This window comes from Streptomyces sp. NPDC057623 (assembly GCF_042800355.1).
In the GTDB taxonomy this organism is placed as follows: domain Bacteria; phylum Actinomycetota; class Actinomycetes; order Streptomycetales; family Streptomycetaceae; genus Streptomyces.
The window spans coordinates 131,590-189,026 of the sequence record NZ_JBHVGZ010000009.1; the positions used below are offsets into that span (position 1 = coordinate 131,590).

Consider the following 57,437-nt stretch of genomic DNA (forward strand, 5'->3'; position numbering starts at 1 on the left):
GCCTGGACTTCGTGGTCCCCGAGCGCCTGATCTTCGACCTGGGCCTGCCGGTACCGGACGGCGTGGACCACGTCGAACCGCACCCGCCGACCGACCACTTCGACCCGGCCCTGCTGGCCGGAGGGACCCACCCGGAGGTCCTCAGGTCCGACGGTGTCCTGGACACGATGAAGCGGTGGCTGACCGAGCAGCGCCTGCTGCGGTCCGGTCCCGACGGCGTCGGCCACCTGCCGAGCCAGCTGCTGAGCGAAATCGAGGCTTCCTATTCGCCCGCGGCCCTGCTCGACCAGTTCACCCTGCTCAACACCACCGGGGTCAAGCGGTGGTGGCCGATTCCGTCGGCCTTCGGCGCCACCCGCTACCTGTGGACCAACGTCACCGCCGTGACCCTGGAGCCGATGTCACAGCACGACCGGCCCGAGATGACGATGATGCTGCGCGGCAAGGCGATCACCGAGGACACGACCAGCACGTCCCGCTCGACCGAGGTCGAGGCCCACGCCGAACTGCACGGCAGGGTCGGCACCTCGACCACCGGCGGACTCCAGCTCGCGGGCGGCTGGTCCCGCGAGGCGAGCACGGCACACGAGCAGCACGCCCAGGGCGTGGGCGTCTACTGGGGCCAGACCAGCAACCCGTCGGTCGAGTTCCAGCTGCGCCAGCGGTTCGACATCGAGATGGCCATCAGCAAGGAGATGCCCGAGATCCTCGCCGCACCCGTGCGCGCCTACCACAGCGTCACGCTCGCCACTTCGAGCCTGCTGGGCCATCGCCGGTACGCGGCGGGACGCCTCCAGCAGCACCCGTCCTTCGTCGCCCGGTTCCCGCGACGGCCCGAGGAAGGCACCGTGGACGGCTGGGTACGGGTCGTCATCCCCCAGCACACCGTCCGGCCGGGCCGGGCACCACAGCCGACCGCGGAGGCTTCCCGGAACACCGTCGCGCGGTGGGAGGTGGAGGAACGGCCGTCGAACGACGCACTGGTGGACCTGATGGCCGAGCACGGGCATCCCTGGGCGCTCCCCGCCGCCGCGGCCGTGAACCGCTGGGCCGTGCTGCCCGCTGCCCCGACCACTTCGCGTCCCCAGCCGACGGCGCCGGAGTCCTGGCGGCCGGACGGCAGGACGCTCTTCGGCATGCTGTACGACCACCTCACCAACGAGGTGCACATGCGGCTCAGCCTGGAGCAGTTGCTGCGGCACCAGTACGAAGTGCTGGTCGGCGGCGAGAAGGTGACGGTGGGCATGCGGATCACCCGCGCCACCGCGCTGCCCGGGTCCGAAGTGAAGATCCTCTCGCGCCACTTCAACCAGGGCCGGGACACCGAGGAGCACGTCAGCGGCGCGGCCGGTGCGTGGTTCGCCGGCATCGGCCCGGCCGTCGGCGGTGAGGTCGACGGCCGCTCGGTGCGGGACTCGCTGCCCCTGCGCTTCGAGAGCAACGGCTCCGGGGAGCAGGCCGGGGAGTCCGAGGAGATCCTGGAGCGCAACACGGCCTCCACCCGTCAGTTCCGCTACTACAAGGCGGACGTCGAGCTCGTCCTGTCCGGCCCGCACGGGAACCTGCTCGTCGACGCCCCCGGCGGCCTGTACCTCATGCTCCCCACCGACCTGGAGGACTCCCCCGCCCTGCGGGAGATCCTCGTCGCCGAACCGGAGCCCCAGGAGTCGGACACCGGCGACCCGGTTTCCCATCCGACCTCCCACGCGGAGCGCCCGGTTGACTCCCACGTCGAGGCGTTTCTCACCCGCGTCAACGGTGGTCCCGGGTCGGACAGCCACCGACCGGAACCTTCTGTTCCGCCAGCGCCGACCCCGGAGTCGGCACCCGAGAACGAGTCCGACATAGTGGGCCACCAGTCGGACGGAGCGGAGACCGCAGAGGCCAGCGCGGAGAGGTTTCTCACGCTGATCAACGATGACCGACGCGCTGCCGAGACCGGCGGCCGTACCGATACCGACGAGGAATGAAGAAGGGAACGAGGCCCAGATGAGACCAGGAGAGCACGCCTCCGACGAACCCGGCGGGGCGGAAGCTTCCGCCGGGCAGGCCGGAGCACAGGTCGCGGTCGCGCCGACGCCCGCCGCGCCGGGGACCGATACCGACGGCAAGGCCAGTCAGTCGGCCGGCGCCGTGTGGGACCAGCCCCTGCCTTGGGCCACGTCACAGGCCGAGGGCGAGGAGCAGAGCTCCGAGGAGCCCGCGTCCTCGCGGGCCGAGTCGTCCGTGGCCGAGGCAGGCCCGCCAGCGCGGGCGGCCGCCGTCCGTGAGGAGGGCGCGGACGAGGCCAAGGGCGAGGCGGCGGGCGACGCGGAGCAGGGTGCGGGGAGCGCGGAGAGTGGGGAGGCCGCCGACAACGACTCCTCCGTCGCACTGTGGCAGGCCGCTGCCGCCGACCAGCAGCGCGGTGCGCACGCGGCGCCGACTCCCGTGGGGGCTACCGGCGTTGCCGGCCACGCCGTCTCCAAGTGGCTGCTCGGCGCGGCCGTCGCGATCGGTGGTCTGGTCGCGGCCGCGGGAGCGGTCAAGGGAATGAGTTCGCCGCCCGCCGCGACGGCCAAGGAGAAGCCGGAGCCCATCCTGGCTCCCGGCCAGGGCCTCGACGAGGACGGCAGCCCGACGCCGACTTCGACTCCGACGGCGCCTGAGAAGAAGCGGGCCCCGGCAGGGGCCGGGAAGGCGGCCGCGGTGGCCGCTCCCGCCGCCGCCGCGGCGGCCCAGGTCCCCGGTACTCCCACCCCCACCCCGACGCACACCCCCGAGGGCGCGTCCCAGCAGGCGGGCGTCAAGTCCTCGGTGGCCGGGCAGAGCAGCTATGTCTCCGTCCAGACCGCCCTGAAGTCCCCGAACGACTACTGGAGCCAGAGCTCCGTAACCGTCACGACCACCAAGAAGCTCTCCGCGCTCAAGGTCGTTCTGCATGTGGCGCAGACCGGTGGCGTGGCCAACACCGGAGTCTGGACGTCGCTCGGTGACAAGGCCACGGTGCACACCGGAAAGGCCTCGGACGGAGGAGCGGACTACGTCGTGGTGCTCAACGAGGGCATCACGCTCGACGCGGGAACGTACGTCTTCCAGTTCGGGTACAACCACGACAAGGGCGCCCGTGAGACGGTCCATGACATATGGGGCGTGGTGACCACGGCCGTCGGTGACAGCGCCGAGGTGTACCGGAACGGACGTTACTGACGTCAGCTCGGTCCAGGCATGCCCATGCCTGGACCGGCCGTCGGCGTCGCGCAGGCGCCGGCGGCGCACTCCGTCAGCCACTGGTCGAAGTCGGCGTCGTAGCGGGTGCCGATGTCGGTGGCGTAGACGGCGTGTCCGCCCACGTAGTCACCGACGCGGAAGCGGGCGAGCATGCGGTGGATGTCGGCCGGGTGACGCTCGAACATGTAGCGGACGGCGAGGTAGCCCCAGGGATAGGTGCGGGTCACGTCGCTGTTGGCGTAGGTGTTCTGGAACAGCGTGCTCAGCCGGTACGTGTGCTTGCCCGCCTCCGCGACGGCCTGCTCGTCGGTGATGCCGCGGTAGCCGTAGGAGACGTACTCGGCCACTCCCTCGATCCACCAGACGTCCGGCACCGAGGTCTGCTGGGCGAAGTCGCCCTTCATGTTGTGGCGGGCGTCCAGGTAGTGCGTGTACTCGTGGTTGAGGTTCCAGATCCGGGCGGCGTGCCCGTCGTCCCGGGGCTTTTGGTACATGACCGCGAACGGTTCGTTGGCGGGGTCCGCCGGGTTCCCGGTCACGGTCATGCCGCCGTTGTCCGTGCTGATGCCGAAGATCGCCCCGGCGTAGGTGCGGTAGTCGGCGCTGCCGGCGAAGACGACGAGGTCGATGGTGGACAGGTACTGGCCGGGTATGGGGCCGTCGTCCTTGACCAGGTCGTGGACGTAGGCGTCCTGGCCGAGCACGCCGGCGCAGGCCGCGTCGAGGTCGGCCGCGGTGAGCGACTGGGCCCGGATGGTGTGGGTGGCGTCGCAGGAGTGGGTGATCGGCAGGGCGGCCCTGGTCAGTTGGCCGGTCAGGTCGCAGACGCCGTAGTACGAGCAGTTGGCGCCGTCGTAGTACTCGGCCTGCGTCGCCACCGCCACCCACAGGCCGGCCGTGGGACCGGTGATCCGCGACGCGTCCAGCAACTCTCTGGCCGGGGGCCGCACCGTGGACCGCAGCGCCGGATGCTCGACGTAACGGGCCAGGTTCATCCCGGCGTTGGACGCCAGGTACGCCCGGTCGGTGCCGAGCAGGTCGAGGTGGTCGAGCGCGAACCGGCGGAGGGTGCGGACGACGGACGGGTCCGCGGCGACGGCGGCCACGTAGTCCGCGTTCCAGTTGCCGCGCCAGAGCGGGGTGTACACCGCGTTGACGGCCGCGAGCATGCTGGGGATGGCGTCGTAGGAGTGGTCGTAGCCGTTCAACACCCGCCGGTAGACCTTGAGATAGCGGGCCTGCCGGTCGGCGCTGTCGGTGAGGACGACGACCTCGCCCAGCACGTCGCCGTTGGCCGCGGTGACGGCCCCGGAGGGCGGGCGGGCGAAGAAGGTGTCCAGGCCCCGGGTGGTGTCGCTGGCCAGGCGTGGGCCGTAGGGGCCGACGTCGGTGGGGTGGTTGAACTGCACGTAGTAGCCCGCGCGCAGGAAGAGGACGAGCTGCTGGATGCGGGCCGAGTTGTCGCCGCGGTACCGCTGTGCCGTGCGGGTGAACGCCTCGGCGACCGTGACCATCTGGGACTCGCGGAAGACGGCGCGGGCGTCCGTGCCGGTGAGCGCGAAGAGGGTGTTGACGCAGTCGGTGGTCGAGGCCTTGACGAAGGCCACGAGCGCGGCTCCGGTCCGGCCGCCGAAGTCTGCCGGAGCGCACGGGGCCGCCTTCGGGAGGGCCTGCGCGCCGGGCCGGGGTGCCGGGGCGAGGGGCGGCAGGTGGGCCGGGGTGCGCTGCCGGTCCCGGACGACGGGGTGGGCGGGGGCGTGGGCGGTCGAGCCGGTCGGGGGTGGGGGTGGTGTCCGCTTCCCGGAGGTGGTGGGGAGCGGGGCGGTCCCGGCCGCGGGTGCCGCGAGCGCGGGCGTCGACAGCAGGCCGGCGAGGGTGACGCACGCGGTGAGCGCGGCTGCCAGGTGTCCGGGCAGCACGAAGCGGTAGCGCATCTGGAGTCCTCCACGGATGGATGCGCCTCGATACGGGTGCTGAGGCGTGGGTGGACTGTCTCAGCGCTCGACCGCGCCAACAATGGCGTGTGACATAGCACATTGCGCCGACCGGCCATAAGGGCCGACGCGCCCCGGTCCCCGGCGGCTACGCCCCGCTCACGTTCCAGGTGCGGGCCGCCCAGGTCCTCAAGTGGGGGGACCGGGCGACGAGTTCGCGGTACGCGGCGGTGGCGGACTGAAGCAGTGCGTCGGCCGTCGCCTCGGTGACGACGTCACGCCGCCAGGCCAGCACATACCGGCACCACAGCGGCGTCCCGACCAGCGGTTTGACGACGACCTGCGGGATGGGCCGCGTCGTCGCCTGTACGACGGCCACGCCGAGCCCGTCGGCGATCATCCCCTGCAACTCCAGCCGGTCGCCCAGGAATTCGTGCACCGCCGACGGTGTGAAGCCGGCCGCCGCGCAGGCCGTGTGGAAGACGCCGGGCCATCCGGCCCCGTCGTCCGGCGTCAGGAACCACGCTTCCTCGGCCAGGTCCGCGAGGGCGATCTGAGCCCGGTGCGCGAGCGGATGACGGGACGGCAGGGCCACGAAGTTCGGCTCGGTGACGATCCCCCGGTGGGCCACCGCGTCCGAGTGCTCCAGCTCCCTGCCGGGGTAGTCCGCGGCGATGGCCGCGTCCACCGCGCCCTCCTCCAGCAGCTCCACGATCCGCGAGGAGGCGTACACACTGCTGACCGCGAGCGAGACGTCCGGAAGCCGGGCCCGGAGCCCCGCCATCATGCCCACGAGCATCGGCGAGTTCGTGGCCGCCACCCGCAGGGTCCGCCGCGCCGGTGTCGGCTCGGGCGACGGCCGGCGCCCGATCACGGCGGCGCGGGCCAGGACGTCACGGGCCTGGGCGACCACCTCGACGCCGTACGGAGTCGGCCGCACCCCGGTCGGTCCGCGCTCGAACAGCGGCTCGCCGAAGTGGCCTTCGATGCGCCGGAGTTGGGTGCTCACGGCGGGCTGCGAGTACCCGAGGTCCGCCGCCGCGCGGCCCACACTCCCCGCGTCAGCGATCGCGCACAGCACGCGCAGATGGCGCAGCTCCAGCTCCACCGATCACTCCCCCGTTTCACATTTCATACAAATAACCACAATATCGGTCATCCCGCCCTTCGCGTGACCCCCCTGTGCACGCTCGTCGCACCGCATGGTTAGCATATGAGCGCCTCCTAGCTCGAAAGATAGGCCCGTGACTGTCAACGACGACTCGTTCACCAACTGGAAGAACCGCGAGGAGATCGCGGAGTCGATGATCCCGCTCATCGGGAAGCTGCACCGGGAGCGGGACGTCACCGTCCTCCTCCACAGCCGCTCCCTGGTGAACAAGTCGGTGGTCAGCATCCTGAAGACGCACCGGTTCGCCCGGCAGATCGCTGGTGAGGAGCTCTCGGTCACCGAGACGCTGCCGTTCCTCCAGGCGCTCGCCGCGCTCGACCTCGGCCCGTCGCAGATCGACCTCGGCATGCTGGCCGCGACGTACAAGAGCGACGACCGCGGTCTGTCCGTGGAGGCGTTCACCGCCGAGGCCGTCGCCGGGGCCACCGGCGCCAACAAGATCGAGGGCGGCGAGGGACGCGACGTCGTCCTCTACGGCTTCGGCCGCATCGGCCGCCTCGTCGCCCGCCTGCTGATCGAGAAGTCCGGTTCGGGCAACGGCCTGCGCCTGCGGGCGATCGTCGTGCGCGGCGGCGGCCGGGCCGACGAGGATCTCGTCAAGCGCGCCTCGCTGCTGCGCCGTGACTCCATCCACGGCCAGTTCCAGGGCACGATCACCGTCGACGAGGCGAACAGCACGATCAACGCCAACGGCAACGCGATCAAGGTGATCTACGCGAACGACCCCTCCGAGATCGACTACACGGCGTACGGGATCAAGAACGCCATCCTGATCGACAACACCGGCAAGTGGCGCGACCGCGAGGGCCTGTCCGAGCACCTGCGCCCCGGCATCGACAAGGTCGTGCTGACCGCGCCGGGCAAGGGTGACGTCCCCAACATCGTGCACGGCGTCAACCACGACACGATCAAGCCGGACGAGCAGATCCTGTCCTGCGCCTCCTGCACCACCAACGCCATAGTCCCGCCGCTGAAGGCGATGGACGACGAGTTCGGTGTGCTGCGCGGCCACGTGGAGACCGTCCACTCGTTCACCAACGACCAGAACCTGCTGGACAACTACCACAAGTCCGAGCGCCGCGGCCGCAGTGCGCCGCTGAACATGGTCATCACCGAGACCGGTGCCGCCTCGGCCGTCGCCAAGGCGCTGCCCGACCTCAAGGCGAAGATCTCCGGCAGCTCGATCCGGGTCCCGGTGCCGGACGTGTCCATCGCGATCCTCAACCTCCAGCTGGGGCGTGAGACGAGCCGCGAGGAGGTCCTCGACCACCTGCGCGACGTGTCGCTGACCTCGCCGCTGCGACGCCAGATCGACTTCATCACGGCTCCCGACGCGGTCTCCAGCGACTTCATCGGCTCGCGGCACGCCTCGATCATCGACGCCGGCGCGCTCAAGGTCGACGGCGACAACGCGATCCTCTACCTCTGGTACGACAACGAGTTCGGCTACTCCTGCCAGGTCATCCGGGTCGTCCAGCACGTCTCGGGCGTCGAGTACCCGACCTTCCCGGCACCGGCGGTCTGATCCCGCCGGGCCCTCGCCGACCCGTCTGTCGGCAATGCGGTGCCGACAGGCGGGTCGGCGTCGGCTTTCCCGCCCCGTTCAGTGGCCGCGGAACGCCTCCTCCAGCCACCAGGACCCGTGATCGGCGACCACCTTGGCGTCGACCAGCAACGGCGCGGATCGCGGGCCGTCGACCCAGTCCCGCACGGCCTTGAGATCGGCCGGCGTCCGCACGGTCACCGCCTCGAAGCCATGGCCCCGGCCGACAGCGGCGATGTCCGTCGGCGGGAAGCGCACCGTGTCGAGCGGGTGCCCGCCGGGACCGAAGTGGTGCACCTCGGCGCCGTAGGCCTCGTCGTCGTACACGACGACCACCATGGGCAGCCCGAGCCGCCGTACGGTGTCCAGATCCGCGACGCTCATCAGTGCCCCGCCGTCCCCGAGCGCCGCCACGGGCAGCCGGTCCGGCCGGGCCAGCGCCGCCCCGATCGTGGTCGCCAGGCCCAGCCCGATCGACTGGAACGCCTGGGTGAAGCAGAAGCCCTGCTCGTCCGGCACCGACAGGTACGCGCTCGGGTAGCCCATGAAGTTCCCGGAGTCCACACCGACCACCCGCTCCGCGGGCAGGATGTCGTCGAGCGCGATGCTCAACGTCCGCGGGTCGATCCGCTCCCGGGTACTCGTGTCCTCGTACGGCACGTCACGCAGGCGCACACGGGCGGCGAGGCCCGCGCCTACCTCCGGGGTCCGACAGCCCTGGCGCGGTTCGTCAGCCGCCTCGGCCACCCCGCGCGCGGTGAGCAGGACGTCTCCGGTGACGCCGAGGTGCACCGGTCGGTGCGCGCCGAGTGCCGACGGGTCGTCGTCGACCTGTACGACGGGGGCGTCGGCGCCGATCAGACGGCCGTGCCGCATGGTCCACCTGTTGAGGGCGCAGCCCCAGCCGACGATCAGGTCCGCGCCCTGGATCAGTTCGCAGGCCAGGGGCGAGGCGAAGCCGCCGGAGACGTCCAGGGACCAGGGGTTGCCGTGGAAGAGCCCGCGGGCGGCGGCCGAGGTCGCCAGCAGTGCGCCGTGGTGCTCGGCGAGCCGCTCCAGGGCCTCGCGGCAGCCCTCCCCGCGTGCTCCCCGGCCGGCCACGAAGACGGGCCGTCGGGCCCGCCCGAGCAACCGGGACAACGCGGCGACGTCGTCCGCGCCCGGCTCGACCGCGTTCGGTCGCGGCGGTGGCGCCGCCTGCGCCAGAGCGCCGTCGGGCACCTCCAGCGTCTGCACCGGCAGAGGGAGGTTGAGCAGGACCGTACGCCGCTCCCGCACCGCCAGCCCGACCGCCGCACACGCCTGCTCGACCGCTTCCCGCGCCGACGTCACCCGGACCGGAACCGCGCCCACCGCACGGGCCAACGCCTCCTGGTCGACGGAGAAGTTGGACCTGGGCTCGGTCACCTCCGCCGCGAGCACGACCAGCGGCGTACGGCTCTTGGCCGCCTCCGCGATCCCGGTCATCGCGTTCGTCAGGCCGGGCCCCTGGTGCACGCTCACCACCGCCACCGTGCCGCTGGTCCGGGCGTACGCGTCGGCCATCGTCGCCGCGCCGCCCTCGTGGCGGGCGGCGACGAACCGTGCCCCCGCCTCGACCATCGCGTTCGTGACGTGGAAGTTGCCCGACCCGACCACCCCCTCGGCGCCGAAGTCCAGCACCGCCGCCGGTGCGATCAGTCTGCGGGCCGGCACCGAGGCCACGTCGGTGAGGTCCTTGCCGGTGACCCAGTGGTTCGGGGCGTCGAAGTGGGTGCCGGTGTGCTCGCCGCTGCGGAAGTTGTTCCAGTACCAGGCGGGGCCCCGGTCGTCGTACCGGCTGATCTCGTCAACTATCCGGCGCTAAAGCGCCGGGTTTGCACAACGGGCGTCACTGGCGGTGACACTGCGTTTGCGTCGAGCCCCGCCCCGCTGGCGCGGTGGTGGGGCAGGGGCCGTTGACAGGGCCCCGCGTCGCCACAACTGCCACGCACGGGCGCGGATGTTGCGGGAGCTGTTCCGGTCCGCGTGATCAACGAATCCGCAGGACCGGCATGCGAACCAGGCCTGGGACACCCGGTTCGCCCTGTCGATGTGGCCGCACTCGGCGCAGGTGCGGGAGGTGTAGGCCGGATCGACGTACACCACCGGCACTCCGGCCTTCTCGGCCTTGTACGCGATGAACGCTCCGAGCTGGGCGAAGGCCCAGCTGGAGTGGGTGGCCCGTTGGGGCTTGCGAAGCCGTACCCGTTCACGAATGCCCGTCAGTTCTTCCAGGGCGATTCCGCGACCGGTGCGTTCTGCCTCGGCCACCACATGTTTCGCGATCTTGTGGTTGATGTCCCGTGCCCGCCGTGACTCCTTGCGCCTGCGTTTCTTCAGGCGGCGCTTGGCGGACGGGGTGTCCTTCTTCTGGAGCTTGGTGCGCAGGATCCGTTCCCGGGTGCGGATGCGGTTCAGTTCGCGTCCGGCCATGATCTCGCCGTCGGAGGTGGTGGCGATGTTGACGATGCCCAGGTCGATGCCGAGGAAGTCATGCGGGTCGGGGTTCGGCGGCGCTTCGGGGACCTCGCAGGTCGCGTTCAGGAACCACATGCCGTCCCACACCAGCAGATCCGACTCGCCCTTGCGGTACAGGGCCAGCGTGGCCAGCTGCTCCGCAGAGCCGGTGAACGCCACGTCCTTGATCCGCCCGACCACGGTCCAGACCGAGACCCGCCGCCCGGCCATCTGCCAGGACAGCATCCGGTCGTCATACGGCTGCGCGCTCCCGGGCCGGAAGGCGACCGGCTTTTCGGTGGCCTTCCGGTAGCGCTTCGAGCCGGGCCTGCCCAGATTCCCCGCCTTCAGGTTCGCCTTCAGCGTGGCGTACGCGTCGCACGTCTTCTTGATCACGTGCTGGGCGGCCTGCGCCCCCAGCCTCCATCGGGCCTTGATCTCGCCGTAGGTGTGCTCACGCAGCGCGAAGTTCCGCTTCACGTCCTTCTCGAACGCCACGCCGCCGGCCCAGGTGGCCGCCTCGTTGCAGGCGCGCAGGGTCGCCTCAAGTGCCGCCGCCTGCACCGGCGTCGGCAGCAGCCTGATCTGCACCGTCAGCTTCACGATCACTCAACGTACACACATGTACGACCACCCACTGCGCGTTCCCATTCGATCACCCGACCGGGTGAAACCCGCTGCCCATGCGGCTCTACCCGGCTCCGCCGGAGACGACACCCGGCCGCCCCGCGGCCGAACACTCAGCAGCGCTACTGCGGCGCTCCGCGCCGCGACCACAAGGATGCGATTCCTCCCAGGGCTGAAGCCCTGGGGTTCCTCACAAGAACAGGCTGAAGTTCGAAGACGGCGCTCTGCCCGAACCGGGGCGGCAGCTGGATCACCGGTGTCGACGACGACAAGGGCGAGGTGAGGTCGACGACTTCGATCGATCCAGCTCGCAGAGCCGACACCAGCGCGGCAAGGACGGACGGCTCGGACATGGGCGCCTCCTCGAACGGACGGTGCTCGGACCGACAGCATCTCAGTCCTGCTCCACACCTCTTGACGCGTCAATGACAACAGTGGCTTGATGTCTCATGGGAGCGCTCCCACCTCTCAGGGAAGGGAACACCATGCGCGGCACCCGCCATTTGCCCTTACGGATCATTCCACTGCTCGCCCTGCTGGGCACCTTGCTCCTGCCCGTCGGTATGACGCTCGCACCGCGCGCCACAGCAGCCCCCGCCGCCGCTCCGGCGGCGGCCCCCGTGCGCGTCATGCCGCTGGGCGACTCGATCACCGGCTCGCCCGGCTGCTGGCGGGCGCTGCTCTGGAACCGGCTGCTGAGCGCCGGACACACGGACATCGACTTCGTCGGCACGCTCACCCACCAGGGCTGCGCCCAGGCGCACGACGGCGACAACGAAGGCCACGGTGGCGAGTTGGTGACCAACGTGGCCGACCAGAACCTGCTGCCGGGGCGGCTGGCTTCCACCCGTCCGGACATCGTTGTCATGCACTTCGGTACGAACGACGTGTGGAGCGCCGTCTCCCCCGACCGCATCCTCGCCGCCTACACCAAGCTCGTCGAGCAGATGCGGGCCGGCAACCCGGACATGAAGATCCTGGTCGCGCAGCTCATCCCCATGAACCCGAGCCAGTGCGCCGCCTGCGCCCAGCGCGTCGTCGACCTCAACGCACAGATCCCCGGCTGGGCCAGGGGGATGAGCAGCGCTCGCTCCCCGGTCACCGTGGTCGACCAGTGGACGGGCTTCGACACGGCCACCGACACCTACGACGGCGTGCACCCCGGCGCCACCGGCGACGAGAAGATCGCCGCCCGCTGGTATCCGGCCCTGGCCGCGCTCCTCGACGCGGACCCGGGGGATCCCGGAGACCCCGGCGACCCCCCTGCGTGCGCCGCGTCCTTCCGCGCCGTCTCCTCCTGGCAGGGCGGCTACCAGGGTGAGGTGACGGTGACCAACGCGTCCGCCTCCGCCGTCTCGGGCTGGACCGCGACGGTCGTACCGGCGGACGGAGCCCGCCTCACCCAGCTCTGGAACGGCACCCTCAGCACCGGCGCCGACGGCACCGCGACCGTCACCAACGTGGCGTGGAACGGCACGTTGGCCCCCGGCGCGAGCGCGAGCTTCGGCTTCGTCGCCAGTACCCCGGCAACGAGCGGGCCCCCGTCGGCGACTGTCACGTGCACGGCGCGCGCCGCGTCATCCTGACGCACCGTCACCCCATCCCACCCTACGGAGCCGCCATGAGATCCCGTACCCGCACCACCCCACGAGTGGCCGCCGTCGTGGCCGCCCTGCTGGGCCTGCTCGTCCCGCTGCTCTCCTTCGCCACCCCCGCCCAGGCAGCGGCCACCGGACTGCACATCCAGAACGGACGGCTGCTGGAGGCGTCCGGGAACGACTTCGTGATGCGTGGCGTCAACCACGCCCACACCTGGTACCCGGGCGAGACGCAGTCGCTGGCCGACGTCAAGGCGCTGGGTTCCAACACCGTCCGCGTCGTCCTCTCCGACGGCCACCGGTGGACCAGGAACAGCGCCGAGGACGTGGCCGCCGTCATCGCGCGGTGCAAGGCCAACCGGCTCATCTGCGTGCTGGAGGTGCACGACACCACCGGCTACGGGGAGGAGGCCGCGGCCGGGACCCTCGACCACGCGGCCGACTACTGGATCGGCCTGAAGGACGTGCTCACCGGCCAGGAGAACCACGTCATCATCAACATCGGCAACGAGCCGTGGGGCAACACCAACCCCGCCGGCTGGACCGATCCCACGATCGCGGCCGTCAAGAAGCTGCGCGGCGCCGGCTTCGCCCACACGATCATGGTGGACGCGCCCAACTGGGGCCAGGACTGGCAGGGCGTCATGCGCGCCAACGCCCGGACCGTCTACGACGCCGACCCGACCGGCAACCTGATCTTCTCGATCCACATGTACAGCGTCTACGACACCGCGCAGGAGATCACGGACTATCTGAACGCGTTCGTCAACGCCGGACTGCCCCTGCTCATCGGCGAGTTCGGAGGCCCGCCGGACCAGTACGGCGACCCCGACGAGGACACCATGATGGCCGTCGCCCAGCAGCTCCGGCTCGGTTACCTGGCCTGGTCCTGGAGCGGCAACACCGACCCGATCCTCGACCTGGCGATCGACTTCGACCCGGCGCGGCTCAGCTCCTGGGGCCAGCGGATCTTCCACGGCGCGAACGGCATCGCCGCCACGTCCGAAGAGGCCGACATCTACTCCTCCTCCGGCGGCGACACCACTCCCCCGACCACCCCGGGGACGCCGACCGCCTCCGCCGTGACGTCCTCGTCCGTGACCCTGAACTGGGCCGCCGCCACCGACGCGGGCGGCGTCACCGGCTACGACGTGGTCCGCGTCGCCGGCGGGAGCGAGACGGCCGCCACCACGACGACCGGCACCTCCGCCACCGTCACCGGCCTCGCCCCGGAGACCTCCTACACCTTCGCCGTGTACGCGCGCGACGCCGCCGGCAACCGCTCGCCGCGCTCGGCCACGGTGGCCGTCACCACGTCGTCCGGCGGTTCGTCGGCGATGTGCCAGGTCGCCTACCGGGTGAGCAACGAGTGGCCCGGCGGCTTCCAGGGCGAGGTCGTCATCCGCAACACCGGCAGTTCGGCGATCAACGGCTGGACGCTGCGCTGGACCTTCCCGGACAGCCAGCGCGTCAGCAATCTGTGGGGCGGCACCGCGACGCAGAGCGGCGCCCAGGTGAGCGTCGCCTCCGCGGCGTACACGGCGACGATCGCCCCGGCCGGCTCGGTCACCCTGGGCTTCACGGCCTCGAAGGGCGGCACGAACCCGAGCCCCGCGGCCTTCACGCTCAACGACTCCGCCTGCTCGCCGGCCTGACGACCGGCCTGCCCTTCCTCGGCGTCCTGGCAGGTCAGGGCGCCGAGGAAGGGACAAACCCGCGACACAGGACCGTGACAGGAACCACACAGAGCGTGCTCACGGCGGCGATCGGCGCGCCGTGTCCGATGTGGCCGACCGCTCGCACCCGCCTGCGCCGCTGACGCGGGTGCGGTCATGAGTGCGTCGACGGAGGGAACCCGAAGGGGCGCGGAGGCGTTCTCTTCTGGTGACGGGGTGCGTCGGCTCGACCGCCGACGACAGGAACGGGGATGAACACGATGAGCGACAAGGCCAGAAAGCTGTTCGAGGCGCTCGACCTCGACGAGAACGGGACCCTGACCCGCGCGGAGGTGATCATCGCGCTGCGGTCGAAGGGCCCGTCGCTGGCCGCCTCGGGAGATCTGCCGCTCTGGGCCCTGGGAGACGAGGACGCCTCCTCCGCGCTCTTCGACGCCGCCGACCAGAACGGGGACGAGATGCTGACCCTGGACGAGTTCGCGGCGGTGGTGGACCGCCGATTCGGCTGGAAGTGACGCCGGTCTGACGCCTGCCGGGGTCCGCGGCCGCGTCGGTTTCTCGATCTGAGCCTTCATGACCCGGGCCGCATCACGATCCAATGTTGTGCACTTTCTTGACTGCGGTAATAAGAGAGCCTACCTTCACGGTGTCCTTCCCCCGGTCAAGGGAGACCGCGATGCCCCCGTCCCCCGTCGCATCACCGTCACCGTCCAGCCCCGAAGGCACCCGGCAGCTCCGCCGGGTCGCCCTCTCCGGGCTGCTCGGTACCGCCGTGGAGTTCTACGACTTCCTCGTCTACGGCACCGTCGCCGCCCTCGTCTTCGGCGAACTGTTCTTCCCCGGAGCAGACCCCGCCGTCGGCACCATCGCCGCGTTCGGCACCTTCGCCGCCGGCTATGTCGCGCGCCCGCTCGGCGGCATCGTCTTCGGGCACTTCGGCGACCGGCTCGGCCGCAAGTCGATGCTGCTGCTCACCATGGGCCTGATGGGCGGCGCCAGCTTCCTCATCGGCCTGCTGCCCACCTACGACACGATCGGCGTCTGGGCGCCGGTCCTGCTGATCACGCTGCGCGTGGTCCAGGGCATCGCCATCGGCGGTGAGTGGGGTGGCGCCACCCTGATGGTCGTCGAGCACGCCGGTGAGCGCCGCCGCGGCCTGTGGTCGAGCTTCACGCAGATGGGAGCCCCGCTCGGCTCCCTGCTCTCCTCGCTCGTGGTGACGTTCGTGGTCGCCATGCCCAGGGACGAGTTCACGGCCTGGGGCTGGCGTGTGCCGTTCCTGCTGAGCGTGGTGCTGCTCGGTGTCGGTCTCTTCGTCCGGCTCAAGGTGGTCGAGAGCCCGCTGTTCGCCGAGGTGAAGAAGGACCGCGCCGAGGCACGGCTGCCCATCGTCGACGTACTGCGGCGCCCCCGCCCCCTGCTGCTGGCCTGCTGTGTCGGCATCGGCGCCTTCACCGCCCAGTCCCTGCTGACCAGTTATCTGATCGCGTACGCCACCGGCATCGGATACGCCCGCCCGCAGGTGCTCACCGCGCTCACCGTCTCCGCCTGCGTCGCCCTGGTCGTCCTGCCCTGCGCCTCCGCGCTCTCCGACCGCGTCGGCCGCCGCCCGGTCGTCCTCGCCGGAGCCGTCGCCTCGGCCGCGCTCGCCTTCCCCGTCCTCGCGCTGGTCGACTCCAAGTCGCCCGGGCTGCTGATCCTCGCCGTGGTCCTCGGCCACGGCATCGCCCAGTCGATGATGTACGGCCCGCTGGGCGCCCTGCTCACCGAGATGTTCGGCACCCGGGTCCGCTACACCGGCGCCTCCCTCGGCTACCAGGGCGCCACCCTCATCGGCGCCGGCTTCTCCCCCATGATCGCCGGGAGCCTGGTGGCCGGCAGCGGCAACAGCACCCCGGTCGCCCTGCTGATCTGCGGAGGCTCCCTCGTCACCGCGCTGACCGTCTGGTTCGTCCGCGAAACCAGCCGTACGTCCCTGTCCGGCCCGGCGACCGGACGCGCCGACGCCCCCCACACGCAGGAGGTCTCCGCGTGAGGGCCGGCACCACGATCCCCGCGGCGCGGGATCGCCGGAGCCGAACCGGCCGCCGTACCCGAACCGCCTGTACGGCAGCCCTTCTGCTCGCCGTCACCGCGCTGCCCACCTCGGCCGCGGCCGCGTCGGACCCCACCCACGTGGACGGCCGGCTCCCCTCGGGCGCCACGTACACGATGGACGTGCCCGCCCACTGGAACGGCACCGTCCTGCTCTTCAGCCACGGTTACACGACCGGCCCGGCCAACCCCGCCCAGAACGCCCCGGACGACGCCACCAAGGCCCTGCTCCTCCGCGACGGCTACGCCCTCGTCGGCTCCTCCTACGCCACCACCGGCTGGGCGGTGACGGACGCGGTCCCCGACCAACTCGCCACCCTGAGCGCCTTCACCGAGCGCTTCGGGACGGCCTCCCGCACCATCGCGTGGGGACGGTCGTACGGCGGGCTCGTCACCACCGCCCTCGCCGAGCGCAGCCCGGACCGGATCGACGGTTCGATCTCCCTGTGCGGTCTGGTCCACGGCGGCGTCGCCAACTGGAACAACACCCTCGATCCCGTCTTCGCCATCAAGACGCTCCTCGCGCCCGACTCCGACGTCCCCCTGGTCGGCATCGCCGACCAGGGGGCCGCCGACGCCGCGGCCGGCACCCTGACCTCCGTGGTCGACTCGGCGCAGACGACCGCCGAGGGGCGGGCGCGTATCGCTCTCGCCGCCGCCCTGCACAACATCCCCGTCTGGAACCAGCCCACGCAGCCCCGGCCCGGCGCGGCCGACTGGGACGCCCAGCAGGCCAACCAGTACGAGGCCGTCAAGGGGCTGCTGAAGATCGCCGCGTTCAACCGGCGCCAGGAGGCCGAGGCACGGGCGGGCGGAAACATGTCCTGGAACACCGGCGTCGACTACGCACGCCTGCTCGGCGAGTCGTCCGTCCGCAAGGAGGTGAGCGAGCTGTACCGCAAGGCCGGTCTGTCCCTGCGCGCCGACCTCACCGCCCTGAACCGTGCCCCGCGCATCAGCGCCGATCCGGCCGCCGTGGACTGGATGAGCCGCACCAGCTCGTTCACGGGCAGGCTGACCAGGCCTCAGCTCTCCGTCCACACCATCGGAGACGCCCTCGTCCCCGTCCAGACGGAGAGCGCCCTGAAGCGGGCCGTCACCGCCGCCGGGTCGGCTCCGCTGCTGCGGCAGGCGTACACGGACAACGCCGGGCACTGCACCTTCAGCCCCGCCGAACAGCTCTCGGCCCTGCACACGCTGGAGGACCGCCTCACCACCGGCAGGTGGACCGGCACCGACCCCGACTCCCTCAACTCCCGTGCCAGGAAGGCGGATCCGACGACACCCACACGCTATGTGCCGTACCGGCCCACCCCGTATCCGCGGCCGTACGACCTTGCCCACCCCGCCGACCGGCGGTGATGCCGTACGACCGCCCGCCGCGCCGTCGGTGGGCGGTCGTACGCTGTGCACCGTGGAGGACGACGACATCCTGGACGCCCAGGGCAGCTCAGAGGGACCGCAGCAGCGCCCCCAGTCACTCATGCTCACCTTCTTCGGCAACCACGTCCTGGACGTGGGCGACCTGTGCGTGTACTCGGGCAGCATCATCGACGTGCTCGGACGCGTGGGGGTCGGTGAACAGGCCGTGCGCTCGACCCTCACCCGCATGGTCAACCGCGGCCTGCTGCGGCGCCAGCGCGAGGGCCGCAAGATGTTCTTCGGCCTGACCCCGCAGGCGACCCGGGTCCTGGAGGACGGCCGCACCCGCATCTGGCGGCAGGGCGCGGTCAACGACGACTGGGACGGCTCCTGGACCCTGCTCGGCTTCTCGCTGCCCGACTCCTGGAAACGCCAGCGCCACGACCTGCGCTCCCGGCTCACCTGGTCCGGTTTCGGCGCGCTCTACAGCGGGCTGTGGATCGCCCCGGGGAAGGTCGACGTCGCCGCCGTGGTCGCGGAGCTCGGTCTGGCCGACCACGTCAAGATCTTCCACGCCCAGGCGGACGACGCCACCGACATCGCGCAGATGATCGACGGCGCCTGGGACCTGGAGAGCATCGCCGCTCGGTACGTCACCTTCGACAAGCGGTGGACGGCCCACCTGGACGCCGGATCGGGCGACGACCCGATCGGTACCCGGCTGCGGCTGGTCAGCGAGTGGCTCTGGACCATCCGCACGGACCCCCGGCTCCCCGCCCGCCACCTTCCCCCCGACTGGCCGGCCCGCCCCGCCCAGGAGACGTTCCGCCGCGTGGCCGAACACACCGAGCGGCCCGCACGGTTGATGGCGCGGAGCCTGCTGGAGACCACACAGTTGCGGTAGGCGCCAGTCGTTCGCGGCAGCGAGGGACGAGCGGGCGCCGTCCGAGACGGAGGAGTGGCTCCATGCCCGAACCTGTGCTGCCCCACTTGCTGCCCAGCCTCGCGCCCGGCCCCCGGATCGCCGTCGTCGGAGGTGGCATCGGCGGCCTCGCCGTGGCCGCCTTCCTGCGCCGCGCCGGGCTCACCGCCACCGTCCACGAGCAGGCGAGCGCCCTCACCGAGGTCGGCGCCGGACTCGTCGCGGCGCCCAACGCCGTACGGCTGCTGCGGCGGCTCGGCGTCATGGAGCGGTTTCTGCGGCGGGCGGTGCCGTTGGACCGGGGGTGGGAGTTCCGTCGCTGGGCGGACGGGAGCGTGCTCTCGGTGGAGCGGCTGAGCGGCGTGTGCGAGGAGCTGTACGGCGAGCGCACCTACACCGTGCACCGGGCCGATCTGCTGGACACCGTCCGGTCGGCCGTGCCCGAGGGGTGGATCCGGCTGGGCGCCCGGTGCACGTCGGTCGACGCGCGCCCGGATGGTGTGTCGCTGCGTTTCGCCGACGGGAGCCGGGCGGAGGCGGACGTCGTGATCGGCGCCGACGGCGTGCACTCCGTCGTACGGGGCGCGGTGACCGAACCGGCGCCGCCGGAGTACTCCGGCCTGTGCGCCTTCCGCACCACGGTGCCCGCCCACGCCGTGCCCGACTTCGCCCGTCGTCCCGCGCAGACCCTCTGGCTCGGGCCCGGCCGGCACTTCGTGCACTACCCGATCGCCGGCGGACGGGCCGTCAATGTCGTCGCCGTGGCCCCCGCCGGCGACTTCACCGACGAGTCGTGGAGCGCGACGGCGACGACCGAGGAGTTCCACGCCGAGTTCGCGGGCTGGGATCCGCGGGTGACGGACCTCGTCGCCGCCGGTGGTGTCCCCGGGCGCTGGGCGCTGCTGGAGCGGGCGCCCCTGGAGCGGTGGAGCCGGGGCGGGGTCACGCTGCTCGGTGACGCGGCGCATCCCATGTTCCCGTTCTTCGCCCAGGGCGCGGCCCAGTCCATCGAGGACGCCGCGGTGCTGGCCCGCTGCCTGGCCGCGTCCCCGGACGACCCGGCACGGGCCCTGAAGCGGTACGAGTCGGCGCGCGTCGCACGCACCGCCCGCCTTCAGCGACTGAGTCACGCCCGCCGGGACGTCAACCATCTGCCCGACGGCCCCGAGCAGCGCGCCCGCGACGCGGCACTGGCGGGGTCCGATCCCCTGGTGGCCAACGGCTGGATCTACGGCTACGACGCCGAGGAAGCGGTTGCCTCCTGATCAAGGGCGACCGGTCCGGCGAAACGCCGCCCGTGGTCCTTCTCGGCCCACCCCCGACCAGCGAACATGCCATGTCATGGACATCTTGCTCGTCGCCAGCGCGTTCAACAGCCTGTCCCAGCGTCTGTACGCGGAACTGTCGGACCAGGGGCACCGGGTGGACGTCGTCCTCGCCTCGCACGGCCCCGAAGCGGTCCGGGCCGCCGTACGCGAGGCGCGTCCGGAGCTGGTCGTCGCTCCGATGCTGAGGACGGCCCTGCCGGAAGACGTGTGGCAGGAGCACACCTGCCTGATCGTGCACCCCGGACCACCCGGCGACCGGGGCCCGTCCGCCCTGGACTGGGCGATCGCCGAGGAGGCGCCCGACTGGGGGGTGACGGTGCTTCAGGCCGAGGCGGCGATGGACGCGGGCGACGTATGGGCGGACGGTGCCTTCCCGGTGACGCCGACCGGCAAGAGCGACCTGTACCGCAACGAGGTCTCCGACGCCGCCACGGCCGCCGTACTGCTGGCCGTGCGGCGGTTCGCCGACGGATCGTTCAAGCCACGTCCGCAGAGCGACCCCGCGATCCGCGTGGTGTGGCGCGACTTCGTGCGTCAGGAGCGGCGCCGGATCGACTGGGAGAACGACAGCACGGCCACGGTGCTGCGCAAACTCCGTGCGGCCGACTCGCAGCCGGGCGTACTGGACGAGGTCTGCGGCCGGGAGGTGTTCCTGCACGGCGGGCATCCCGAGGACCTGCTGCGCGGGCGCCCGGGCGAGTTGCTCGCGACACGGTCCGGCGCCGTCTGCCGGGCCACCCGGGACGGCGCGGTGTGGATCCCGGAACTGCGCCCCCGCAAGAGCTCCGGCGACCCGGCGCCGTTCCGCCGTCCGGCGGCGTCCGTGCTCGCCGGGTTCCCCGCCCCGCCCGGCACCGGACATGGGACGCCGCACCCCGACGGCCGCCCGCACTGGCTGCCGGAGAGCACCGAGCCGCTCGAACTGCCCCCGGACCGCGCCACCTGGACGGACATCCGCTACCGGCAGCGGGGCGACGTCGGTTTCCTGTCCTTCTCCTTCCCCGGCGGGGCGATGAGCACCGACCACTGCCGCAGACTGCTCGCCGCCTACCGGCGGGCGCTCACCCGGCCCACCTCGGTGCTGGTGCTCGGAGGAACGCGCGACTTCTTCTCCAACGGCATCCATCTGAACGTCATCGAGGCGTCGGCCGACCCCGCGGGCGAGTCCTGGGCCAACCTCAACGCCATGAACGACCTGGTCGAGGCCGTGCTGCGGACCACCGACCGCCTGGTGGTCGCGGCCCTCGGCGGCAACGCGGCGGCCGGCGGCGTCATGCTCGCCCTCGCCGCCGACCAGGTCTGGTGCCGCACGGGCAGCGTCCTCAACCCGCACTACCGGCGCATGGGGCTGTACGGGTCGGAGTACTGGACGTACACGCTGCCGCGCCGCGTCGGGACCGGGACGGCCAGGCGGTTGACGACCGACGCGTTGCCGGTGAGCGCCACGACCGCCGCGCGGATCGGGCTGGTGGACCGTCTGGTACCGGTCCCGGCACGGGAGTTCACCGCCGAGGTCGAGCGCCTTGCCGCCGGGCTCGCCGCAGGACCGGGCCTGGCGGAGCGGATCACCGCGAAGGCCGCGGCACGTCGGGCGGACGACGAGGTGCGGCCGCTCGGCGAGTACCGGCGGGACGAACTCGCCCGCATGCGCGCCATCTTCTTCGACCCGCGGGCCCCGTACCACGCCCTGCGCTCGGCCTTCGTCCGCAAGCAGCCGGGCGGCTCGGCCGACCCGCTGGCCACCGGGGGTGCGCGATGAGCGCGCGGCTGCTGGTGGCGGGCGTCGGCAACATCTTCCTCGCGGACGACGCCTTCGGGCCCGAGGTGGTCCGCGCCCTGGACCGCCGCCCGCTGCCGCCCGAGGTGCGGGTACGGGACTTCGGCATCCGCGGGATGGACCTCGCGTACGAGCTCCTCGACGGCTACGACACGGCCGTCCTGGTCGACGCGGCGGCGCGGGGCCACCGTCCCGGCACCCTGTCGCTGATCGAACCGGAACTCCCCGACGGCAGCACGCAAGCCGCCCCGCCGGAGGCGCACGGCATGGACCCGGCGAAGGTGCTGGCCCTCGCCACCCACCTGGGCGAAGAACCACTCCCGCGGGTCCTGGTCCTGGCCTGCGAGCCCGAGCTGCGGCCCCGCGGCGACGAGGACATCGCCCCGGGCATCAGCGCGACCGTGCGCGACGCGGTCGAGCGGGCCGTCGCGGCCCTGCACACCATGGTTCCCGTGCTGCTCGACGACCCGACGGCCACGCCCCCGTTGAGCCGCCCGGAGGAATCCACGGACCCGTCCGAGGAATCCGAGGGCCCCTCCGCGGCCCGTCTCCCGCGCCTCGTGGCCGACGGCGCCGAGGATCGGTAGCGGTCCGACATCCCCGATCCCCGCTGGGAGCAGCGCCCATGTGCGATTCCGTGGACGAGGTCACCCAGGCCGTCCTGGCGAAGAACGACGGTCTGGCCGCGAGCCTGCGCGACGAACTGACCCGGCGGTGTGTCAGCGTGGTCAACATGTTGTCCAGCCCGGGCAGCGGCAAGACGGAGCTGCTCGGGCGGGTGCTGGCCCGTGCCGTGGAGCGGGGTGTCCCGGTCGCCGCGCTCACCGCCGACCTGGCCACCGAGAACGACGCCCACCGGCTGGCCCGTTCGGGAGCGCCGGTCAAGCAGCTGCTGACGGACGGCTTGTGCCACCTGGAGGCCCGGCAGCTGCGCGGCCACGTGGAGAGCTGGCTGCCCGAGAACACCTCCGTGCTGTTCGTGGAGAACGTCGGCAACCTCGTCTGCCCGGCCTCCTACGACCTCGGCGAGAGCCTGCGGATCGTGCTCATGGCGGTGACGGAGGGCGAGGACAAGCCGCTGAAGTACCCCACGGCCTTCGGCTCCGCCCATCTGGTGGTGCTCACCAAGACCGACCTGGCCGGTCCCGCCGGTTTCGACGAGGCCGTCTTCGCCGCCAACGTGCGGCGGGTCAACCCCGGGGTGGAGATCCTGCACTCCTGCGCACGGACCGGCGACGGCGTCGACGCCGTCCTGCAGCGCGTGCTCGCCGTGCGGGGCGGGGCCGCCGTCCACCGGCCTCCCCTGGCGCCCCGCCCTCACAGCCACACGCACGCGGACACGGACACCGACACGCACACGCACACGCACACGCATAAGGAGGCCGGATCCGGCCTCGCGGCCGGCCGCGTCTCGTGACGGCGCCCGCCGCGCAGGCGGTGCGCCGCCGCGTCACGGTGCGCGGCACGGTGCAGGGCGTGGGCTTCCGGCCGTACGTGCACCGCCTGGCCACCGACCTCGCGCTCGCGGGGTTCGTGAGCAACACGGCGAGCGGCGTGCTCATCGAGGTCGAGGGCCCGCCGGTCGGTGTCGCCGACTTCTGCGACCGGCTCGCCACGCGTCCCCCGCCCCTGTCCTCGGTCACCGGCGTCGGGTTCGAGGAGCTGCCCGTCACCGGCGCGGACGACGCCTTCACCATCCGGTCCACCGACCGCTCCCTGGGCCGCACCCTGCTCCCACCCGACACGGCGGTGTGCGCCGACTGTCTGCGGGAGCTGGCCGATCCGGGCGACCGCCGGCACCGGCACCCGTTCGTCACCTGCACCCACTGCGGGCCCCGCTTCACCATCGCCACGGGGATGCCGTACGACCGGGCGGTCACGACGATGACCGGCTTCCCGATGTGTCCCGACTGCGCCCGGGAGTACGGCGATCCCGGCGACCGCCGCTTCCACGCCCAGCCCGTGGCCTGCCCCGACTGCGGCCCCCGGCTGCGGTGGGTGCCCGCCGCCGGGAGCGTCGTCCGTCCAGCGCGGGACGCGGACGCCCTGGCGGCGGCACGGGCGTTGCTGGCCGCCGGAGGGATCGTCGCCGTCAAGGGGCTCGGCGGCTACCACCTCGCCTGCGACGCCACCGACGCACGGGCCGTGGACACGCTGCGTGCCCGCAAGGCACGCGGCGGCAAACCGTTCGCGGTGATGTGCGCGGACCTCGACGCCGTACGGACGATCGCCGAGGTCTCCCCGTCCGAGCTGACCGCACTCACCGGCCCCCGGCGTCCGATCGTCCTGCTGCGCCACCGCGCGCAGCGGCAGATCCTCGCGCCCGGCGTCTGCCCCGGCAGCCCGCACCTCGGTGTGATGCTGCCCTACACCCCCGTACACACCCTGTTGTTCGGCCTGCCCGGTGATCCGCCGGGTCCGCGCGCACTGGTCATGACGAGCGGCAACCGCTCCGGGGAGCCGATCGTCACGGACGACGACGAGGCACTGACCCGGCTGGCCGGGCTGGCCGACGCCTGGCTCGCCCACGACCGGCCCATCGCCTCGCCCTGCGACGACTCCCTGCTGCGCGTGCGCCCCGACGGCACCGAGCAGGTGCTGCGCCGGTCCCGCGGGTATGTCCCCCGCCCGCTGCGCCTGCCGGTCGCGGTGCGGCCCGCGCTCGCTGTCGGCGGCGACCTGAAGAACGCCCTGTGTCTCGGTGAGGGCGACCAGGCGTGGTTCGGCCCGCACATCGGCGACATGGGCGAGCTGGCGACGCTGGAGGCGGCCCGGCGGGCGGAGTCGCAGCTGCGGTCCCTGACGGGCGTCAGCCCCGAGCTGGTCGCCGCCGACCGGCACCCGGGCTACCAGTCCGCCCGGTGGGCGCGTCGGCGGGCCGCCCAGCTACCGCTCGGTGCGCCCGTGTTCGTCCAGCACCACCACGCGCACATCGCCTCGGCCATGGCCGAGCACGGCCTCGACGGCACCACACCCGTCATCGGCGTCGCGTTCGACGGCACGGGCTACGGCGACGACGGCACCGTCTGGGGCGGCGAGATCCTGCTCGCCGACTACACGGGCTACCGCCGCTTCGGCCACCTCGCTCCGGCCCCGCTGCCCGGCGGCGACACGGGCGTGGCCAACCCGTGCCGACTCGCGCTGGCCCGGCTGTGGGCCGCGGGCCTGCCCTGGGACCCGGACCTGCCCAGCGTGGCGGCTTGCGCGGCAGATGAACTCACCTTGCTGGAAAGGCAGTTGACGCGCGATCTGGCCTGTGTGGCGACATCCAGCATGGGCCGCCTCTTCGACGCCGTGTCGTCGCTCGTCGGCGTGTGCCACCGCGCCCGGTACGAGGCCCAGGCCGCCCTGGAGCTTGAGGCCGCCGCGGCGGCGGCGTGGGAGGCCGACGCCTCGGCGTACGCCTTCGGCCTCGCCGCCGGGACGTACGACCCGGCGCCCGTGCTCGGCGCCCTCGTCACCGACCTGCGCCGCGGCACCCCGGCCCCCGTACTCGCCGCGCGCTTCCACCGGGGCGTGGCACGGGCCGTCGCGGAGGTCTGCCGGCGGGCGCGCCGGGACACCGGCCTCACCACGGTCGCCCTGAGCGGCGGGGTGTTCGCCAACGCGCTGCTGGAGGAGGAGTGCACGCGGCTGCTGACCGGGGACGGCTTCGCCGTGCTCCGGCACGGCGAAGTCCCGCCGAACGACGGCGGGTTGGCCCTCGGCCAGCTGGTGGTCGCGGCGCACGAACGACAGGAGGAGTGACCCATGTGCTTGGCAGTGCCCGGCAAGGTCGTGGCCATCGACGACAGCGCGGATCCGCTCACCGGGCTGATCGACTTCGGCGGAGTGCGGAAGCAGGCGTGTCTGGAGTACGTGTCCGATGTGCGGGTCGGTGAGTACGTCATCGTGCACGTCGGCTTCGCGCTCCAGCGCCTGGACGAGGAGTCGGCCCTGGCGTCCCTGAAGCTCTTCGAGGAACTGGGGCTGCTGGAGGAGGAGTTCGGGGACGCCTGGGAGCAGGCGGCCAAGGAGGCGGGCGACGCCCCGGTGGCGGAGCGCCAGGACAGCGGGAGTGAGGCGCGGTGAAGTACATCGACGAGTTCAACGACCCCCAGCTGGCCCGGCGGCTGCTGGACGAGATCCGCGCCACCGCCACCCGGCCCTGGGCGCTGATGGAGGTGTGCGGCGGCCAGACCCACTCGATCATCCGGCACGGCATCGACCAACTCCTGCCCGAACACGTGGAGTTGATCCACGGCCCCGGCTGCCCCGTCTGTGTCACACCGCTGGACGTCATCGACAAGGCGCTGGAGATCGCCTCGCGCCCCGGTGTGATCTTCTGTTCCTTCGGCGACATGCTCCGGGTGCCGGGCACCGACCGCGACCTGTTCCGGGTCAAGGGCGAGGGCGGCGACGTACGCGTCGTCTACTCGCCGCTCGACGCCCTGGAGCTGGCCCGCCGCAACCCGGACCGGGAGGTGGTGTTCTTCGCGATCGGCTTCGAGACCACGGCCCCCGCCAACGCGATGGCCGTGCACCAGGCGCGCCGACTGGGCCTGACCAACTTCAGCATCCTGGTGTCGCACGTGCGGGTGCCTCCGGCCGTCGAGGCGATCATGACGGCGCCCGAGTGCCGGGTGCAGGGCTTCCTGGCCGCCGGGCACGTGTGCAGCGTGATGGGCATGGCCGAGTATCCGGAGCTCGCCGAGCGGTTCCGGGTGCCGATGGTGGTGACCGGCTTCGAGCCGCTGGACATCCTGGAGGGCATCCGCCTGGCGGTGCGCCAGCTGGAGCGCGGCGAGCACCGGGTGGAGAACGCCTACCCGCGCGCCGTACGCGAGGAGGGCAACCCGGCCGCGGTGCGCATGATCGAGGAGGTGTTCGAGGTCACCGACCGGAACTGGCGCGGTATCGGGCGGATCCCGCTGAGCGGCTGGCGGCTGACCGACGCCTTCCGCGCGTACGACGCCGAGCACCGCTTCGACGTCAGCGGCATCCGGACCGAGGAACCCGCCGAGTGCCGCAGCGGCGAGGTCCTCCAGGGTCTGATCAAGCCGCCCGAGTGCGCCGCGTTCGGCACGACGTGCACCCCGCGCACCCCGCTGGGCGCCACCATGGTCTCCAGCGAGGGCGCGTGCGCCGCCTACTACCTCTACCGCCGGATGAACGCCCCGACGCCGCAGGCCGACCGGGCCGCGCGGGAGGAGATGAACCCCGTTGCCTGAACAACTCGCCGAGGCGGTCGACCCGGCCAACTGGACCTGCCCCGCCCCGCTGCGCGACCAGGGGGTCGTGGTGATGGGGCACGGCGGCGGCGGAGCGCTGTCGGCGGAGCTGATGGAGCAGATCTTCGCCCCTGCCTACGGCAACGCCACCCTCGCCGGACTCGCCGACTCCGCCGTCCTCGAACTGGGCGGTGCGCGGCTGGCCTTCTCCACCGACTCCTACGTGGTCAGGCCGCTGTTCTTCCCCGGCGGCTGCCTGGGCGACCTCGCGGTCAACGGCACCGTCAACGACCTGGCGATGAGCGGTGCCCGGCCGGCGTACCTCTCCGCCGCCTTCGTGCTGGAGGAGGGCGTGGAGCTCACCGTGGTGGAACGGATCGCCCGCGCGATGGGGGCGGCGGCCGAGGCGGCCGGGGTCTGCGTCGCCACGGGTGACACCAAGGTGGTGGAGTCCGGGCACGGCGACGGGGTGTACGTCACCACCGCCGGTGTCGGGCTCGTTCCCGACGGGGTGGACATCCGGCCCCAGCGGGCGCGGCCCGGGGACGCCGTCATCGTCAGCGGGCCGATCGGCCTGCACGGGGTGGCCATCATGAGTGTCCGGGAGGGGCTGGAGTTCGGGGTGGAGGTGGCCAGCGACACCGCGCCGCTGGCGGACCTGGTGGCGGCCATGCTGGCGGTCACCCCGGATCTCCATGTGCTGCGCGACCCCACCCGGGGCGGCCTGGCCGCGTCCCTCAACGAGATCGCCCGCGCCTCCGGGACCGGGGTCCGGCTGCGGGAGCGGGCCATTCCGGTGCCGGACGCGGTGGCGAACGCCTGCGGCTTCCTGGGGCTCGACCCCCTCTACGTCGCCAACGAGGGCCGGCTGGTCGCCTTCGTGCACCCGTCGGCGGCGGAGGAGGTCCTCGCCGCGATGCGCGCCCACCCGCAGGGCGCCGGGGCCACACTGATCGGCGAGTGCGTCGCCGACCACCCCGGCATGGTCGTGGTCGCCACCGGGCTCGGCGGGACGCGGGTGGTGGATCTGCCGCTGGGCGAGCAGCTGCCGCGCATCTGCTGATCCGGTACCGAGACGTGTGTGGGCCCCGCCGACGTGTTCGGCGGGGCCCACTCGCGCTGTGCGCTAGGCGGGGGCCGGTGACGGCTCGATCCCGGTGATCTCCAGTTCCCGGCCGCTGCGCAGGTCCGTGGAGGGCTGGTCGCAGCGCGGGCACCAGAAGAACGGCGGCGTGCCCACCTCGAACTCCTCTGCACACGGGCCGCACCATGCCTGTGCGGGGATCTGCTCGACCACGAGCCGTGCCCCGGCGAGGGCGGTGCCGTCGCGGGCCACCTCGAAGGCGAAATCGAGGGCGTCGGGAACGACACCGGCCAGTTCGCCGACCCGGACGGTCACCGCCGAGACGGCGTGCGTTCCGTCCGCCCGGGCCAGCTCACCCGCCCGCTCGATGATCGCCGTCGCGATCGACAACTCGTGCACAGCCGGCTCACGGGTAGCGGTGACCGGCGCGGAACCCGCCGGCCATCCGCCAGATCCGCGCTTCCCGCCGCAGGCTGGGCAACTCCCAGAGCAGCAGGGCCAGGACCAGACCGCCCGCCAGGGCGGCCTCGGCCATCAGCACCCGCTGCCCGCTCGTCCCGGTGCGTCCGCCCGTGGCGGCCGACCATCGTGCTCGTTGGACCTTCATTTCCGGCGACTCCCTGCTGTCTGTCATCCCGGCGGGATGTTCGGCATGGTCTCCGCGAGCGCGTCATGCCGTTTCCAATGGATACCGGTGGAGCGGCGCGCGTCGGCGGTGCCGTCCTCGTGGTGGCCCTGCTGGTCCTTGTACCGGCCCCTGTTGCCCTGGTGCATGCCGGTCACATGCCGGGGCGTGTCGGGCTTCGCCTGGGCCCGGCCCACTCTGATGCTGCCCATGGGGTGTTCCCCTTCCTCGCCTCCGACCTGCGGAGTACGTGCTCAGGACCGCTCGGTGAGGTCCTCGAAGAACCGCTCGACGGCCGGCCAGACCTGGCCGCCTCCGGACAGGCCGCGCCATTCCCGGCGTACGACGGCGACCATCCGGTAGCAGTCGTCGATCGGCACGATCCAGTGGTGGTCGAGGCCGTGGACGGTGTTCACCATCAAAGCCTCCACCTCGGGTTCCATGGTCGCGAGCTGGGAACATGTCCCGGCCAGCCGCTGCCAGGCCGCCGCGTCCACCTCCCAGCGCATGGCCCCGGCCGGGCTCGGGCCCTCCGCGGTGACGGTGCCGTCCGCCCGGGGCACGAAGAAGACCAGGCCGACGGGTACGCCCAGCGCCGCCGTGTCGACCTTGGGCAGCCGGATCCGGCGCCGGGGTACGGACCGGTAGTGGCCGTCGCCCGCCCCTGCCTCGGCGAACAGCACCGAGCAGGGGCCGCAGACGCACCGCACCTCCTCCTGCCCGGTGTCGTACAGGTGGGCGTGCTCGTCCGGCACCGGCGCGGCGCACAGGTCGCACCTCTGCTCCTCGGCCGCCGCCGTGCGGTCGGCCGAGGAGCGGATGAGGCGGGCCAGCGCGCCGTCCGTGGTCACCGTGCGCCTCGGTGGGTGATCGTGGCCAGGGGGACGAACGCCGGGGGCGGGGCGGGGGCCGCGGCGGTCAGGGGCTCCACCGCGGTGAGCTCGGGGGCCGCGGCGAGGACCGCCGCACGGACCGCGTCGGTGACCTCCATGGCCCCGGAACCCGAACCGGAACCGCAGCCGGATCCGCACCCGCCACCGCCGCCCGGCGTCAGCCGCACCCGGGCCACCTGGCCCTCCACTCCGGCCCACTCCACGTCGCCGCCGCGTTCCTGTACGGCGGGCCGCAGCCGTTCGACCGCGCGGGCCGCCCGGAGTTCGGCGGGCTCGGGGTGGATGTCGTGCAGGACCAGCAGGTGGCCCAGCAGCTCGTCGTCGGCCAGCCGCTCGGCCAGCGGGCCGTCGGCGTGGTCCATGACGCGGGCCAGCGCCTCGCCGTAGACCTCGGTCAGCAGGCCCACCGCCTCGGTCGCGGAGCGTGTGGTGGGGCCGGGCGCCGCCTCCAGGCCCTCCAGCAGGTCGTCGAGCCGGGCGAGCCGGGCCTCGACATCCGGGTCCGCCAGCCGCGCGGGGGCGGCCTCAGCCATGGTTCGCCCCGTAGGTCGGCGAGTGCAGTGTGGTGAGCGTCTTGCCCTTGCCGACATACATGTGGACGCCGCACGGCAGACAGGGGTCGAAGCTGCGGACGGTGCGCATGATGTCGACGCCCTTGAAGTCGTCCGGCCCGTTCTCCTCGAAGATGGGCTGGCCCTGGACGGCGTCCTCGTACGGGCCTGGGGTGCCGTACATGTCGCGGGGGCTGGCGTTCCACGGGGTGGGCGGGTACGGGTGGTAGTTGGCGATCTTCTTGTCCTTGATCACCAGGTGGTGGGAGAGGACGCCGCGCACCGCCTCGTGGAAGCCGCAGCCGATCGCCTCGTCGGGCACCTCGTAGTTCTCGAACACCTTGGTCTCGCCCGCGCGCACGAGCCCCATGGCCTCGTCGAGGAACTGGAGGGCCATGGCGGCGGCGTAGGCGACGAAGTACGGCCGGGCGCGGTCGCGTTCGATGGTGTTGCTCCACTGCGGGATGCGCCACTCCAGGGTGGTCTCCGGCAGGGTCTCACCCTTGGGCAGGGAGATGCGCACGCTGTGGCCGGTGGACTTGATGTACGGGGTGTCGACGATGCCGCTCAGCGCGGTCGACCACAGACGGGCGAGCGGGCCGCCGCCGGTGTCGAGGGCGAGGTGCTGGTCGGTCCGCTTGTCGTACCAGCGCGGGCTCATGACCCAGCTGTACTTGTCGTCGAAGTCGCGCTTCTGCGGCACCGGGACGGTCGTCTGGTTCCACGGGTGGCGCATGTCGACGGGGTTGCCGAGCGGATCGTGGGTGACGAAGGGCTGCTCGTTGACCCAGTCCTCGTAGTAGGAGCTGCCGAGCATGATGCGCAGGCCGAGGTTGATGTCGACGAGGTTGTTGGTGACCAGTTCGCCGTCGACGATGATGCCCGGGGTGACGTACATCGCCTTGCCCCAGGTGTTCATCGTCTCGTAGCGGTAGTCGACGACCTTGGGGTCCTGGAAGGCGCCCCAGCAGCCCAGCAGGACGCGGCGGCGGCCGACCTCCTCGTAGCCGGGCAGCGCCTCGTAGAAGAAGTCGAAGACGTCGTCGTTCATGGCGACGGCCTTCTTCACGAAGTCGATGACCCGCATCAGCCGGGCGAGATAGTCGGTGAAGGCGGTCGGCTGCGGCATCGTGCCGACGCCGCCCGGATAGAGCGTGGAGGGGTGGACATGCCGCCCCTCCATCAGACAGAACATCTCGCGGGTGACCCGGCTGACCTTCAGGGCCTCCTTGTAGACCTCGCCCTCGAAGGGGTTGAAGGCCCGCATGATGTCGGCGATCGTCCGGTAGCCGTGGATCTCGCCGCGGGGTGCCTCGGTGCGTTCGGCGCGGGCCAGCACACCGGGGTTGGTGGCCTTGACCATCGCCTCGCAGAAGTCCACGAAGACCAGGTTGTCCTGGAAGATCGTGTGGTCGAACATGTACTCGGCGGCTTCGCCGAGGTTGACGATGTGCTCGGCCAGCGGGGGCGGCTTGACGCCGTAGGCCATCTGCTGGGCGTAGTCGGAGCAGGTGGTGTGGTTGTCGCCGCAGATGCCGCAGATCCGGGACGTGATGAAGCCCGCGTCGCGCGGGTCCTTGCCCTTCATGAACACCGAGTAGCCGCGGAAGAGCGACGAGGTGCTGTGGCATTCCACGACTTCCCGGTTGGCGAAGTCGATCTTCGTGTAGATGCCCAGGTTCCCGATGATCCTTGTGATGGGATCCCAGGACATGTCCACGAGTTGTGGCGGCTTACGCTCGGTGGGCCGGGCCTCGGTGGTGGTCATCTGCGGTGCTGTCCCTCGCTGTCGGTGGTGTGCGGGTGGGGGGTGGGACGCGGCCGGCGTGGCTTCGGGGCCTGCGCGCCGGGCGTCATCAGGGCCGCCAGCGCGGGTTGTAGCCGCTGGTCAGCTTGCGCTTGTTGTGGCGCCACCTGGGCTCGTGGTTGACGAGCTCGTTCGTCATGCCGCGCAGTCGGCGGATGACGGCGCCGTACGGCTTGATGGCCAGGGACGACAGGGTGCCGCCGGGGGGCTCGTCCATGAACGGCATGAACGCGTCGGGGAAGCCGGGCATCGTGCAGCCGATGCAGATGCCGCCCACGTTCGGGCAGCCGCCGATCCCGGCCATCCAGCCGCGCTTGGGCACGTTGCAGTTGACCACCGGCCCCCAACAGCCCGTCTTGACCAGGCACTTGGGCGAGTTGTAGTCCTTGGCGAAGCTGGCCTGCTCGTAGTACGAGCCGCGGTCGCAGCCCTCGTGGACCGTCCTCCCGAACAGCCACTGCGGGCGCAGCATGTGGTCCAGCGGGGGCGGGGGCGCGGTACCGGCCGCGTGGTAGAGGACCCAGACCAGGGTCTCCATGAAGTTCTCGGGCTGGATCGGGCAGCCGGGCACGTTGACGACGGGCAGCTCGCCCTGGGACCGGTAGTCCCAGCCCAGGTAGTCGGCGAGGCCCATGCAGCCGGTCGGGTTGCCGGACATGGCGTGGATGCCGCCGAAGGTGGCGCAGGTGCCGGCGGCCACCACCGCCCAGGCCTTGGGGGCCAGTTGGTCGATCCACCAGTTCAGGGTCTGCGGCTGGCCGGTCTCCGGGTCGTTGCCGAACGACGTCCAGTAGCCGTCGCCCTCGATGATGTTCTGGTTGGGGATCGAGCCCTCGATGACGAGGATGAACGGGGCCAGCTCACCGCGTACGGCCGCCCGGTAGGGAGCGAGGAAGTCCTCGCCGCCCAGGCTCGGCGAGAGCACCTTGTTGACCAGGTTCACCTTCGGCAGGCCCGGGATGAGACCGAGCACCAGGTCCTCGATGGATGGCTGGTCGGCGGCGGTCAGGGAGACGGTGTCGCCGTCGCAGCTCATGCCCTCGGAGATCCACAGGATGGTGATCTCGTCGAAGCCTTCCCGTTCCTCGGCTCGGGCGGGTTCTTCGCTGACCTCGGCGGTGCTGCTGTGCGTTGTCATGTCATCGGCCTCCGCTGCGGTGGGTCGAGTGGCTCGAGCTCGTCGGGCCGGAAGTAGTGGAAGCGGCCGTACCAGGAGTGCAGTTCGGCCGCGGGGTCGTCGTCGAGGGTGACGGCGAGGTGCACGCTGCCGTCCACGTCGTGGAAGACGGCCGCCACCTCGGCGGTCCGCCCGGCCAGGAACATGTCCTGGGCGTCGGCGCCCCGGCCCCGTGGGCGCAGCCGTACACGACTGCCGCCGCCGAGGGGTACGCCGTCGACGAGCACCGTGTCCGTCGACGGGGAGAGCCCGTCGTCGGCGCCCTCCTGCCACCAGGCCGGGCGGTCGACGGGGGCCGGCGTCACCGGCCTTGCCGAGGAGACCGGCGCCAGGGAGCGGACGGCGCCGTGCAGCCGTTCGAAGACCTCCTGGGGCATGGTCTCCACCCGGTCGAGGATCGCGGCGGCGCGCGGGTCGGTGGCGCGGGCCTCCTGCTTCTCCTCGTCGGTCAGCAGCATCGTGCGCAGCGTGAGGATCTCGTCGATCTCCGCCGCGTCGTGGAGGTCGCCGGGGCTCTCCGGGGCCACCTGGGGGTGGTCGGGGAGGATGATCGGGGAGGACAGCAGGACGTGCGCCGCGTCGGGTTCGGCGGGGTCCCCGGGCTCGCGGGGCTCACCGCCGAGGACGGGGAACGTGAACTCGTTGCGGCACGCGCCCGCATGGGCTTTCAGGTCCGCGGGCGGGTCGGTCAGCGAGACGAACTCGGCGCCGTCGCCGCCGACGAGGGTGTGCGTGGCGATGAGGGCTCGGCGCAGGGCCTCGTCGCGGGAGGTTCCCGGATCCGGCGCCGGGCCGGTGTTCGTGGTGCGCACCCGGAGCCGGCAGAGGTCCGCGGCGAGCTGCTCGGCGGCGACGGTGACGCCGGCGCGCACCTCCTCGCGGCGCCGCACCACCCGGCCGGCGCCTCCCGGCAGGGGCTCGACGTCCTCACCGGCGGGCGCACTCACCGGCACGGTGTGTTCACCCCGAAGGAGGTCCTCCAAGGCGACGACGGCGTCGAACTCGCGCGGTACCGCCTCGTCGAAGGTCAGATGTGCCGTGCCGTCGTCGGTCCGCAGCGACTCGACGGGCCGGAACGCGCCGTCCGGGCCGGCTTCTTCCACCTGCTTGCGCTGCATCTGGAGGCAGCGCAGCCGCACTCGTACGGCCGCGCCGGGCCGCCGGATCCGCAGCAGGCACTCGGTCCGCTGGTACCAGGAGTCGGCGGAGCCGGACACGCCGGGGGCGACAGGGCCGTCCGCCTCCGCCCAGGCCCGGGGGAAGAGCACCCCGAACTGCCATCGGACGCGGTTCTTGGCCGAGGACCGCCGGTAGGGGTAGAGCAGGTAGCCCTCGTAGAGGACGGCGTCGGCGACGGCGCTCACCTGCTCGAAGGCGCCCCCGGGGTCAGCGCACGCCGTGCCGCCCTCTGCCCGTCCCACCGACATCGTGCCTCCTCGTCGCCCAGTGCACGCGCATCCCTTCCACCACGCTCACATCACTCACCCACGCTCGCCTCCTCCGGCGCAGCGTCACTGAGCCATTCGGGTAGGAGAAGCGTGGGTGGGAGTGAGCGGGGGCGGGAGCGGGAGCGGAGGTGGCCTCGGGCAGCGAGGTCGTGCCCCTCACTCCGTCGGCACGGTCCCCGGCAGGCCGAGCGCGGCGGACACATGGCGCCAGATGGAGGTGAGCGCCGAGTCGAGGGTGACCGTCGGGTCGCGCAGCATGAGGCGGATGCCGTAGCCGTCGCTGAGGGACAGGACGAGGGTGGCGAGGTCGTCCACGTCGGTCGGCGTGAACTCGCCGGAGGCGATACCGCGCCGTACCGCGTCCCCCACCCAGGCGTGCAGCTGGGCGTACAGGTCCACGGCGAAGACCCGGGTGGTCTCGTCGCGCAGCGCCCGCACCCACAGTTCCTGCCAGAGCCGCCAGTCCTGGTGGAGCTCGGGGTCGGTCGGCAGCAGGTTGCGCACGATGCGGGCCAGGATGACCGCCGCCGGCGCCGTCTCCGCGTCACGTTCGACGTCGACGGCCGTGTTGGCGAAGGAGTGGGTCATCGCCTCGGTGAACAGTTTCTCGCGCGTGTCGAAGTGGTAGTGCAGCAGCGCCGTCGACACACCGGCCCGCTCGGCGACCATGCGCATCCGGATCTTCTCGAAACCGATGTCGGCGATGACCTCGCACGCCGCGGTCAGGATGCGCTCGCGTGTGTCTGCCGTGCGCACCTTGGTGGACACCCTGCGGCTCCCCTCGTTCGATGTTCGATGGTCGTACGCCGTGACCATTTTCCCTCACTGCCGCCCCGCCGGTACCGGTGTCTCGCGTGGCGGCTGTCCGTCGTACACATGGAAGCCCCGCCCGGACTTCCGCCCGAGGAGACCGGCCTCCACCATCCGGGACAGCAGCGGGGGTGGCGAGTACTGCGGCTCGCGGAACTCGGCGTACAGCGACTCGGCGATGGCCCGTGTGGTGTCCAGGCCGATCAGGTCGGTGAGGGCGAGCGGGCCGAGCGGGTGGGCGCAGCCGAGGACCATGCCGCGGTCGACGTCCTCGACGGTCGCGCTGCCCGACTCCACCATGCGGATGGCGGCCAGGAGATAGGGCACGAGCAGCGCGTTGACGACGAAGCCGGCCTTGTCCCGGGTCCGGACCACCTCCTTGCCGAGGGTGCCGGTCACGAAGTCCTCGGCGCGGGCCGCCGTGTCGGGCGAGGTGAGGAGCGACGGCACGAGTTCGACGAGCCGCAGGACCGGTACGGGGTTGAAGAAGTGCACGCCGACGACGCGATCGGGACAGCTGGTCGCGGCGGCGAGCCTGATGACCGGGATGGAGGAGGTGTTGGTCGCCAGGATGGCGCGGTCGCCGGTGATCACCGAGTCGAGGCGGGTGAAGACGTCGACCTTGAGGGCCTCGTCCTCGGCGACCGCCTCGACGACCAGGTCGTGGTCGTGCAGGGCGTCGAGTTCCTGGACGACGGTGATCAGGGACTCGGCCCTCTCGCGTCGTTCGTCGCTCAGCCTGCCGTGGGCGGTGGCCCGGTCGAGAGAGCGGGTGACGGGGAGGCGGCCGGCCCGGGCCGCCTCCGCGTCGCGCTCCACGACCGTGACCGGTACGTCGGCCCGTGCGCAGACCTCGGCGATGCCGGCGCCCATCAGCCCGCAGCCGACGACTCCCACGCGCTTGATGTCGGTCATCCGTCTCCCTCTCTGGTCCGCGCTCTCTGGTGTCTGTGCCGGTACGGGTCAGGCGCTGGGCAGGTCCAGGACTCCCGTGCCGCGCTTGACGAGTTCGTTCGCGATGATCAGCCGCTGGATCTCGGAGGTGCCCTCCCAGATCCGGTCCACGCGCAGCTCGCGGTAGAGCCGCTCGACGGCGTACGAGCGGTCGTAGCCCCGACCGCCGTGGATCTGGAGGCACCGGTCGATCACCCGGCCCGATGCCTCGCTCGCCGAGAGCTTGGCGATGGCCGCCTTGGCGTGCAGGGTCTTGCGGTCCTCCGCCGAGGCCTGGTCGATCTCCCAGGCGACCTGGTGGGTGTAGGCCCGGTTGACGGCGATGTCCACGGCGCAGTCCGCGAGCATGCCCTGGATCAGCTGGTACGAGGAGATCGGCGCCCCGAACTGTTCCCGCTCCACCGCCCAGTCACGGGACAGCTCCAGCGCCCGCTCGGCCGCGCCGATGGTGCGGGCCGCGATCATCAGGCGCTCCTCGGTGAACCACGAGCGCGTGATGTCGTAGCCCTCGCCGATGCCGCCGAGCACGGCGTCCTCGCCGACCTGGACGTCGGTGAAGGTGAACTCGGGGTGCTCGTACACGAAGGTGTGCATCCAGCGCGGGACCCGGGTCATCTCGATGCCGGGGGTGTCCTTGTCGACGAGGAAGAGGGTGGGGGCGCGCTCCGGGCCCGCCGCCGCGAGCACGATCATGAAGTCGGCGTGGTCGCCGACGGTCACGAACCACTTCTCGCCGTCGAGCACCCAGCCCTGGTCGTTCCTGGCCGCCGTGGTGGCGAGGTTCTGCGGGTCCGAACCGGCGCCCGGCTCGGTGACGGCGTAGCAGTCGCGCCGCTCACCCTTGATCACCGGGACGAGGAAGCGCTCGCGCTGCTCGGGGGTGCAGAAGCGCAGTGCGTTGGCGGGCCGCCAGACCATGTCCCACAGGGCGCCGGTGAGGCGGCCCAACTCCTCCTGGACGGTGGCCTGTTCGGCGATGGTGAGTCCGGCACCACCCCACTCGGCCGGCATGTTGACGGCCTGGAGTCCGGCGTCGAGGACGGCGTCGCGGATCTTGGCGTGCGCGTCGGCGGGCAGGCCGTTGTCCTCCTCGCACTGGGTCTCGTAGGCGGCGATGAAGTCGGTGAGGGCGCGCGCGTCGGCCTTGAGCTGAACCTGGCGCGGGGTGAGGCGGAAGTCCATGGAAGTCCTCGCTGTCCGGTATCGGGGGTGTCAGTGCATGGGCAGGGCAAGGGCGCGCGTGCCGCGCTTGATCAGTTCGTTGGCGATGATCAGCCGCTGGATCTCGGAGGTGCCCTCCCAGATCCGGTCGACGCGCAGCTCGCGGTACATGCGCTCGACGGGGTAGGTGCGGTCGTAGCCGCGGCCGCCGAAGATCTGGAGACAGCGGTCGGCGACCCGCCCCGCGGCCTCGCTGGCGGCGAGCTTGGCCGTGGAGGCCTTGGCGTGCAGCGTCTTGCGGTCGGTGCCCGGCTGGTCGGCCTCCCAGGCGACCTGGTGGGTGTAGGCCCGGTTGACGGCGATGTCCACGGCGCAGTCCGCGAGCATGCCCTGGATCAGCTGGTACGAGGCGATGGGAGCCCCGAACTGCTCCCGCTCCACGGCCCAGTCACGGGCGAGCTGGAGGGCGCGCTCGGCGGCGCCGACCGTACGGGCCGCGATCATCAGGCGTTCGTCGGTGAACCATTCCTTGGTGAGTTCGTAGCCGTTGCCGACGCCGCCGAGGACGTCCTCGTCGGCCACGAAGGCGTCGGTGAAGGTGAACTCGGGGTGCCCGTTGACCGCGGAGTGCATGAAGTGCGGGACCCGGGTCATCTCGACGCCGGGAGCCGCCCGGTCCACGAAGAACAGCGTGGGCAGCCGCTCGGGGCCCGCGTCCGCCTGCACCAGCAGGAAGTCGGCTATGTCGCCGCAGGTGACGAACCACTTCTCCCCGTTGAGCAGCCAACCGCCGTCCGTACGGGTGGCCGTGGAGGTGCCCGAGGACGGGTCGGACCCGGCGCCCGGCTCGGTCACGGCGAACGCGTCGAACTTCTCCGCGCGGATCACGGGCAGCAGGTACTTCTCCCGCTGCCGCTCGTCGCCGTGGGCCAGGACGTTGGCGGGCCGCCAGGGAATGTCCCAGAGGCAGTTGGTGACCTTGCCGAACTCCTCCTCGACGATGACCTGGTCGAGCAGGCTGAGTCCGGCTCCGCCCCACTCGACGGGCATGTTGATGGCGTAGACGCCGGCGTCCATGGCGGCCCGGGTCAGTTCGGTCACCAGCTGCTGCGGGAGGGGGCCGCCGGCCTGCTCGGACTGGTCCTCGTACCGCATGAGCAGCCGTGCGTAGTCGGCGGCGCGACGCTTCAGGTCGGCCTGTTCGGGGGTGTAGCGCATGTCCATGAGAGCCTCTTCGGTCGGGGGACGGCGGACGGGGCGGGTCAGGCGAGTACGGCCCGGGAGTCGAGGGCGAGCACTCCCTGGGGGCGTACGAGAAGGGGGTTGACCTCCAGTTCGGCGATCTCCGGGTGGGCGGCGGCGAACCCGGTGATCGTCTCGACGGCCTTCGCGGCTGCGTCGACGTCGACGGGCGGCTTGCCCCGCACTCCGTCGAGCAGGGCGGCGGTGCGCAGTCCGCGCAGCAGGCTCACGGCCCGTTCGGCGGAGACGGGGGCGAGGGTGAAGGCGACGTCGTGCAGGGCCTCCGCCAGCACTCCGCCCAGGCCCACCATGGCGACGGGGCCGAAGCGGGGGTCCTGGTTGACGCCGACGATCAGTTCGATCCCGTCGGTCAGGTCCGCCATGGCCTCCACGGAGTAGGCGGGGGCGCCGAGCCGGGAGTGCATCTCGCGGAAGGCGGCGAGCAGTTCGTCCCGGCCTGCCGGCCCCAGCGCCACTCCTCCGGCGTCGGACTTGTGGAGCAGGTGCAGGGCCTTGAGGACGTACGGTCCGCTGAACTCCTCGGCTGCGGCGAGCAGTTCGGCCTCGTCATGGATCTCGCGGGCGGCGGGGAAGACGAGTCCTGCCGCTTCCAGGGCCCGGCGGGTCTCCATGTAGCCGCTCTCCGGCAACGGGGCCCCGGGACTGGGAAGCGGTGTCACGCCCGCGCGCTGTCCGCCGGGTGCCGTCGCGGCGAGGGCGCGCGCGGCGTCCTCGGTGGCGGCGAAGACCGGTACGCCGGCGGCGGCGAGCGTACGGCAGCTCGGGGACTCGGGGTACATGGACTGCACCACGAGCGGCTTCGCGGTGGCGCGATGCCGGGCGGCGATGAGGCGAGCGGCCTCCTGCTCCCCGTTCGCCAGCGCCGTACCGCCCCCGCCGAGCCCGCCCTCCGCCGCCGCGTAGCCGCCGAAGTAGCCGGTCATCAGCACGGCGTCGACCTCCTCGGCCGCCAGCAGCGCGGCGACGGTCTGCGCGTAGGAGCCGGGGTCCTGCTCGCCCATCCCGGCGAGGTCCACCGGGTTGGCGACGGCTGACTGCTCCCACAGCGCCTCCCGCAGCCGTCGCCGCGTGGGCTCGTGGAGTTCGGGCACGGCCAGGCCGGCCGACTCGACGGCGTCGGCGGCTACGACGCCGTGGCCGCCGCCGTCGGTGAGTACGGCGACCCTGCGTCCCGAGGCGCGCCTTGCTCCGCTCAACGCGGCGACGGCGACGGTGAGTTCGCGGGGTGTGGCGACGAGTTCCACCCCGGCGTCCCGGCATGCCGCGGTCACGACGTCGGCCGAGGTGGTCAGCGCCCCGGTGTGCGACTGGGCGCTGCGCGCGGAGGCGTCGCCGCGTCCGGCGGTGAGCAGCACCACGGGCTTCCCGGCGTCGGCGGCGGCCTCGGCGAAGGCACGTCCGTCGCCGAAGTCCTCGGCGTAGACGGCGATGGCCCGGGTGCCCTCGTGCCGGGCACAGTCGGCGAGCAGGTCGACGAGGGTGACGTCGGCCTGGTTGCCGAGCGAGACGAAGCGGGAGAAGCCGAGTCCGTGCGGGGCGAAGCGGAGCTGGAGTTCGAGGGCGAGGTTGCCGCTCTGGCTGAGCAGCGCGACGCCGCCGGGGGTGAAGGTGTCGGAGGCCAGGAAGAGGTCGGTCGTGTTGTCGGCGATGCCCAGGCAGTTGGGCCCGACCATCACGGCACCGGCGGCGCGGACGCGTTCGGCGACGGCCTGCTGCCGGGTGCGCCCCGCGTCGCCGGTCTCGGCGAAGCCGGCGGTGATCGCCACGATCGCCCGCGCCCCGCACCGCAGGGCCTCGTCGACGGCGTCCTCGAACCCGGCGGCGGGCACGGAGACCACCGCCAGGTCGACGGGTTCGCCGATCGCGCTCAGGCTGGGAGCCACGGTTCGGCCGAGCACCGTGCCGCCGCGGCGGTTGACCAGGTGGACGGGGCGGCGGCCGCCCGCGCGGATGGCCTGGGCGGCTATCGCATGGCCGTACTTGGCCGGGTCGTCACTCGCCCCGACGACGGCGACGGAGACGGGGTCGAAGAGGGCGGTCAGATCGCGTCCCATGTCACTTCCCCAGCCGCAGCGCGGAGTTGGGGCAGGCGGCGACGGCGGCCTCGGCGGCGGCCTCGTCGCCCTTCGCCACGTCGGTCACGCGGACCTGTGCGTAGCCCCACTCGTCGAGGTCGATCAGCTCGGGTGCGGGTTCCTGGCAGAGGCCGTAGCCCTGGCAGCGGGTGGAGTCCAGCAGGAGTTTCATGGCAGGTCCTTTCAGCGCGGCGGAGTGCGGGTGCGGGAAGGGGCGGGATACGGGGAGGGGGCCGGGCTGCGGCTCAGGGCACCGGCACCGTGAATCGGCGTCCGTCCTCCGGTGCGTCGCCTTCGCAGGCGGGGCAGCCGGCGCGACGGTGGGCGTCGATCCGGTCGGGGAAGTGGGCGAGGAGCGTGCCCACGATGCGGGCGGCGGCGTCGAGCAGCCCGCAGGCGCCTCGACCGGGCAACTGCCGCGACCAGCGGTGCAGCTTGTCGACGGCCTCGTGGCCCGCCTCGCCGCATCCGACGGACTCAAGGGTTCCGGCCAGCGCCCTGGTGCCGGAGACGCACACGCCGCACTGCCGGGCGCTCTGCGCGGCGAGATAGGCGACGGCCTCGGTGGCCACGGCGACCGGGCAGTCCTCGGGGCGCAGGAAGTGCAGTGCCCCGCAGCCGAGCGCTCCTCCGGCCGCGAGCAGACGATCGTGGTCGAGTGGCAGGTCGGTCCAGCCCTCGCCGTACAGCCCGCCGAACAGTCCGCCCAGCACGACAGCGTCGGCCGTACCGTGTCCGCACAGGTCGGCGAGGACCTTGAGATGCGTACCGGCGGGCACCTCGACCAGCGCGGCACCGGCACCGGCACCGGCACCGGCACCGGAGAGGGTCACCAGGTGGGTCCCCGCGACGGCGTCCGCCACGTCGGGACGCGAGTACATCAGCGCGATACGGGCCAGCGTCTCCACGTTGGCGACCAGGGTGGGCGCGCCGCCGACACCGCGCTCGAACGGACGCGGGGGCTTCGCCGTGGGCAGGGCCGGGCCGCCGTCGATACGTCGGACGACCGCGCTCTCCTCCCCCGCGACATAGGTGTGCTCCGTCCGTACGACGTCGATGCGCAGGTCGAGGGAACACTCGGCGAGCGCCCGCCGCACGGCCCGCTCCGCGTGCGCGTCGGAGAGGTACACGCACCCGCGCTCGGCACCGGTCATGGCCGCGGCCAGCCGGAGCCCGTCCAGGACCGTATGGGGTCGGTGCCGGAGCAGCCAGCGGTCCTTCACGGAGCCGGGCTCGCCCTCCTCGCCGTTGGCGACGACGACGCGTGGGCCCGGTGCGTCGCGGACGGCACGGATCTTGACCGCGGCGGGGAATCCGGCCCCGCCCCGGCCGCGCAGTCCCACGGCGGCGATCCGGTCGAGCAACCGGCCGGGCGCGACCAGCGGCGCGTAGCCGCCGACGGCGAGGTACCTGGCGATGTCCTCGCCCTCGTCATCGCCGAGCGGCGCGAGGAGCAGACCGTGCTCCGCTCCGCGGAGTTCGGGGAGGAGAGAGAACACGCCGGTCATACGGTGCTCCTGGGCTCGGTGCGGCCGTCGAGTGCGGATGCGGGGCGCGTCCTCAGGCGGGCCAGCGCCCGCTCAAGGTCCCGGCGCTGCCCGGCGGTGCGCCCGTAGCCCGCGCCGGGCAGGCCGATCAGCATGCGGTGGTGATCGAGGACCACCTCGCCGGCCAGCAGCGCCGCCCCCGGGTCGGTGCCGCGGGATCCCGCCGCGTCGACGACCAGGTCGGTGACCTCGCCCAGGTAGCGCAGCCACCCGCGCTGCGTGCCGCGCAGCACCAGCCGCTCGACGCGACGGCGCTCGGCGCTGACGAGGGCCGACAGCGGGCGGCCGTCCTCCGGGGCGCGCAGGGCGGCCACCGCGGTGGGCAGTTCCTGTTCGGGCTCCGGCGTGAGGCCGAGCCATACGAGACTGCGGCGAGCGCTCATGCGTGCCTCCGGGGTCGCTCCGGCTCCGGGTGGTCCGGAGAGCGGAGTGGCGCGGCGATGACGTGGGACGGGGATGCTCCGGCGCGGTGCAGCGAGGGGCGGGGAGCTGGGCGGGGTGTCCGGATCCGGTCACCCGACGTGGCGCGGACTGGCGCGGACCGAGGGCCCGCGGGCTGGTGAAACGCTTCCGGGCATCCGTCTGCGGGCCCGGGCCGTTCACCTGCCACGAGACTAACTAACTAATCAGTCAGCCCACAAGTCTTGACTTGACGCCGCGACCACCCCAGTCTGACTAACCAATCAGTCAGCTGGATCGCAGCAGGTCCGCACGCCGCACCTGCCCCCTCCGGCCGATCCCCTCACCGCCCATCGCCGCCGCAGCGGCGCGGAGGAGGACCCATGAACCCCTCGACGACCCGGGCACCCGGCATCGTCTCCCCCGCCCCACCGACGCCACCCCCCGAGCACCCCGGCGAAGCGCTGCCCGCCCGCTACTACACGGATCCGGCCATCGCGGACGCCGAGACCGACCGGATCTTCGCCAGGTCCTGGCAGCTCGTCTGCCACGAATCCGACCTCCCCGGCCCAGGGGCCCGGCTGACCGCCACCGCCGCCGGCCGGGAGGTGCTGGTCGTCCGCACCGAGGACGGCGGCCTCGCCGCCCACCTCAACGTCTGCCGGCACCGCGGCACCCGCCTGGTCAACGGGCCCGAGCCCTCGGGCAAGGCGATCCGCTGCCCGTACCACGGCTGGACCTACAAGCTGGACGGACGGCTGGTCGGCGCCCCCGAGGCACGCCGGATCCCCTGCCTGGACAAGCCCAGGCTCGGACTGCACCCGGTCAATGTCGAGTCGTTCCTCGGCTTCGTCTTCGTCAACCTCGACCTGGAGGCGACGCCCCTCGCCGAGACCTGCGCCGGGCTCGCCGAGGCCGTCGGCCGCTACGCCGGGCCGGACCTCGTGCCCGTCGGCAGGCACCGCATCCACGACGCGGCGGGCGGCGAGGAGCAGAACGCCAACTGGAAGGTGATCGTCGACAACTATCTGGAGGGCTACCACGTCCCGGTCGCCCACCCGGCGCTCATGCGACTGCTCGACTACCAGGCGTACACGGTGGACGTGCAGGAGAACTACGTCCTGTTCGAGTCGCCGCTGCGCGACAAGCCCTCCTCGAACTGGACCGAGCGGCTCTACCAGCGGCTGGCGACCCCCATGCCGGGGCTGGCCGAGGACGACCGGCGGGTGTGGCGGTACGCCGTGATCTACCCGAACACGCTCATCGACTTCTACCCTGACCACGTGCTCGCGTGGACCGCCCTGCCCACCGCCCAGGACCGGGCGGCGATCCCCGGCGGCTTCTACACCCGGACCGGGGAGAGCCTGCGCACCCGGCTGGCCCGGCGGCTCAACATCCACATCGGCTGGGAGACCAACGACGAGGACGCCGAGCTGGTGGAGCGCGTCCAGGCCGGCATGCGCACCCCCGGGTTCGAGCCGGGCCCGCTGTCGCAGCGCGAGGCCGCCGTCGGCTGGTTCGCCCGCCGGGTCCGCCGGGACCTGGAGGGAGACGCCACGTGACCCCCTTCAGCACCGCGCGCACCAGCTGCACCGCGCGCACCACGCGTCCGTCGCACCCGCACGACGCCGCCGCCGTACGCCTCCCGTCGGCCTTACCCCGCGCCCTCTGACGCGCGCACGCACCTCCCCAGACCGGTCATCACCGCGGAATCAGGGCCCTCGGTGAGCCGACCAGCCGGTCCCGCCCTGGACTTGTGCCGTTCCTCGACGGAGAGGACGCTTCATGTCCCCCGAGGTACCACCGCCGTCCCGTCGCGCCGTGCTGCGGGCGGGCGCCTGCGGCCTGCTGGGCGCCGCGGCCGGCGGCTGCGGGTTCATGCCCGCCAAAGCGCCCGACGCGAAACAGCTCGCCCCGGTCAAGGCGCGCGTCGACGGCGATCTCGTCTATTTCAACTGGGCCGACTTCGTCGACCCGGCCGTGTTCAAGGGCTTCGAGAAGGAGTACGGCGTCAAGGTCATCCAGTCGAACTTCGACTCGATGGAGGGCATGGTCGCCAAGCTCAACGCCGGCAACCGCTACGACATCGTCTTCCCCTCGGCCAAATGGGCCCAGCGCCTGGTCCGCGGTGGCCGGCTGCGCCGTATCGACCACTCCCAACTCGCCAACTCCCAGGCCGTGTTCGGGACGTACGACTACTTCGCCGACCCCTGGTACGACCCCGGCTCCGCGCACACGATCCCCTTCACCGCGTACAAGACCGGCATCGGCTGGCGCCGCGACAGGATCGGTGAGCTCACCGACTCCTGGCGGGACCTGTGGAACGACCGGGCCAGGGGGAAGGTCTTCCTGCTGGACGACCGCGACGAGGTGCTCGGCATGGGCGCCCTCGCGCTCGGCCTCGACGTCAGTACCGGTGACACCGGTGATCTCGACCGGATCACCTCGCTGATGGGCACCCTGCGACCGCGGCTGCGCGGCTTCTCCAGCGACAGCTACAACAACCTCCTCAACGGCAACGCGGTCATCCAGCAGGCGTGGAGCGGCGACATGGCCGCCATGCTCTACCAGGCCAAGGACCCGTCCGTGTTCGGCTTCCAGGCCCCCAAGGAGGGCACGCCGGTCAACTCCGACTGCTACGCCATCCCCTGGAACGCGCCCCACCCCGGCACCGCGATGCTGTTCATCGACTACATGCTGCGGCCGGAGAACGTGAAGAAGAACATCGAGTACATCGGCTATCCGATGCCGGTCGCGGGCTCCGAGAAGGTCTACGCCGATCTGGTCGAGCCCTTCCCCGAGTGTCTGGTCACCGAGGCCGACCTGAAGGCGGACCTGTTCTTCCGCAACGGCGACCGCGCGGCGGAGGACGCCCGCGACACCGCCTGGACCCATGTGAAGGCGGGCTGACCCATGGCACTGCTCCGCCCCTCCTCACGCACCCGGCGCCGGGACACCTCGGGCAACCGGATGTGGCTGTGGCTGATGCTGCCGGGCACCCTGTGGATGACCGGCTTCCTGATCGCCTCGCTGGTCCTCGTCGCCGTCCTCGCCGTCGGCACCACCGACCAGCTGGGCAACCCGCGCTTCGGCTTCGACCTCTCCGCCGTACGTGCCCTCGCCGATCCCGCCTACACCGAGGTCCTGGCCCGCTCCCTCGGCTACGCCCTGCTGACCTGCGTGATCTGTCTGCTGATCGCCTATCCGGTGGCGTACACCATCGCGCTGCACGGCGGGCGGTACAAGCACGCGCTGATCGCCGCGATCGTGGTGCCGTTCTTCGCCAACTACCTGGTGCGGATGTACGGCTGGTCGGTGGTCCTCTCCGACGACGGACCCGTGCTGCGCGCCCTGCGCGCGGTGGGTGTCGCCGACGGCGGCACGAAGATCCTCAACAGCGGCTTCGGCGTGGTCGCGGGCCTCGTCTACGGCTTCGTCGTCTTCATGATCATCCCGCTGTACGCGGCCCTGGAACGCCTCGACGTCTCCCTCATCGAGGCCGGCCGCGACCTGTACGGCGGCCCGGTCCGCACCTTCTTCTTCGTCACCCTGCCCGCGACGAGGCAGGGCGCGGCGGCCGGGCTCGTCCTGGTCTTCCTGCCCGCGATGGGCGACTTCGTCAGCGCACAGCTCATGGGAGGCCCGGACCAGATCATGATCGGCAACCTCGTCCAGGACAAGTTCTTCCAGGGCCAGAACTGGCCGCTGGGCTCCGCGCTCACGATGCTGCTGATGCTGGTCCTGCTGATCGGGATGCTCGGCTATCTGCGGCGTACCCGCAAGGACGACGCGGAGGCCCGCCGATGACCCTGCTCCGTCCGCCCACGACCACCGCCCCTTCCGCTCCCGCCGGCCGCGGCCGCACCCGGCGCGGCCGCGCCCACCGCAGGCCCCGCGTCCTCGTCGCGGTCACCGGGCTGTTCTTCGCGCTCCTGTACCTGCCGATCGCCGTCGTGGCGCTGTTCTCCTTCAACTCCCAGAAGTCGCTGACCGTGTTCGACGGGTTCAGCCTGCGCTGGTACCGCGCCTTCGCCCAGGACGACGTCCTCCTCGCGTCCCTCACCACCAGTCTGCGGATCTCCCTGGTGGCGATGGCGGGTTCGGTCGTGCTCGGGGTGGCGCTCGCGCTCGGCCTGGTGCGGTGCCGTACCCGGCTGGGCTCGCTGGCCGGGCTCATCATGCTCGTGCCGCTCATCACGCCGGAGATCGTCACCGGTGTGGCCTCGATGCTGCTGTTCAAGGGGCTGGGAGTGCCGCTGTCCACCGGCACGGTGATGCTCGCCGAGATCACCTTCTCCATCTCCTACGTCACGGTCATCCTCCGTTCCCGGGTCGCCGCACTGAACCCGGAGGTGGAGGAGGCCGCGATGGACCTCGGCGCCACCCGCTGGCAGGCGGTCCGGCTGGTGACCCTGCCGGCGCTCCTGCCCGCCGTACTGGCGAGTGCCGTCCTGATCTTCGCGCTGGTCTTCGACGACTTCGTGCTCGCCTACTTCACCACCGGCGTCGACCCCCAGCCCCTGTCGGTGCGCATCTACTCCGCGATCCGCTTCGGGGTGCAGCCCACCATCAACGCGGTCGGCACGCTGATGCTCGCCGGTTCCATCGCGCTGATCGCCCTGGCCCTGTTCATCCCGCGCCTCTTCGGCCGCCGCGGCGGCCTCGACCTCCTCTCCGGGAAGTGATCCATGGACGCGACCCCCGCCGTCCGGCTCGACGGCGTCTCCAAGCAGTTCGGCGACTCCTACGCCGTCCACCGTCTCGACCTCGACATCGACAGCGGCCACTTCTTCTCCCTGCTGGGCCCCTCCGGCTGCGGCAAGACCACCACGCTGCGCATGATCGGCGGGTTCAGCGACCCCACCGAGGGTTCGGTGCTGCTCGCCGGTGAGGACGTGACCGACCTGCCGCCGAACAAGCGCAACGTCAACACGGTCTTCCAGAGCTACGCCCTCTTCGACCATCTGAGCATCGCCGACAACGTGGCCTTCGGCCTCAAGCGCAAGGGCGTCGCCAAGGCCGAGACACGTCAGCGCGTCGGCGAGATGCTGGAGCTGGTCCAGCTCGCCGGGTTCGCCGACCGCAGCCCGCGTACCCTCTCCGGCGGCCAGCGGCAGCGCGTCGCCCTCGCCCGCGCGCTGGTCAACCGTCCCGCCGTACTCCTCCTCGACGAGCCGCTGGCCGCCCTCGACCTGAAGCTGCGCCGGCAGATGCAGGTGGAGCTGAAGCAGATCCAGCGCGAGGTCGGCATCACCTTCGTCTTCGTCACCCACGACCAGGACGAGGCGCTGACCATGTCCGACCGGATCGCGGTGATGAACGCGGGGCGCATCGAGCAGTGCGGCACACCGGAGGACATCTACGAGCACCCCGCCACCAGCTTCGTCGCCTCCTTCATGGGCACCTCCAACCTGATGACCGGCACCTACCGGGACGGTGAGGTGGCCCTGGAGAAGGGGCCCGCCCTGCCCGTCGGTCCCCGTTCCGAGATCGCGGACGGCACCGCGGTCAGCGTGTCCGTGCGCCCCGAGAAGATCTGGCTGTCGGACTTCGAGCCGGGCATGCGGATGCTGAGCGGCGTGATCCGCGAGACCGTATACAGCGGTCCGACCACGACCTATCTGATCGAGCTCGCCCCGGGCGTCACCCTGTCGGTGCTGGAGCAGAACACGGCCCGTGCGCGCATGGAGGACCGGTGGTGCGGCGGCGAGACGGTGGAGTTCGGGTGGCGGCCCGAGCACTGTCTGGTCCTGGCCTGAGCACCCTCACTGAAGAAAGCGAAACCCATGCATCACGACGTGATCGTGCTCGGCGCCGGTCTCGCCGGGCTCTCCGCCGCCCGGGACCTGGCCGCCGCCGGCACCGACGTGCTCGTCCTGGAGGCCCGGGACCGCGTCGGCGGCCGGGTCGAGCAGACCCGTACACCCGACGGCCGTACCGTCCAGCTGGGCGGTGAAGTGGTCGGACACGGCCACACCGCCTACCTCCGACTCGCCGGGGAACTCGGCCTGGAGCTGGTCCCCAGCTATGTCGCCGAGCCCGGCCGCATGACCCGTGCCACTGCCGAGGGCCGCTCGGCCGGTGAGCCGCCGCACTGGTTCGGCCCCGGTGACGCGGCGCTGCACGAGCGCCTGGGCGCGGAGTTCTCCGCCCTGACCGCCAAGGTCGACCCCGACGATCCGTGGTCGCATCCGGATGCCGCTGCCCTGGACCGGCTGTCGGTGGCCGACTGGCTGCGTTCCCGGCAGGCCACGCCCGCCGTGGTCCGTCTGTGGGACATCGGCCAACTCGCCCTGGCCGGCGGCTCCTACGAGCGGATCTCTCTCCTGGCCGCGCTCCGCAAGAACGCGGCCGTACCCGGCTCGGGCACGGGCGACTACGACTACGAGGACTGGGAGGGGCTGCGGCTGGCGGACGGATCGGCCACGCTCGCCGAGGTCATGGGCCGCGAACTCGGCCCGCGCGTCCGGCTCGGCTCCCCCGTCGCCGCCCTGGACATACGGCCCGGCCGCTGCACCGTGCGCCTGGTCACCGGCGAGGTCCTCACCGCGACGGCCGTGGTGAGCGCCCTCCCGGTGGGCCCCCTGCGGTCCGTCGCCGTCAGCGGCGTCAGCGAGGCCCGGCTCGCCTCCCTGCACCGCCAACGCCACGCCACGGCCGCGAAGTTCGCCGCCGTCTACGACCGGCCCTTCTGGCGGGACGCCGGTCTTAACGGCCTGTCCGAGGCCGAGGGAGTGCTGGGCAGCACCTGGCCGCAGAACGAAGGCGTCCTGTCGGCACTGATTCCGCCCGAGCGGTACGGCGTCCTGCTCGGCACCCCGCCCCACCTGCGCACCCCCGAGCTGCTCGCCGAGATGGCCGGCATGTTCGGTGCCGAGGCGCTCCGGCCGAGCGCCTGCCATCTGCGGCTGTGGGGCACGGACCCGTGGACCCAGGGCTATGTCACCCAGTGGCCGCCGGGCGAGGTCATGGCGGTCGGTCCGCTGCACGGCACGCATGAACCGCCGTTCTACGTCTGCGGATCCGACCAGTGGGTCGCCGGATACATGGAGGGCGCCGTCCGTACGGGTCGCGCCGCCGCCGAGGAGGCGCTGCGCCGTGGCTGACACCGAGCGCATCACGACGACCGTCCTCAACCACATCGACGGCAAGGAGGTACCGGCCGCCTCCGGCGCCACGCTGACGCTGGTCGACCCGGCCACCGGCCTTCCGCACGGCACGGCCCCGTGCTCCGGCCCCCAGGACGTGGACGCGGCCTGCCGGTCCGCCGAGGTGGCCTTCCCCGGCTGGTCGCAGACGACTCCGGCGCGGCGGCAGACCGCGTTGCTGCGCATCGCCGACGCCCTGGAACGGGAGGCCGGCGCGGTGGCGAGCGCCGAGGTGGCCGACACGGGCAAGCCGCGCGCCTCGTTCCTCGCGGACGAACTGCCGGCGGTCGTGGACGTGTTGCGGTACTTCGCGGGGGCGGCTCGCAACCTTCCGGGCGCCGCCGCCGCCGAGTACACGCCGGGCCGTACCTCCGTGCAGCGGCGCGAGCCGGTCGGGGTCTGCGCCCAGATCACCCCGTGGAACTACCCGTTGATGATGGCCGTGTGGAAGGTGGCCCCCGCTCTGGCCGCCGGCAACACGGTGGTCCTGAAGCCGTCCGACACGACACCGTCGTCGGCCGCGCTCCTGGCCCGGCTCGCCTCCGAGCATCTGCCGCCCGGCGTGCTCAACGTCGTGTGCGGCGACCGCGACACCGGGCGGTCCCTCGTCGCCCACCCGCACGTGCGGCTGGTGGCCGTCACCGGAAGTGTCCGCGCGGGGCAGGAGATCGCCGCCGCCGCGGCCGCCGACCTCAAGCGCCTGCACCTGGAACTCGGCGGCAACGCACCGGTGTTGATCCACACGGACGCCGATCTCGACGACGCGGTCGAGCAGTTGTCGTCGCTGTCCTTCTACAACGCGGGCCAGGACTGCACGGCCGCGACCAGGATCCTGGTCGACCGGCGGATCCACGACAGGTTCCTGGACCGCTACGCCGAGCGGGCCGCCCGGCTGCGGCCCGGCGCCCCGGACGACGAGTACGCCGACTTCGGCCCGCTCGCCAACGCCGCCCAACTCGCCAACGTACGCGGCCTGTTGGAGCGGCTGCCGGACCATGCCGAGGTCGTCACGGGGGGCGTGGCCCTGGACCGGCCGGGCTACTTCCACCGGGCCACGGTGGTGGCCGGGGCGCGGCAGGAGGACGAGATCGTACGGAGCGAGGTGTTCGGTCCGGTCGTCACCGTCCAGCCCTTCGTCGACGAGTCCGAGGCGTTCCACCTGGCCAACGGCGTCACCCAGGGCCTCGCCGCGAGTGTCTGGACCCGTGACCACGACCGGGCCATGCGGGCCAGCCGCGCGCTGCGGACCGGCATCGTCTGGGTCAACACCCACGGCACGACGGTGTCGGAGATGCCGCACGGCGGCGTCGGCCATTCCGGCTACGGCAGCGATCTCTCGCTCACCGGACTGCTCGACTACACGCAGGTCAAGCACGTCATGCTGTGACGGGCCCCCGGGGCCGGACAGTACGTCGGGGCCGTCCCGCTCACTGCTTCGCGCCGAAGTTCTGGGTCCACCATGGGCCGCCGGAAGCCTTGTGGACGCCCACGCCGATGTCCTTGAACGAGCAGTTGAGGATGTTGGCGCGGTGGCCGGGGCTGTTCATCCAGGACTCCATCACCGCCTCCGGCGTCTGCTGGCCCATGGCGATGTTCTCCCCGTACGTGGACCAGGTGTAGCCCGCGGCGGTGATGCGCTGCCCGGGATCGGCGCCGTCCGGGTTGGTGTGGTCGAAGAAGTCGCGGGCGTCCATGTCCTCGGAGTGGCCCAGCGCGGCCTTGTCGAGCAGCGGGTCCTCCGAGACCGGGCCGCATCCGGCGGCCGACCGCTCCTTGTTCACCAGCGCGACCACCTGCGCCACGTCACCCGTCGGGGCCGCCTGTGTCCGCGGGGTGCTGGAGGCGGTCCGCGTGGGCGGCGGTGTGGACGGCCGGGGCGCCGGCACACTCTTCCTGGTCGGGCGCGGGGACTTGGAGGGGGTCGCCTTCTTCGAGGGCGAGGCGGACGGCGACGGGGACTTCGAGGCTGTCGGGGAGGTCTCGACGGGACTGGGTTCCGAGATCTCCACGGCGGGCGCGGCGGCGGTCCGCGAGGCGGCGGCCTCCTCGGTCCCGGTGCCGGGCTCCGTGTCGAAGTACCAGAGGCCGCCGCCCGCCACACAGGCCGCCACGACGGCACCGCCGACGGCTCGGCGCCGGTTGCGTCGGCGCCGGCGCGCCTCACCGCGGGCGGCCGCGCGGCCCTGTCCGCCGCGGTGTCCGGATCCGGGGCCCGAGCCGCCGCGGCCTGGCGAGGCGGCCGACCGGGACGCCGATGCGGCCAGAGCCATCCCGCCGGTGGCGGACAGCACGCTGTCCAGCAGGGCGGGTGTCGCGGCGACCAGTGCGAGACCGGCCAGCAGTCCCTCGGCAGGCATCAACCCGCTCCACAAACCGGAGCAATGCCCGCAACCACGGGCATGCCGGGCTATTCGCTTGCGCCACAGCGCGGAGGGCCGGCCGTCCCAGGAGGCCAGCGCGCCCTGAAGTTCCGCGCATCGCGGCCGTGCGTCGAGCGCCCGCACCACGACCCGGGCAGCCTCCAGCTGCGCCTTCATCCGCTGCGCCCGGACCGCCGTGTGCTGCGGCGACAGCTCCAGGGCCGCGGCCACCTCGGCCCGGGTCAGCTCACCGGCGCACTCCAGCCACCAGAGCGACAACAGCCCTCGGTCGTCCGGCTCCAGCCAGCGCGTCGCGCGTGCGGTCTCCCGGCGCTGGCCGGACAGCTGGAGCCGCACCATGGTGAGGTCCACGAAGTCGGCGCCCGGATCCGCGAGATCCTCGGCCTCCTCGACGGCGCCGGGGGCGGACTGCCGGTCCCGCCAGTGCGCCCGGACCTGGTTCATCGCGATCGCCACGAGCCAGGAGCGGAAGCTCTCGGGGCTGCGCAGACCGCCCAGCGCGTCCAGGGCACGGAGCATCGTGTCCTGCACGACGTCGTCGACGTCGACCGAGCCGTTCAGGGCCCGCCCCACGACGTTGTAGACCAGCGGGAGGTAGGCGCTGACCAGGGCGTCCTGAGCCTCCGGATCGCCGCTTCCGGCAGCGATCACCAGTGCCGCCGACTCCCTCGTGCGCTCTGTACTCATCAAAAACTTCCCTGTCCTCGACGCCGAACGATGCTGTCCGATACCTGGGAGATCGATCGGCGGGCCCGGGATAACGGTTCTTCGGACACGTGTTCCACGAGAGACTCACGGGGCCGGTCGGACGGCGCAATGGGGAAAGTCACATCGAGGGGGACTGACAGCTTCCGAACGCCGATGGGGGCACTATCTGCACCTGAACGCCCCATCTCGCCCCACTTCACCCGCTCATCGGTTTTGCGCTGATATCCAGCGCAACACCCCTCTTTAACCTCTTCGTTCTGGCCACAGTCGAGATCCCCCCAGGCCGACGTCCTGAGGACCAGGCGGGCCGGAACCGGTGAAGTGGACGGCTCCGAGCGGGCCGGGGGTGGGGTCGGCTTCGAGGCGTTCCCAGGCGTACGGGGCGATCGCGGTCCCGCCCAGGGGTGTGCCGGCGAGGACACGGCCCACCGTCGCCGCTTTACTCCCCCACGTCGACGGGGCGTCATCGTTGTGGCTTCCGCCAACTCGGCGCTGTCATCAGCGAGTTGGTTTCAGAGGACAGCCCGATGGACGGTGCGCCGTCGGGACCGGTCCACTGGGTGACGTGGAAAGCAGCGACGAGCCGGAGCCGACCGGCGTGATGGTGATCGAGCCCATGGGCAACGCGGGCCCCTTCCTCGTGCGGGCCGCGGCCCGTCTGGGCCTACGGCTGCACGCGGCCACCGACGAGCGGGTTCACGCCGGCTACGATCCCTGGCTGACCGGCGCGCTCGCCGGTGTCTGTCTGACCGAACTGGCCGACACCGCACGCGCGTTGGACGACATGGAGGCGTACTGCCGCGCGCATCGCATCACAGGTGTGGCGGTCTGCTGGGAGTTGCTGACCCCGCTGGCGGCCCTGCTCGCCGCACGCCTCGGGTTGCCGGGCAACGACCCGCTGCGGGCCAAGGCCGCCCGCAACAAGATCACCATGGCGGAGGCGTTCCGTGCGGCGGGCGTACCGGTCCCCGCGCAGGTGGTGGTCGCCACCGCCGAACAGGCCCATGACGTCGCCGCGTCCGGGCGGCTGGGGTGGCCGCTCGTCGTCAAGCCCGCCGAGCAGGGCGGCTCCTGGGGCGTGAGCGTGCTGGCGGGCCCGGACGGACTCGACGCCGCGGTGGCCGCCGCCGGACGGTTCACCCGCGCCGAGCCGCACGGTCTGCCGCTGGACTCCCGGGTGCTGCTCCAGAGTTATGTGGCCGGCGAGGAGTTCTCCGCCGACACGGTCGTGCACGACGGCGTGCCCTACCCGCTGCCCGTGGTCCGCAAGGACACCACGGCGGGCCGATACCGGGTGGAGACGGGGCACTCCTGCCCCGCCGGGCTGGATCCGGGCACGGTACGGGCCGTCCAGGACACCGCGGCGCGTGCCGCGGTGGCCGTCGGGGTGCGCAACGGCATCGCCCACACCGAGGTGAAGATCCCCCCGGGCGGGGGGCCGGTCGTCATCGAGACCGGGGCCCGCCTGCCCGGGGACGACATCTGCGAGATCGTCGAGGCCGCGACCGGTGTGAGCGAAGCGGCCGCCTATCTGCGGGTCGTGACCGGGCGGCCACCGCGGATCGCGCCGACCCGCGACGCGGCGGCCGCACTTCGCTTCCTGCTGCCGGACCGGGCGGGGGTGGTGGAGGAGGTCGTCATCCCCGAGGTGCCCGGTACCCACAGCCGGATCGACATCCGTCCGGGACAGCGGGTGCCCGAACCGGCCGACAGTTCCGGCCGGGTGGGGCACGTCATGGCGCACGCCGCGTGCGTCGACGAGGCCCGTCGGCTCGCCGGCCAGGTGATCGCTGACTCCCGAGTGAAGGTGAGCTGATCCATGCCCGGCCCCGTGCGGAGCGCCTCGCGGAACGCCGCGCGGAACCCCGCCCGGCATCCGGTACGGAGGACCGCGCAGGATTCCGTCCAGAAGATCGCGTTTCTGCGGTCCGTGGAGATCCGGCGCGCCGACCCGTACATCCAGCGATGCGTCCGCGACCTGTCCCGACTCGGCATCGAGAGCTGCCTGTTCCACACGCACGGCACCGCTGACGACGGGGACTTCCCCGGCGAACGCCGCCGCCTCGACGCCGACGTCACCCCCGCCGAACTCGCCCGGGAGGTCACGCGGTGGGGCGCCGACGCCTCCGTCTCCATCTCCCTGCCCTGCGAGAACGCGCTCCGGGACGCCACCGTCAAGGAACTCCTCGATGCCCGGGGCATCCCCACGGTCATGACCCCGCTGCCGTCGACCCTGGCCCTGTGCGACAAGTGGGAGACCAAGCAGCTCCTCGTCCGCGCGGGCCTGGACACCCCACGCGGCGTCAAGGTCGACTCCGATCTGCTCGCGGGCCGCGGGGTGGCGTTCCCCGCCTACGCGGACACCCTGCGCGCATCCGCCGCCCGCCTCGGCCATCCACTGCTGTCCAAGCCCTTGTGGGACTCGACCAGCATGGGAATCCGGGCCCTGCCCGACACCGCGGCCCTGGACGCCTACCTCTCCGATCCGCCCGAGGTGTCGGCGGTGATCGAGGAGTGCGTCTCCGGCGCGCTGTGCTCGGTCGACATCGTGGGCGAACCGGGCAAGTACCGTGTCCTGCCCGTGTGCTGGACGGGCACGGCGGGCGCCGAGCCCGTCTTCACCTTCGCCGACCTGCGCTGGTGCGGCCCCAGACCGAAGGCCGACGCCGACTTCGCACCCGTCGCGGCCAGGCTGACCGCCCTGTGCGAGGAACTCGGCGTCCAGGGCTCCGTCAACGTCGACATGATCTACACCGGTTCGCGGTACGTCGTCCTGGAGATCAACCCGAGGATCGGCGGCGCCACCACACTGTCCTGCGCCGCCTCCGGCACCAACACCTTCGACGCCCTGGCCGCCATGGCGCGCCGCGACTACACCCCAGCGCCCGTGCGACGTACCGGATGGGCCATCGAGTTCCTCTCCCCCGAGCGCCTGGCGGCGGCGGTACGCACCGAGCTGACGGTCCGTCTGAAAGTCATCACCGCACATGAGTTGGTCATCGACGGCACGAGCCACGGCGACATCGTCGTGTTCACCGTCGCCGAGGGCGACGAGCAGCGGACCGTCGAGCAGCTGGAGGAACTGCACCGGACAGCGGCCTGGCCGCGGCAGGAGGTCCTGGACAAGATCCGGGTCCTGCTCACCCCTTGACCGGCACCGCCACGCCCCGCGGGGCCCGCGCGCCGGCTGCGTCATGTGCTCGGCATCCCGGCCACCCTCGGACACGGCCCGTTCATCACCGGCAACCTCATCTACTCCCTCGGCAACGGCATGCTCCTGCCGCTCGGCCTGCTGTACTTCACGACCCTGCGCGATCTGCCGCTCGCCGCGGTCGGAGCAGCCGTCACCGTGGGCCAACTGGTCGCCCTGCCCGTCGCCTTCGTCGCCGACCGGTCATGGACCGGCACGGGCCCGGGCACCTCACCGTCGTCGCCAACGTGGTCAGCGCCGCGGGCCTTCTCTCCTTCCTCCTCGCCGACCGGCCCTGGCAGATCGCCGACTCCTACCTTCTGGTGCGGCCCGGCGTCAACGCCTACTACACGGCGCAGCGCACGCTGATCCTGCACGCCGCTCCCGCCGCTCGGACGCGCGGCTGGTTCGCGTTCACCGGCAGTCCGCGCGACACCGGCATCGGTGTCGGGGCGCTGCTGGCGGCCGGGGCGCTCGCGCTGTTCGGCACCGACGCCCTGACGTGGCTCGTCGTCACGGCCGCGCCGCTGTATCTCCTGGCGGCGTTCTGCTTCGCCCGCGTGCCGACAAGCCCTCCGACCGAGGCGATCGCCACCACCGCCTCCTCCACCACCCGGAAGACGGCGAGCGGTGATCGAGCCGTCCGAGCGCCTGCGCGGTGCACGGGTCAGCGGGCTGTACGCGCTGCACGACGCGCGTACGGGCGGGACCGCGTGACCCGTGACGACCGCCTCAGCGTCGCAGGAGATGGATCCGGTACGTCCGCGTCCGTGCCCCGTCCTCGCTGGTCACGGAGACGACGGTCACCGCCTTCCCGTCGTGCTCGTCGAGACGGTCGACGGCGACGGTGGCGTAGGGATCGCGTGCCGTCGCCGTGACCCGGGTCCTGCTCGGGGTGTCGGTGACGACCCGGTAGGTGGTGGTGTCCGGGTCGAACGACGGGACGGGCTTCCCGTTCACCTCGACGGACCGGGCGGCCGCGTCCGCGGAGGCGCCCGGAGTCTTGGCGTAGACCTCGATCTCGCTCAGGGTGAGGTAGCCGCCCTGTCGTGCGGTCATGACGACGCGCACCCCGGACGCCGGTCCCGCCGCGACCGGGACGTCGACCACCGGGGTGTCCTCGGTCCCGACCGCCACGGGGTCGCTCGCGTCGACCCATGTGCCGGTGTCGGACGCGCGCACCTGCACCTTCAGGCTCTCGGGGAAGGAGGCGCTGCTGCCGTCCCGGTAGAAGTGCGCGACGACGCGGCTCAGGTCGCGTGCCTTCGGCAGGGTGAAGGTGACGG

General features: G+C 72.1%; 50 protein-coding genes and 1 pseudogene (2 of these 51 only partly in view). 27 read left to right on the top strand and 24 right to left on the bottom strand.

All coding sequences use genetic code 11. From position 1 onward, the window contains the following. Positions 1-1,970, top strand: partial view of a hypothetical protein gene (locus ACFU95_RS12625; protein WP_383825825.1) — the end only. 54,511 nt of this gene lie to the left of the window's left edge; the window shows 1,970 of its 56,481 coding nt (coding positions 54,512-56,481); the start codon falls outside the window, past its left edge; it ends in the stop codon at positions 1,968-1,970. Between the two features lie 19 nt (positions 1,971-1,989). Then, complete coding sequence (locus ACFU95_RS12630; protein ID WP_383825828.1) at positions 1,990-3,189, top strand: hypothetical protein; 1,200 nt, start codon at positions 1,990-1,992, stop codon at positions 3,187-3,189. A 2-nt stretch (positions 3,190-3,191) separates the two neighbouring features. On the opposite strand, the gene ACFU95_RS12635 is transcribed toward ACFU95_RS12630, so the two are convergent. Together ACFU95_RS12635 and ACFU95_RS12640 are read right to left on the bottom strand one after the other, a co-directional pair. After that, the gene (locus tag ACFU95_RS12635) at positions 3,192-5,144 is read right to left on the bottom strand and encodes a collagenase (RefSeq protein ID WP_383825831.1); all 1,953 of its coding nucleotides are present in this window, start codon (positions 5,142-5,144) and stop codon (positions 3,192-3,194) included. 148 nt (positions 5,145-5,292) lie between these two features. Continuing rightward, the gene (locus tag ACFU95_RS12640; RefSeq protein ID WP_383825833.1) at positions 5,293-6,252 is read right to left on the bottom strand and encodes a LysR family transcriptional regulator; all 960 of its coding nucleotides are present in this window, start codon (positions 6,250-6,252) and stop codon (positions 5,293-5,295) included. A 136-nt stretch (positions 6,253-6,388) separates the two neighbouring features. On the opposite strand from ACFU95_RS12640, the gene ACFU95_RS12645 reads away from it, so the two are divergent. Continuing rightward, the gene (locus ACFU95_RS12645) at positions 6,389-7,840 is read left to right on the top strand and encodes a glyceraldehyde-3-phosphate dehydrogenase (RefSeq protein ID WP_383825836.1); all 1,452 of its coding nucleotides are present in this window, start codon (positions 6,389-6,391) and stop codon (positions 7,838-7,840) included. A gap of 78 nt (positions 7,841-7,918) precedes the next feature. On the opposite strand, the gene ACFU95_RS12650 is transcribed toward ACFU95_RS12645, so the two are convergent. The 3 genes and pseudogenes from ACFU95_RS12650 to ACFU95_RS12660 all read right to left on the bottom strand — a co-directional run. Then, complete coding sequence (locus tag ACFU95_RS12650; RefSeq protein WP_383826067.1) at positions 7,919-9,694, bottom strand: thiamine pyrophosphate-binding protein; 1,776 nt, start codon at positions 9,692-9,694, stop codon at positions 7,919-7,921. A gap of 6 nt (positions 9,695-9,700) precedes the next feature. Beyond that, the gene (locus ACFU95_RS12655; protein ID WP_383825839.1) at positions 9,701-10,939 is read right to left on the bottom strand and encodes an RNA-guided endonuclease InsQ/TnpB family protein; all 1,239 of its coding nucleotides are present in this window, start codon (positions 10,937-10,939) and stop codon (positions 9,701-9,703) included. Between the two features lie 221 nt (positions 10,940-11,160). Next, a pseudogene (locus ACFU95_RS12660) lies at positions 11,161-11,316 on the bottom strand (cyclase family protein); the annotation flags it as partial. Between the two features lie 132 nt (positions 11,317-11,448). Here ACFU95_RS12660 and ACFU95_RS12665 point away from each other — a divergent pair. From ACFU95_RS12665 to hypE, 14 genes are all read left to right on the top strand, one after another. Then, positions 11,449-12,549: a cellulose binding domain-containing protein gene (locus ACFU95_RS12665; RefSeq protein ID WP_383825841.1), complete on the top strand. Its 1,101-nt coding sequence runs from the start codon at positions 11,449-11,451 to the stop codon at positions 12,547-12,549. Positions 12,550-12,584: 35 nt separating this feature from the next. Next, positions 12,585-14,216 carry a cellulase family glycosylhydrolase gene (locus ACFU95_RS12670; RefSeq protein ID WP_383825844.1) on the top strand — a complete coding sequence of 544 codons (1,632 nt, stop codon included), beginning with the start codon at positions 12,585-12,587 and terminating at the stop codon, positions 14,214-14,216. A 281-nt stretch (positions 14,217-14,497) separates the two neighbouring features. Beyond that, positions 14,498-14,752 carry an EF-hand domain-containing protein gene (locus ACFU95_RS12675; protein WP_383826070.1) on the top strand — a complete coding sequence of 85 codons (255 nt, stop codon included), beginning with the start codon at positions 14,498-14,500 and terminating at the stop codon, positions 14,750-14,752. A gap of 161 nt (positions 14,753-14,913) precedes the next feature. Beyond that, on the top strand, positions 14,914-16,272 hold the full coding sequence (locus ACFU95_RS12680; protein WP_383825846.1) for an MFS transporter: 1,359 nt from the start codon (positions 14,914-14,916) through the stop codon (positions 16,270-16,272). Further along, on the top strand, positions 16,269-17,693 hold the full coding sequence (locus tag ACFU95_RS12685; protein WP_383825849.1) for an alpha/beta hydrolase family protein: 1,425 nt from the start codon (positions 16,269-16,271) through the stop codon (positions 17,691-17,693). Before ACFU95_RS12680 ends, ACFU95_RS12685 begins: the two co-directional genes overlap by 4 nt. A 52-nt stretch (positions 17,694-17,745) precedes the next feature. Further along, positions 17,746-18,597, top strand: coding sequence for a PaaX family transcriptional regulator C-terminal domain-containing protein (locus ACFU95_RS12690; protein ID WP_383825852.1), 852 nt, complete (start codon positions 17,746-17,748; stop codon positions 18,595-18,597). A 62-nt stretch (positions 18,598-18,659) separates the two neighbouring features. Next, positions 18,660-19,880 (top strand): FAD-dependent monooxygenase, encoded by a 1,221-nt coding sequence (locus ACFU95_RS12695; protein WP_383825855.1) that lies wholly within the window; start codon positions 18,660-18,662, stop codon positions 19,878-19,880. A gap of 76 nt (positions 19,881-19,956) precedes the next feature. After that, positions 19,957-21,702, top strand: coding sequence for an enoyl-CoA hydratase-related protein (locus ACFU95_RS12700; RefSeq protein WP_383825858.1), 1,746 nt, complete (start codon positions 19,957-19,959; stop codon positions 21,700-21,702). Continuing rightward, positions 21,699-22,307: a hydrogenase maturation protease gene (locus ACFU95_RS12705; RefSeq protein ID WP_383825861.1), complete on the top strand. Its 609-nt coding sequence runs from the start codon at positions 21,699-21,701 to the stop codon at positions 22,305-22,307. The genes ACFU95_RS12700 and ACFU95_RS12705 overlap by 4 nt, the downstream gene beginning before the upstream one ends. A gap of 38 nt (positions 22,308-22,345) precedes the next feature. Next, a complete protein-coding gene (gene hypB, locus ACFU95_RS12710; protein WP_383825863.1) occupies positions 22,346-23,137 on the top strand; it encodes a hydrogenase nickel incorporation protein HypB in 792 nt (263 codons plus the stop codon). After that, on the top strand, positions 23,134-25,467 hold the full coding sequence (gene hypF, locus ACFU95_RS12715) for a carbamoyltransferase HypF (protein ID WP_383825866.1): 2,334 nt from the start codon (positions 23,134-23,136) through the stop codon (positions 25,465-25,467). Before hypB ends, hypF begins: the two co-directional genes overlap by 4 nt. 3 nt (positions 25,468-25,470) lie before the next feature. Beyond that, positions 25,471-25,791: a HypC/HybG/HupF family hydrogenase formation chaperone gene (locus tag ACFU95_RS12720; protein WP_383825869.1), complete on the top strand. Its 321-nt coding sequence runs from the start codon at positions 25,471-25,473 to the stop codon at positions 25,789-25,791. Beyond that, positions 25,788-26,930, top strand: a complete 1,143-nt coding sequence (gene hypD / locus ACFU95_RS12725) for a hydrogenase formation protein HypD (protein WP_383825872.1) — start codon at positions 25,788-25,790, stop codon at positions 26,928-26,930. Before ACFU95_RS12720 ends, hypD begins: the two co-directional genes overlap by 4 nt. Continuing rightward, positions 26,923-27,993 (top strand): hydrogenase expression/formation protein HypE, encoded by a 1,071-nt coding sequence (hypE, locus tag ACFU95_RS12730; protein WP_383825874.1) that lies wholly within the window; start codon positions 26,923-26,925, stop codon positions 27,991-27,993. Before hypD ends, hypE begins: the two co-directional genes overlap by 8 nt. A 63-nt stretch (positions 27,994-28,056) precedes the next feature. Here the strand turns inward: hypE and hypA are convergent, their stop codons facing one another. From hypA to ACFU95_RS12810, 16 genes are all read right to left on the bottom strand, one after another. Next, positions 28,057-28,413, bottom strand: a complete 357-nt coding sequence (gene hypA / locus ACFU95_RS12735; protein WP_383825876.1) for a hydrogenase maturation nickel metallochaperone HypA — start codon at positions 28,411-28,413, stop codon at positions 28,057-28,059. A gap of 7 nt (positions 28,414-28,420) precedes the next feature. After that, positions 28,421-28,621, bottom strand: a complete 201-nt coding sequence (locus tag ACFU95_RS12740; protein WP_383825879.1) for a hypothetical protein — start codon at positions 28,619-28,621, stop codon at positions 28,421-28,423. Between the two features lie 23 nt (positions 28,622-28,644). Then, entirely contained in the window at positions 28,645-28,851 is a 207-nt protein-coding gene (locus ACFU95_RS12745; RefSeq protein WP_383825882.1) for a hypothetical protein, read from the bottom strand. Positions 28,852-28,893: 42 nt separating this feature from the next. Then, a complete protein-coding gene (locus ACFU95_RS12750; RefSeq protein WP_383825885.1) occupies positions 28,894-29,490 on the bottom strand; it encodes a DUF5947 family protein in 597 nt (198 codons plus the stop codon). Continuing rightward, entirely contained in the window at positions 29,487-30,065 is a 579-nt protein-coding gene (locus tag ACFU95_RS12755) for a NifU family protein (RefSeq protein WP_383825887.1), read from the bottom strand. The genes ACFU95_RS12750 and ACFU95_RS12755 overlap by 4 nt, the downstream gene beginning before the upstream one ends. Further along, the gene (locus ACFU95_RS12760) at positions 30,058-31,851 is read right to left on the bottom strand and encodes a nickel-dependent hydrogenase large subunit (protein WP_383825890.1); all 1,794 of its coding nucleotides are present in this window, start codon (positions 31,849-31,851) and stop codon (positions 30,058-30,060) included. Before ACFU95_RS12760 ends, ACFU95_RS12755 begins: the two co-directional genes overlap by 8 nt. Before the next feature lie 88 nt (positions 31,852-31,939). Next, entirely contained in the window at positions 31,940-33,028 is a 1,089-nt protein-coding gene (locus ACFU95_RS12765) for a hydrogenase expression protein HypE (RefSeq protein ID WP_383825892.1), read from the bottom strand. After that, positions 33,025-34,494 (bottom strand): hypothetical protein, encoded by a 1,470-nt coding sequence (locus ACFU95_RS12770; RefSeq protein ID WP_383825895.1) that lies wholly within the window; start codon positions 34,492-34,494, stop codon positions 33,025-33,027. The genes ACFU95_RS12765 and ACFU95_RS12770 overlap by 4 nt, the downstream gene beginning before the upstream one ends. 177 nt (positions 34,495-34,671) lie before the next feature. Continuing rightward, on the bottom strand, positions 34,672-35,283 hold the full coding sequence (locus ACFU95_RS12775) for a TetR/AcrR family transcriptional regulator (protein ID WP_383825897.1): 612 nt from the start codon (positions 35,281-35,283) through the stop codon (positions 34,672-34,674). A 54-nt stretch (positions 35,284-35,337) separates the two neighbouring features. Then, positions 35,338-36,240, bottom strand: coding sequence for a 3-hydroxybutyryl-CoA dehydrogenase (locus tag ACFU95_RS12780; protein WP_383825900.1), 903 nt, complete (start codon positions 36,238-36,240; stop codon positions 35,338-35,340). A gap of 48 nt (positions 36,241-36,288) precedes the next feature. After that, on the bottom strand, positions 36,289-37,461 hold the full coding sequence (locus tag ACFU95_RS12785) for an acyl-CoA dehydrogenase family protein (protein ID WP_383825903.1): 1,173 nt from the start codon (positions 37,459-37,461) through the stop codon (positions 36,289-36,291). A 30-nt stretch (positions 37,462-37,491) separates the two neighbouring features. Next, positions 37,492-38,664, bottom strand: a complete 1,173-nt coding sequence (locus ACFU95_RS12790; RefSeq protein ID WP_383825905.1) for an acyl-CoA dehydrogenase family protein — start codon at positions 38,662-38,664, stop codon at positions 37,492-37,494. Between the two features lie 38 nt (positions 38,665-38,702). Further along, a complete protein-coding gene (locus tag ACFU95_RS12795; protein ID WP_383825908.1) occupies positions 38,703-40,757 on the bottom strand; it encodes an acetate--CoA ligase family protein in 2,055 nt (684 codons plus the stop codon). Position 40,758: 1 nt separating this feature from the next. After that, positions 40,759-40,950, bottom strand: a complete 192-nt coding sequence (locus ACFU95_RS12800) for a ferredoxin (protein ID WP_383825910.1) — start codon at positions 40,948-40,950, stop codon at positions 40,759-40,761. 73 nt (positions 40,951-41,023) lie between these two features. After that, complete coding sequence (locus tag ACFU95_RS12805; RefSeq protein ID WP_383825913.1) at positions 41,024-42,286, bottom strand: NADH-ubiquinone oxidoreductase-F iron-sulfur binding region domain-containing protein; 1,263 nt, start codon at positions 42,284-42,286, stop codon at positions 41,024-41,026. After that, a complete protein-coding gene (locus tag ACFU95_RS12810; protein WP_383825916.1) occupies positions 42,283-42,708 on the bottom strand; it encodes a hypothetical protein in 426 nt (141 codons plus the stop codon). The genes ACFU95_RS12805 and ACFU95_RS12810 overlap by 4 nt, the downstream gene beginning before the upstream one ends. A gap of 399 nt (positions 42,709-43,107) precedes the next feature. Between ACFU95_RS12810 and ACFU95_RS12815 the strand changes: the two genes are divergently transcribed. The 7 genes from ACFU95_RS12815 to ACFU95_RS12845 all read left to right on the top strand — a co-directional run bounded on the left by ACFU95_RS12815 (position 43,108) and on the right by ACFU95_RS12845 (position 51,259). Then, positions 43,108-44,286, top strand: a complete 1,179-nt coding sequence (locus ACFU95_RS12815) for an aromatic ring-hydroxylating dioxygenase subunit alpha (RefSeq protein ID WP_383825918.1) — start codon at positions 43,108-43,110, stop codon at positions 44,284-44,286. Positions 44,287-44,509: 223 nt separating this feature from the next. Next, a complete protein-coding gene (locus ACFU95_RS12820) occupies positions 44,510-45,634 on the top strand; it encodes a spermidine/putrescine ABC transporter substrate-binding protein (RefSeq protein WP_383825921.1) in 1,125 nt (374 codons plus the stop codon). Between the two features lie 3 nt (positions 45,635-45,637). Beyond that, positions 45,638-46,531, top strand: a complete 894-nt coding sequence (locus tag ACFU95_RS12825; protein WP_383825925.1) for an ABC transporter permease — start codon at positions 45,638-45,640, stop codon at positions 46,529-46,531. Then, on the top strand, positions 46,528-47,409 hold the full coding sequence (locus ACFU95_RS12830) for an ABC transporter permease (protein ID WP_383825927.1): 882 nt from the start codon (positions 46,528-46,530) through the stop codon (positions 47,407-47,409). The genes ACFU95_RS12825 and ACFU95_RS12830 overlap by 4 nt, the downstream gene beginning before the upstream one ends. Positions 47,410-47,412: 3 nt before the next feature. Continuing rightward, entirely contained in the window at positions 47,413-48,483 is a 1,071-nt protein-coding gene (locus ACFU95_RS12835) for an ABC transporter ATP-binding protein (protein WP_383825930.1), read from the top strand. A gap of 27 nt (positions 48,484-48,510) precedes the next feature. Further along, entirely contained in the window at positions 48,511-49,830 is a 1,320-nt protein-coding gene (locus ACFU95_RS12840; RefSeq protein ID WP_383825932.1) for a flavin monoamine oxidase family protein, read from the top strand. Next, positions 49,823-51,259, top strand: a complete 1,437-nt coding sequence (locus ACFU95_RS12845) for an aminobutyraldehyde dehydrogenase (protein ID WP_383825935.1) — start codon at positions 49,823-49,825, stop codon at positions 51,257-51,259. The genes ACFU95_RS12840 and ACFU95_RS12845 overlap by 8 nt, the downstream gene beginning before the upstream one ends. 40 nt (positions 51,260-51,299) lie before the next feature. Here ACFU95_RS12845 and ACFU95_RS12850 read toward each other — a convergent pair whose 3' ends face one another. Further along, entirely contained in the window at positions 51,300-52,940 is a 1,641-nt protein-coding gene (locus ACFU95_RS12850; protein ID WP_383825938.1) for a sigma-70 family RNA polymerase sigma factor, read from the bottom strand. Positions 52,941-53,526: 586 nt separating this feature from the next. Between ACFU95_RS12850 and ACFU95_RS12855 the strand changes: the two genes are divergently transcribed. From ACFU95_RS12855 to ACFU95_RS12865, 3 genes are read left to right on the top strand one after another with little or no spacing between them, the layout of a single operon-like run. Beyond that, positions 53,527-54,777, top strand: coding sequence for an ATP-grasp domain-containing protein (locus ACFU95_RS12855; protein WP_383825941.1), 1,251 nt, complete (start codon positions 53,527-53,529; stop codon positions 54,775-54,777). Positions 54,778-54,780: 3 nt separating this feature from the next. Beyond that, positions 54,781-56,112 carry an ATP-grasp domain-containing protein gene (locus ACFU95_RS12860; RefSeq protein WP_383825944.1) on the top strand — a complete coding sequence of 444 codons (1,332 nt, stop codon included), beginning with the start codon at positions 54,781-54,783 and terminating at the stop codon, positions 56,110-56,112. 45 nt (positions 56,113-56,157) lie between these two features. Further along, on the top strand, positions 56,158-56,520 hold the full coding sequence (locus tag ACFU95_RS12865) for a hypothetical protein (RefSeq protein WP_383825946.1): 363 nt from the start codon (positions 56,158-56,160) through the stop codon (positions 56,518-56,520). Here the strand turns inward: ACFU95_RS12865 and ACFU95_RS12870 are convergent. Both ACFU95_RS12870 and ACFU95_RS12875 read right to left on the bottom strand, forming a co-directional pair. Then, positions 56,498-56,815, bottom strand: a complete 318-nt coding sequence (locus ACFU95_RS12870) for a hypothetical protein (protein ID WP_383825949.1) — start codon at positions 56,813-56,815, stop codon at positions 56,498-56,500. The genes ACFU95_RS12865 and ACFU95_RS12870 overlap by 23 nt on opposite strands. A 68-nt stretch (positions 56,816-56,883) precedes the next feature. Beyond that, positions 56,884-57,437 carry the 3' end of a glycoside hydrolase gene (locus ACFU95_RS12875; protein WP_383825952.1) on the bottom strand. The gene runs 2,635 nt beyond the window's last position, so 554 of the gene's 3,189 nt are visible here — the last part of the coding sequence; its start codon lies off the right edge, out of view; the stop codon is at positions 56,884-56,886.

What these genes read in the sequence shown, in the direction of transcription:
- ACFU95_RS12755 (WP_383825887.1), bottom strand. Translation starts at nt 30,065, where the DNA reads ATGGCTGAGGCCGCCCCCGCGCGGCTGGCGGACCCGGATGTCGAGGCC.
- ACFU95_RS12860 (WP_383825944.1), top strand. Translation starts at nt 54,781, where the DNA reads ATGCCCGGCCCCGTGCGGAGCGCCTCGCGGAACGCCGCGCGGAACCCC.
- hypB (WP_383825863.1), top strand. Translation starts at nt 22,346, where the DNA reads ATGTGCGATTCCGTGGACGAGGTCACCCAGGCCGTCCTGGCGAAGAAC.
- ACFU95_RS12840 (WP_383825932.1), top strand. Translation starts at nt 48,511, where the DNA reads ATGCATCACGACGTGATCGTGCTCGGCGCCGGTCTCGCCGGGCTCTCC.
- ACFU95_RS12805 (WP_383825913.1), bottom strand. Translation starts at nt 42,286, where the DNA reads ATGACCGGCGTGTTCTCTCTCCTCCCCGAACTCCGCGGAGCGGAGCAC.
- ACFU95_RS12850 (WP_383825938.1), bottom strand. Translation starts at nt 52,940, where the DNA reads ATGAGTACAGAGCGCACGAGGGAGTCGGCGGCACTGGTGATCGCTGCC.
- ACFU95_RS12720 (WP_383825869.1), top strand. Translation starts at nt 25,471, where the DNA reads ATGTGCTTGGCAGTGCCCGGCAAGGTCGTGGCCATCGACGACAGCGCG.
- ACFU95_RS12740 (WP_383825879.1), bottom strand. Translation starts at nt 28,621, where the DNA reads ATGAAGGTCCAACGAGCACGATGGTCGGCCGCCACGGGCGGACGCACC.
- ACFU95_RS12810 (WP_383825916.1), bottom strand. Translation starts at nt 42,708, where the DNA reads ATGAGCGCTCGCCGCAGTCTCGTATGGCTCGGCCTCACGCCGGAGCCC.
- ACFU95_RS12665 (WP_383825841.1), top strand. Translation starts at nt 11,449, where the DNA reads ATGCGCGGCACCCGCCATTTGCCCTTACGGATCATTCCACTGCTCGCC.
- ACFU95_RS12635 (WP_383825831.1), bottom strand. Translation starts at nt 5,144, where the DNA reads ATGCGCTACCGCTTCGTGCTGCCCGGACACCTGGCAGCCGCGCTCACC.
- ACFU95_RS12670 (WP_383825844.1), top strand. Translation starts at nt 12,585, where the DNA reads ATGAGATCCCGTACCCGCACCACCCCACGAGTGGCCGCCGTCGTGGCC.
- ACFU95_RS12695 (WP_383825855.1), top strand. Translation starts at nt 18,660, where the DNA reads ATGCCCGAACCTGTGCTGCCCCACTTGCTGCCCAGCCTCGCGCCCGGC.
- ACFU95_RS12830 (WP_383825927.1), top strand. Translation starts at nt 46,528, where the DNA reads ATGACCCTGCTCCGTCCGCCCACGACCACCGCCCCTTCCGCTCCCGCC.
- ACFU95_RS12790 (WP_383825905.1), bottom strand. Translation starts at nt 38,664, where the DNA reads ATGGACATGCGCTACACCCCCGAACAGGCCGACCTGAAGCGTCGCGCC.
- ACFU95_RS12770 (WP_383825895.1), bottom strand. Translation starts at nt 34,494, where the DNA reads ATGTCGGTGGGACGGGCAGAGGGCGGCACGGCGTGCGCTGACCCCGGG.
- ACFU95_RS12680 (WP_383825846.1), top strand. Translation starts at nt 14,914, where the DNA reads ATGCCCCCGTCCCCCGTCGCATCACCGTCACCGTCCAGCCCCGAAGGC.
- ACFU95_RS12630 (WP_383825828.1), top strand. Translation starts at nt 1,990, where the DNA reads ATGAGACCAGGAGAGCACGCCTCCGACGAACCCGGCGGGGCGGAAGCT.
- ACFU95_RS12795 (WP_383825908.1), bottom strand. Translation starts at nt 40,757, where the DNA reads ATGGGACGCGATCTGACCGCCCTCTTCGACCCCGTCTCCGTCGCCGTC.
- ACFU95_RS12705 (WP_383825861.1), top strand. Translation starts at nt 21,699, where the DNA reads ATGAGCGCGCGGCTGCTGGTGGCGGGCGTCGGCAACATCTTCCTCGCG.
- ACFU95_RS12760 (WP_383825890.1), bottom strand. Translation starts at nt 31,851, where the DNA reads ATGACCACCACCGAGGCCCGGCCCACCGAGCGTAAGCCGCCACAACTC.
- ACFU95_RS12780 (WP_383825900.1), bottom strand. Translation starts at nt 36,240, where the DNA reads ATGACCGACATCAAGCGCGTGGGAGTCGTCGGCTGCGGGCTGATGGGC.
- ACFU95_RS12700 (WP_383825858.1), top strand. Translation starts at nt 19,957, where the DNA reads ATGGACATCTTGCTCGTCGCCAGCGCGTTCAACAGCCTGTCCCAGCGT.
- ACFU95_RS12835 (WP_383825930.1), top strand. Translation starts at nt 47,413, where the DNA reads ATGGACGCGACCCCCGCCGTCCGGCTCGACGGCGTCTCCAAGCAGTTC.
- ACFU95_RS12820 (WP_383825921.1), top strand. Translation starts at nt 44,510, where the DNA reads ATGTCCCCCGAGGTACCACCGCCGTCCCGTCGCGCCGTGCTGCGGGCG.
- ACFU95_RS12785 (WP_383825903.1), bottom strand. Translation starts at nt 37,461, where the DNA reads ATGGACTTCCGCCTCACCCCGCGCCAGGTTCAGCTCAAGGCCGACGCG.
- ACFU95_RS12800 (WP_383825910.1), bottom strand. Translation starts at nt 40,950, where the DNA reads ATGAAACTCCTGCTGGACTCCACCCGCTGCCAGGGCTACGGCCTCTGC.
- ACFU95_RS12765 (WP_383825892.1), bottom strand. Translation starts at nt 33,028, where the DNA reads ATGACAACGCACAGCAGCACCGCCGAGGTCAGCGAAGAACCCGCCCGA.
- ACFU95_RS12815 (WP_383825918.1), top strand. Translation starts at nt 43,108, where the DNA reads ATGAACCCCTCGACGACCCGGGCACCCGGCATCGTCTCCCCCGCCCCA.
- ACFU95_RS12675 (WP_383826070.1), top strand. Translation starts at nt 14,498, where the DNA reads ATGAGCGACAAGGCCAGAAAGCTGTTCGAGGCGCTCGACCTCGACGAG.
- ACFU95_RS12745 (WP_383825882.1), bottom strand. Translation starts at nt 28,851, where the DNA reads ATGGGCAGCATCAGAGTGGGCCGGGCCCAGGCGAAGCCCGACACGCCC.
- ACFU95_RS12825 (WP_383825925.1), top strand. Translation starts at nt 45,638, where the DNA reads ATGGCACTGCTCCGCCCCTCCTCACGCACCCGGCGCCGGGACACCTCG.